Source organism: Paenibacillus sp. GCM10027629, from assembly GCF_042676425.1.
Lineage (GTDB): Bacteria > Bacillota > Bacilli > Paenibacillales > Paenibacillaceae > Paenibacillus_K > Paenibacillus_K terrigena.
This window is the reverse complement of sequence record NZ_JBHTGZ010000009.1, coordinates 1,590,304-1,630,694: the sequence shown is the minus strand read 5'-3', so window position 1 is coordinate 1,630,694 and position 40,391 is coordinate 1,590,304. Positions and strand designations below refer to the sequence as shown.

The following is a 40,391-nucleotide window of genomic DNA, read 5'->3' as shown; positions in this document are numbered from 1 at the left end:
CAATCCTGGCAACCATCGGCTTATTTACAGCTGTTGGCATTTGGAATGGATATTTCAATGCGTTGCTTTACTTAAATGACACCGAAAAGTATCCTTTACAGATGATTTTAAGAAGTATTCTGGTTGCTGCAACCTTCAATCCAAGCGAAAAAGACGCTTATGCTCAATTAAATCACTCGGCAACGGAATCTTTAAAAATGGCATCTATTGTCATCACTACCCTTCCTATTATGTGTATTTATCCTTTTATACAAAAGTACTTTGTCAAGGGTCTTATGGTTGGCTCAATAAAAGGATGATCATAAAATTTATTAAAAGGAGAGATTTATCTTGAAAAGATTTTTGGTCTTATTTGTAGCTATCATGATGTTAGTTGCAGGGTGCAGCAAGCCAAGCGAATCCGCCAAAAACACAGAGCCGTCACAGACATCAGACCCTAATGCCGCCGAACAAAAAATTAGCGAAAAACCCATTGAAGTTTCTTGGTTTTTTATGGCTAATACCCCATACACTGGCGACGAAGAAATTTTTAAGACAATTCAAAAGTACACAAATATTAAAATCAAACCCATTAGCGTAGCCCGTGCAGACTATACACAAAAATTGAACACCATGTTAGCATCTGGATCACTACCGGATCTGATTACATTAGCAAGAGATAATGCGGACCGTTATGGTCCACAAGGAGCATTCTTAGATTTAACGCCTTATATGGACGCAGGGAAGCTTGATAATTACAAAGCAATCATGGAAAAATATCCACCTGCCATGGATCTGACTCGTTCGCCTAACGGCAAATTTTATGGCGCCCCAAGAATTTATGATGTGCCATATCGTGTTGATGAAGTTTTACTGGGTAGAACTGATATTTTTGCAAAAAACAACCTATCCACGAAATTCGAAACGTTTGACGATTTATACAATACCTTAGTTCAGCTGAAGAAACTTTACCCGGATTCTTACCCTTATTTTGTAAGATGGGGTACGAATCACTTAATAGCTAACCAAGCTTACTTTAGAGGAACGTCCACCTCTTTCTACCTTGACCAAGATGGGAAGAAATATTTATTCGGCCCAGAAAGTCAAGCCTACAAGGATACGTTGGTTTACTTGAAAAAATTGTATTCCGAAGGCTTAATAAATCCAAACTTTGCTACGATAACAGATGATGAATGGGATGAACTCTTAGCTACAAACAAAGGTTTGGTGACCATTGACTACCCGCAAGCTGGCGACGAGATTGTTAAACGAATGGGAAGTAAAATTCCAGAGGGCTTTGAATTTACGGCGATGCTTCAACCTGCTTACAACAATAAAAGAGTTGGTACCGCTGTTTTAAGCGGCTATTTCTCAAGCTACAAAGTGATTTCAAACCAAACGAAATACAAAGATGAATTGGTTAATTTTCTGAATTGGTTATACAGCCCGCAAGGTACCGATGCCATGCAATTTGGTATCGAAGGCGAATCTTATCAGAAGAATTCCGATGGTACTGTGAAATTTTTAAAGGATTTTCAAACGCCTGCTACACCAAATGGCAGCATCAAGAATTCGGGGCTAAACGACCAAAGCCTTTTCGGTGTTGTAAATCAAGCGGCTATTAATACTTTTGAGTTAAATGGTGCTGCCATGAAAAAATCGGTAGCATTTTTGGAAGAAAACCACGCCTTTGGCAAGGCAGTCTTTGATGCAAAATTTAGCGATACGAATGAGAAAAAAGAATATACCGACCTCAAAACGGCTATTGATACCTATGTAGAGGAAGCTTCGGTAAATGTGATTATCGGTAAGCAAAGCATTGATAAATGGGATTCGGAAGTTATTCCACAGGTTAAAAAACTTGGCTCTGACCGAGCTCTGGAACTAATCAATAAAGCCTATGACGAGACTTTTAAGAAATAATGAATATAACTTGAGTTGAATTTAGGAGCGTGATGTTGTCACGCTCCTTAATTTGAATAGGGGGAAATTATGTATAAATTCGTCTAATACAAGCCTTTAGAGTGCAATAATATTGACACCAAATTCCATCAAATGATTATGAATAATTAAGGAGGTGTCGAATTGCCGACATTGAAGGATATCGCCGATCGGGTCGGGGTATCGATTTCCACTGTATCGCGCGCGATCAGCAATGATGTGACTCGCCCAGTAAGCAAAGAGACGAGGCGTAAGGTGTTAGAAGTAGCGAGTGAGATTCGCTACGATATAAAGGAAGAGCTGACACCGCAGGCGAAGAAACTACAACATCCGTCCGAGAAATCGATAGGATGCATTATGCCGCAGTCGTTCTTTGATTTTCATCCGTATTTTACGGCCGTTATGTCCGGCTTCCGCAAGAAGATGCACGAGCTTGGGCGCACTCCTGCGTTCTTCATGTCGATGGAGGAGGTCGGAAGCCCCGAATACCTGCGCTCTTTGATTCGGGAAACGGGAGTGAAAGGCATACTTGCAATCGCCTGGTACAATAAGGAGCAGTTCGAGGTCTTGCAGGAAGAAGGCGTGTGTGTGCTCGGCGTCAGCCTGAACTACGACAGCTTGTCCGTACCCGTTGTCGACTGCGACCGCATATCGGCCGCCCGTGCTGCCGTCAGGCATCTGATTGCGCAGGGACATACGAAAATCGGATACATTGGGGGACCAACGTTCTCTAAAGAATTGGAAGGGGATGAGCGATTTTCAGGTTACAAGGTTGGCATGCTCGAAGCGGGATTCGGGTTGAATCAGAGCTGGATAATAAATACCAATTGGAAAGTTGATATGAGCTACAGTTTAATGTCGGACATGCTCGTACGGTTGAAGGAGGATGAGAGGCCGACGGCAATGTTTTGCGCAAGCGACGTACTGGCGATTCCCGCACTTCGCGCCGTCTCAGAGAAAGGCTATCGCATTCCTCAGGACATCGCGTTCGTCGGCATGGATGATATCGAATTCGCGCAGTATACGTCGCCTCCCCTCACGAGCGTACAAGTGCCGAAAACGCAAATCGGCGAAGTTGCTGCCAAAACGCTGGTTGATTACCTTGAAGGTTACTATTCGCTGCCGCTCAAAGTGCTGCTGCCGTTCGAGCTCGTGCTGCGGGAATCGTCGTCTTTTATAAAGATGGAACGCTGAACAGTACGGGTATCTCCCATGCAGGAATTTACATAGGTGACAATCAATTCGCTCACTCCTCTAGTAGTAAGGGAGTAAGAATAAGCAAGTTGACGGAAACGTACTACCAAGATCGTTATGTTACAGCTCGGCGTGTAGTAGATGAAAAGAGTTATCATGATATGGTGAATTAATGTATGCATGAAAAAGGATAAGCCTGATCTATAAAGTACCCCATAGAGTAGACACCTAAAAAAGGTCTACTCTATGGGGTACTTTTCTTTATACTTAAGGAAATAAAAATTCGGCATTAGCGGCTTCTCCAATTGACCATCCATTTTTGAGAAAGAATCTTCTTGTCATCCATGATCAAATATTTATGGTTGTCGACCAGGCAACTCTTATTGTCGATGTTAATCTACTCCCTGACAGTATTGGTGGTTGTTTGCTTGCGGTAACTCTTCGGAACCATCCCCATCTCATTTCGAAATACATAGGAAAAATAACTTGCACTTTGAAACCCACACGAAATAGCTATCTCGCTGATCGTTCTATCCGTATCTTGCAACATCTCACAGCTTTTTTGGATGCGATACCTTGTCAGGTAGGAATTCGGCGTTTGACCTATATAACTGCTGAACAACTCACAACATTGACTCCTGCATACAGAACCCGCGGATGCGATTTCATCAAGCGTAATCTTGTTCTCATAATGCCGATGAATGAAACCGGTCATCTTCCAAACCACTGTCCAGGACGGATCAACTACAAGATGTCCTGAATTTGATGTTAAATGATCTCCCATGCATGCACATAGGGACATAGCCTGCGATAGTAAGCGAAGTGGATTTCGTGTATGACTATGCATCTCATCATAAATTTGAATAAGCGAGAGCAGAACTTCCCGTTGCCAGTGAATTTCATCGGTGAGTAATACATAATCAACGGAGTTTGAGCCGAATTTCTCCTCCCAATACTCCATCCCGACCCATGAATCCTTACCAAGCAGCGAAGGATGAATTGCTACCACAATATAAGTACAGTCGGTCATATCGGCAGAAAACCCATAATGTAACCGTTTGCTATTAACAAATATCCCATTCCCCTGATCTAAATGCACCGTTTTTCCGTTTACAAAAAAGTCTATCGACCCTTGAAGAACTAAAATAAACTCTAAATCCGGATGCCAATGACATGCGGCAGCATACTTGTCAAATTGATGCAGAGTGCCTTTGCGTACATATAGCTGGAAATTTGGCAAATTGTAGTTTAAACGTTCGGATAAATCAGAAAATACCTCTAGTTTGGTGTGCACAGCAACACATCCTCATACAAAATACGATTTTGATAGTATTTTAATCAATTATGATGGAAACGTAAATAAAAATGTACTATTTTTATGTTATGTCATTTTAAATGGAAGGGAGGAGAGAAGTGCATAATCATGTGCAATTAGAAATTTCAAAGCATCATGATTTCAATCGTCAATTGATAAGCCTGGTGATTCCAATTGCGTTGCAGAACCTTATATCAGCATCCGTCATTACGGTAGACGTATTGATGTTAGGCGCAATCAGCCAATCTGCTATGTCGGCTATATCTCTGGCAGGACAAATTACCTTCGTGTTGACCTTGTTTTATATTGGACTGTCAACAGGGGCAGTGATCCTTACGGCCCAATATTGGGGAAAGAAGGATGTGAAGTCGATACAACGCGTACTAAGTATCGCTTGTCTGTTTTCGATTTGCATAACTATTTTCTTTTTCGGGCTTTCACTGTTCTTTCCAGATATGCTGATGCGGCTTTTTACGAATGACGAAGTGTTGATACGATACGGCTCGGGGTTTCTTCAATTGAGCTCGTTTTCTTATCTAGCAATGGCAGTTTCACAGATGTATCTAAGTGTGATCAGAAGTATGGAGAACGCGCGCGTGAGTGCATGGATTAGCTCGGTATGTCTGGTTTTAAACATTCTATTTAACGTTCTTTGTATATTTGTCTTATTTCCAGGTATGCCTGAGAAGGCTATAAAAGCGGTTGCTTTAGCGACTGTATGCGCACGTTACATTGAACTTGGTATTTGCATTGTGCATTCGATTACACGAGGGAATATCAGATTTCAAATTCCTGTATTTGATAACATTCAGCGTAATTTGCTAAAGGATTTTTTGAAATACACAATTCCTGTTCAAGGTAATTACATCGTGTGGGGCTGTGCTATGAGTGCAACCGCTGTATTTATGGGTCATATTAGCGCCGATATGGTAGCAGCCAATTCCGTCGCAACAGTAATTAAGAACTTAGCCATTGTGTTAAGTGGTGGAATTGCCAGTGGCGGAGCTGTTCTTATCGGCAAATATCTAGGCAATGGCGACATGGAGATGGCCAGACAGTCCGGTAATAAGATTAACGTGTATGCACTGATCCTTGGTGTTCTAGCAGGAATAACCATTTTGCTTAGTAAACCGTTGGTCTTTTCCATAATCACTTTGAATGATACTGCAGAAGGTTATCTTGAAGGAATGCTGTATATATGCGCCTATTATTGTATTGCTAAATCGATTAACTCCACAATCATTGGTGGCATATTCCCCGCTGGCGGAGACTCCAAATTTGGTTTTTGGTGTGATACGGTAGTCATGTGGGGCATTATATTGCCACTCGGATATCTATGTGCTTTTGTGTGGCAGTTACCACCAATTATCGTATATGCAGTCATTTGCTTGGATGAAATCATTAAGCTGCCAGTCGCATTAATTCGTTACCGCCGGTATAAGTGGCTCAAAAATATCACTAGAGATTTTGCATAATAAAGTTGTAACCGATACGAATAGAGGAGAATGACATATGAATATTAATGAAAGAATGGCAAGTGTTCAATTATTTACTGATCATGACCATAATTACCCGGCGGAGGCTGCCGAACTTGCCCGTGCACGTCAGCGAGGGAAGGCCCTTTGCTTTGAAATTAACCATTTGCACCCGGATGATACGGAAGGTCGCCTGTCCCTGATGAGAGAACTTTTTGGAAGCATGGGTGAAAATGTATGGATGGAACCTCCCATCCATATGGCGTATGGCTCCAACACGACAATAGGCAGTAATGTGTACATTAACTTCAATCTAACCGTTGTAGATGATTACAAGGTAACAATCGGTAATCATGTTATGTTCGGTCCAAACGTTACCATTGCAGTAACCAATCATCCACTACATCCTGACGTGCGTAGAGAAGGTGGCATGTTTGCATTGCCTGTGGTGATTGAAGATGATGTTTGGATTGGCAGCGGTGCAATTATTGTTCCAGGTGTCACCATAGGTAAGGGCAGTGTAATTGGTGCTGGAAGTGTCGTTACCAAGGATGTCCCACAAAATGTGATTGCAGTGGGTAATCCGTGTAAGGTTCTACGTGAGATCACAGAAAACGACAGAATTTATTACTATAAAAACATGCGCGTCGATGAGGTTCAATGGTAAAGTAATCATTTATAAGCACAACGTAAAACACGCACTGCTAATATGAAATCAATAGCAAACAAAATTAAGGTCACCAAAACGGTGACCTTAATTTCTTGTGAAGAGAATGGGGGAACAATATACTGAGGAGCATGCTTTTTGGATAAAAACGCTATTGAAGTAACTGAATTCCAGACCGATCTCTGGATTCATGAAAATACTCTCCCTCTCATAAATCGACGGGTTATAGACCCAAGGGAACGATCGATCTGCCTCGCCTACTGACAAATACACCACAGAAATAAAAGTGGTCAGCCAGGAAATACTGGCTGACCCTCATAATACGAAGGAGTACGATAGTTCAATTCTTCGATCGCTCGTGGCACCAAATAGGGAAGGCGGAGTGCAGTCGCTCCTTACCCTTGGCCGAATGTAAGTTCCTTCACTTTGTTTTTATCCAATCGTTTGATTACTTCGGTGATCAGCTTCACGGCATTTTCGAAATCCTCGCGGTGGAGAATCGCTGCATGTGTGTGAATATATCGCGTTGCAATCGAAATCGCAAGCGACGGTACACCGCCGGCTGTCACGTGAATGGCGCCCGCGTCGGTTCCGCCTCCTGCAACATAGTCGAATTGATAAGGAATGCCGAGCTCATCCGCTGTGTCGGTAACGAAGTTGCGCAGGCGGCGATGCGAGATCATCGATCCGTCATAAATGAGAATTTGCGGCCCTTTGCCCATTTTGGCCAATGCGTCCTTCTCGCTCACACCCGGCGTATCGCCAGCGATCCCTACGTCAACCGAAAAACCGATATCCGGTTGAATGACATTTGCAGCCGTTTTCGCTCCGCGTAAGCCGACTTCCTCTTGAACGGTGCCGACGCCGTAAACGGTATTCGGATGCTCGACGTCTTTCAATTGCTTCAGCACATCAATCGCAATGGCACAGCCGATGCGGTTGTCCCATGCTTTGGCCATCAGCATTTTTTCATTTTTCATCACGGTAAATTCGCAAACCGGTACGATGGAGTCGCCCGGGCGAACGCCGAACTCCGTAGCTTGCTCTTTGCTTTCCGCGCCGATATCGATGAACATCTCTTTTTTGTCAACTGGATTTTTGCGGGCTTCTGGCGATAAAATATGCGGCGGTTTCGAGCCGATCACGCCGGGAATGTTCCCCTTGCGCGTCATGACGGTCACCCGCTGCGCTTGCATCACTTGCTCCCACCAGCCGCCGAGCGCTTGAAAGTATAGGAAACCTTTGTCGTCGATCCGAGTCACCATGAAACCGATTTCATCTAAATGTCCGGCTACCATAATTTTAGGGCCGTCCGGGGCTGTGCCCGTTTTTTTGGCGATCAAGCTGCCGAGATGATCAACCGTCACTTCGTCAGCGTAAGGGGCAATGTGCTCCCGCATAACGTCGCGCACTTCGTCTTCGTGACCGGGTACGCCGTTGGCGTCGGTTAGGGCTTTTAACATTTGCAAGGTAGAGTCCAAGGATATTCCTCCTCCATTATGATTGACTATCAATCTATTATATATGACTATACAGATCAAGTCATTAACTGGAAAGTGATCGACTTATTCGCTGCACACAGGCCCAATTTGCTGTGTTGCCTCGGCACGGTTTAGAAGAGTTCGATTTTATGGGGTACAGAAAAAGCAGATGACTACGTGAGATTGAAAATGGGGAGGAGTATGGGGACTGACCAATATAATATAATTCTTCAAAATTTTATATAAGAATTGAGATGGAAAGGGAGCATTCTTTTAAGCCTTGGTGGAATAGTATTTATCATTTGCGTACTTACTTTATTATTCAAGAACAGATCAAGATTAAGCGACGGGACACTATAGTTCAACCATCAAGGCTGTCTATCGACTGGCAGTCTTTATTTTTTGATAATTTTGAACATAATGGGAACAAATTCCTCTGTTATAATGATAATCAAGAAGTCATAGAGACAGGTGAAAAGAATGAGCTATATGGAGTCAATACAAAGGGCGATTGACTATATCGAGGAACACTTGGACGAGGAGCTTGATCTCTCCAGCATCGCAGAGGAAGCTTATATCTCGATTGCTCAATTGTATCGGGTGTTCTATTCGCTTACCGGACATTCCGTCAAAGACTACATTCGCAAAAGAAGAATGAGCGTCGCTGCCAATCACCTGAGAAACTCGAAGCGTACCGTGGAGGAACTCGCGTGGGACAGCGGATTTGAGTCTTATCATTCATTTGCCAAGGTGTTCAAGAAGATCGTGGGGTTGACGCCGGCCGCATATCGTAACGCCGAAATATTCTTCAGCTTCGAATCGATCCGTCTACACGAGCAGATCGCTTACAAGGAAGACAAGGAACAAGCTGAACGCTTTCCCGACGTCAAAGTTATTCGGTTCATGCCCAACAAGATGTACGCGTATCTGCACATTTCCAAGCAAGAAGTAGGCATAGAAAATGAGGCCTTCCGGATTGTTTTCGAAAAACTCGTTGCAAGTAATTTTACAAGGTACAGTAAGGTACGGATTTTCGGTTACAATGTGGATCTTCCTGAAGAAAACGGAAAACCCCAAAATGGTTACCGGATACTGATTACGAATGAAGAGGAATGCATTGTTGATGAAGCGTTTACTGAGGAGCCATTCATTGGCGGGTTGTATGCGGTAAGAAAGGTTACAGCGTCGTCCCCGAAGACCGTTCAGGAAGGTTGGGACCGACTATTATCCGAATGGTTACCGAAAAGCACATTTGAGATCGGCACGCACCAATACGTCGAGGAGTTCAGCGCTTACAACGGTAAGGTAACGAGAATGAACTTATATCTTCCCGTGCAACGAAAGTTTCATAACGAACCGATAGAAGTCGTTGAGCTAACTGAGGCAATTGCCTTCTTCTGCCGAGGTTTCGGGGCCGAGGCTCAAATGGTTGCCGAACAGCGATTGATCGATTGGTGCAAGAGAGGGTCTGACGGAAGCTGGCAGGCTGGTGAAGGAAAATATTATATGTCATATCATTACGGTAATGAAGATTCTGAAGAATACTGGTGGGAAAACGGGATACTTACGGCTGAATCGGAAACTTCGACACTGAAGGGAATTGAGAAGAAGCATATTGGGTCTGGTTCATATGCTTGCTGCGTATCCAAGACATACGGCTTGTTAACTGGCGTTCTAGATAAGATGCACCGTTGGATTACGACTAACAGCAATTATCGGCTGGATGAAGAGCGGCAATGGTTCGCGGAATATCACACATTTAAAGGAATGAACCTAGAGCGGGACTCTATCGTGAAAGTCTATATTCCTATCATATCAGGGGAGAGTGCTCAGAATGAAAAACTCCGCAGAGAAGGTTAATGAAGAAAACTATCAACCTCAATTTGTTACACAGGCGTTCAAAGTGATGATGGGGCGAGCTGAAAAATCATTGGATCATGTAGAAGATCCGCCGTCCAGCCTCTCGAATGGACTTGAGTCTGAAATCGATCTTATGACGCTTGTCCAGTTACCTGCTACCAGACTGAAGCAGACAGTGAAGTTTTATGTCGAGGTGCTGGAGTTGACATTGTCCTATCCGGGTAGGCCGATTGAAAGCAACGTTTTCGTACAAACATTTCCAAGAATGGGCCCGAGTCTGCATATTCTGGAAACCCCGGATTCGGAGTTTCGACATCTGCATGGAACGTTGAACGGAAATCTGGAAGAATATCTAGCTTTTTACGCTAAAAGTCTGGTTCATCTTCACGAACGGCTGTTGCAAGCGGGGGCAGAAATCGTAACGGAACCCTCGAACGGCTACATGTCCTTTTGCGATCCAGAAGGCCATCTAATTGGGGCTTACGAGCGAACGGATTCCGGAATCAACGATCGGTTCGAATCCAATATTACCGGTTTCCACCATGTCCAGATGTACGTCGCAGATCTGGTGAGAACGGCAGCATTTTTCGAGCGTTCGCTGGGGTTTGAAAGAGTCATATCAGATGAGGATGCGATCTATATGGCGGTGAACGGCGGCGAAGAGAATCAACCGATGATACGATTGGTACATACGAGGGATCAAGAGAACCTGCAACCAATGTACTGGATCCTGGACGGTCGCCCGAAGCATGCATTAGAACTTCACTCGAAAAACATAGGGGTCCTGAAGGAACGAGTGTTGGAGAATGGAGGGGTAGTGAAGGAAGATCTAGAGTTTACCGGCTGCGGCGGCTATCTCAAGTTTTATACGCCCGACGGCCATTACATCTGGGTTAATCAGGATCGAAGATACTGCGGTTACTAAGGGAGGAACAATAGGGTGGGGCACAACGCCAATTTCAAAAAAATGGATGACAATGGTTGTCCACCATGGGGGAATCCAGACAACTACAGGCCGAAACGTGTTCCGGTAGCATTCAAGATTTATTCAGTTGGAACAACTAACTTACTGAAAGGAGAGAAAAGTATGGAACTTGTCAAAAGCCCGATCGATAATGTTGTAGAAAGCGTATTTGTTCATGTATCCGATCTTCGCCGTTCTGCCGAGTGGTATAGCATGATGATGGGACTACCCCTATTGGAAGAGAGATTAAACGGGGGAAACGTTTATTGGTTGATGCTACAAGGGGGAACCGGTATCATCTTGGATGACAACAGAAGCAACGAGCCGGATACGCCTCATGTCAGATTCATGTACAAAACCTCCGACATCGAGGAATCGTACCATTTCCTGGATGAACTAGGTATAAGACCGATATTTCCGATAGAGCGGCCGCATTCCGGATTGGCATTTTTAAGGTTTAACGATCCGGACGGCAACTCGATCATGGTTACGCAATCTGATTATATCTCAGAGGTCATCGAACGATTGGAGGACACGGATAGTCCCATCTTGAACCATATCGGCGGAATCTTTTTAAATATAACAGACATGAATCGAGCGATTCGATTTCATAGTAGAGTGCTCGGGCTACCTTACCATGAGGATGAATCGGGGCAAGAGAATTCTATTTATGACTTGAAAACGGAGAGCGGGGCTGGCGTGCTGCTGGATAACAATCGATTTAAGCAAGGAGATGACTACGAAACCCTCTTTATGCTGCTTACGCATGACGTTGATGCCTCCAAAGCTTATTTGGAATTGAATGGCGTATCGGTCTTCACCGACATTGAAAGGTATGGTAAGGAGTTGGCATTCTTTACGGTCAAAGATCCGGATGGCAATGTCATCATGATTTGCTCCAAAGTGGAGTGAGGAATTAACGTTTTTGTGTAATGTTTAAAGGGTTGTCTATATGGCAGGAGAATGGAGAGAATACTGTGAATTCGAATGAAAACAGTCACAGCCATGTGCACTAGATAGGTTAATTTTATTAAAAAGGGAGGTCTTATCTTTGGTTACAGATACAAAAATTGATCAAAATACCGATGGATACAGACCTATGGTAGTACCTAAGGCTTTGAAAGTAGTTGAAGCCTTCAGAGAAGGCGAAATAATATTCGGTGGTCGTACAGAAATTAATATAGATAACAATGCAATCGGAAGAGGACGGGATAAAATGAGTGAGCAAGCAGTAGTCAACCTCGAGGGAGCCTCGTTCGTCTTGTTAGTCAAGAATCTGGAACAAACGATTCGATTTTATTCCGAGATTGGCTTTAAACATGAAGTGGTTGGATCGAAAGTATTACATCACCATGTCTCTAGAGATAAACTGACTCTCATTCTGTTTGAAGTTAGAAATGATGATGAGGTCAAACCGATTAGTTCCATTTATTCGGAGCAATATTTTGATGTGTATTGTTACACCAATGCAGTAGATTTGCTTGCTCAGGAAATAATCGAAAAAAATATAACTATCATTAGAGAGCCGCATTACACAAATCACTGGAGTGAGTTTACATTCCAAGATATTAACGGCTATCAAATCACTTTTGGTGGTGGTGTTGTTAATAAAGACCTGATTTCGGGGTAATAACTTTTTGGATGCTGTTGCATTATTTTTTGCTCAGGTTCATTCAATGGTCATTAGACTAACGGAGAACGATAGTTGAGGAGCTTGCTTGAGGCGTCTCCTTTTTGATTTATTGAAGTAACGGCAGTTTTGTTGAACAAGTTGTAAATTTAACATTTTAAAGTAAGAGCATTTCTTTGTAATGAGAAATGCTTTTTATTTTTTTGCTTAAAATAAAAAGGATATTCCATTGACAATAACAATATAATAAAAAACGATACAAATTTATTGTAAAACAATAAATCGTGTGTTAAAGTCATTTTATAATTAAATAAGCGAGGTGCTCTTTATGGAACGAGGAACAACACTCTTTTTAAAGATAGCTGTTATTCTTATCGGAATACCAGTTCTTGCTTTGTGCATATTTTTGGTGCCAGAGATTGCGAATTTTGTGGCAGAATTGTATCCAGATCATTCTTATTTGAAATATCTCGTATTCATCGATTTGTATGCAACGGCGATACCTTTTTACTTTGCTCTGTATCAAGCATTTTTACTATTAGGCTATATTGACAAGAACAAAGCTTTCTCGGAATTATCCGTACGAGTTCTAAAGAATATAAAATACTGTGCAATCACAATCAGTATCTTGTATGTGTTAGGCATGCCACTCTTCTATCTCATAGCGGAGAAAGACGATGCCCCAGGTATCATAGTTATCGGAATGGTCATAATTTTTTCCTCCATGGTGATTGCCGTTTTTGCTGCTGTTCTCCAAAAGCTTTTAAAAGAGGCTATTGCTATAAAATCAGAAAATGATTTGACGGTCTGAGGTGACTAACATGGCGATTATAATCAATATTGATGTGATGTTGGCTAAAAGAAAAATGAGCGTAACAGAACTTTCGGAGAGGGTTGGAATAACAATGGCTAACCTTTCTATATTGAAAAATGGAAAAGCAAAAGCAATTAGGCTATCAACTTTAGAGGCAATTTGCAAAGCATTAGAGTGCCAACCTGGAGACATTTTAGAATACAAAAGTGACGAAGACGGTCAAGGCTAATAAAGTTTGGTTAAGAAACATTGTGGAGGAAGGTAGGAACGAATTTTACATTTATTAGGGGAGGTATATCATGGACAACCTGATTATTAAAAATATTGCTAACCCCCATGAGCTGGAGAGAATGTTTAGAAAAGAACCCGAAGTTTTTAAAAAGTCATTGTCATCCGCCTGGGAACAAAACCCTGATTCGCAGGTTCTTGCCGTTTGGTATGAAAGATTGTATTTTAAGGAGACGGAAATACAGAAAAAACTTCCTTGCTACAAAAGAATTTCTTATCCATGGGCATTTTAGCAATTCTTGCTGGAATAAGCACCAGGATCATTTTTCATTTTGTCGAACAGCAAGCGATAGCCCCTGTCAACCTTATTTTTGGCATACTTCCCTTTATTGCAGCCTATTTTGTATGTAATAATACTCCCCAAAAAAATGTTTTTTACACCCTCGCATCGTTATTTCTAATCTCCGGATTTTATCTTAATATACTGCCACTTGAGCATAAAGACAGTATTATTCTGGCTTATCTACACCTTCCCATTTTCTTATGGGTAGTATTAGGGCTTGCATTTACAGGAAATGAATATCGAAAAGGCAGCACTAGATTAGCCTATCTTAAATTTAATGGGGAATTTGGCATATTCTACGCCAGCATGGCAATCAGCGGAATGCTGCTAACAGCATTAACCATGCAGTTATTTAGATTTGTCGGCATGGATATATCTCAATTTTATTTTAAAAATGTCGTTTTATTTGGTGCTGCTGCTCTCGCTATTGTGACTGCATACCTGGTATCAAGGAACCTAAAACTTTCAAAAAATATTGCACCCTATATAGCCAAAATTTTTAGTCCTCTTGTACTAGTCACATTGTTGGTCTATCTTGTAACGGTGATTTGGGTCGGAAAAAATCCATTCTTGGATCGCAATTTCCTAACGGAATACTCCTTAGTGTATTGGCCGTCACCATATTCTCCATTACCGAAAGCGGCATAGACGAGAAAAGAAGCATTTCTGATTATATAAATTTTACCCTTATTTTTCTTGCTCTTATCATTGACAGTGTAGCTTTATCAGCAATAGTGTTCAGGCTTTCTTCTTATGGGATTACGCCCAACAGACTTGTTGTTTTAGGTGTAAACATACTTATCTGGGCCAATCTAATTTGGATTATGCTCTCCTATATGCGTTTTCTACGAAATAAAACCGGGCCTTCAACCATCCAAGATGCCGTTACTAAGTATTTGCCGGTCTATGGACTTTGGGCAGCTTTTGTTACATTTACTTTTCCTTTAATTTTCGATTAGAAAAGCTGATGCATGGATGGATGGCAGTTTAGTTGAACAAGTTGTAAATTTAACATTTTAAAGTAAGAGCATTTCTTTGTAATAAGAAATGCTTTTTATTTTTTTGCTTAAAATAAAAAAAGGATATTCCATTAACAATAACAATATAATAATAAACGATGCAAATTTATTGTAAAACAATAGATTGTGTGTTAAATTCATTTTATAATTAAATTAGCGAGGTGCTCTTTATGAAACGGGGAACAACACTCTTTTTGAAGATGGCTGATATTCTTATTGGAATCCCAGTTCTTGCATTGTGCATATTTTTGGTGCCTAAGATCGGGGATTTTGCTGGAGAATCGTATCCAGATATTGCTTATATGAAATCTCTCGTTTTAATCGATATGTACGCGGCAACGATACCTTTTTACTTTGCTCTGTATCAAGCTTTTAAACTTTTAAGCTATATTGATAAGAACCAAGCGTTCTCGGAATTATCCGTAAAGGCTTTAAAGAATATAAAATACTGTGCCATCACAATCAGTACCTTGTACCTGCTAGGTATGCCACTCTACTATCTCATGGCGAAGAAAATTGACCCTCCAAGTTTCATACCAATCGGATTGACCATTATTTTCGCCTCTATGGTGATCGCCATTTTTGCTGCTGTTCTCCAAAGACTTTTACAAGAAGCTATTAATATAAAATCAGAAAATGATTTAACGATCTGAGGTGAATATCATGGCGATTATCATCAATGTTGATGTGATGTTGGCAAGAAGGAAAATGAGCGTAACAGAACTTTCGGAGAGGGTCGGAATTACTATGGCGAATCTTTCCATTCTGAAAAACGGGAAAGCAAAAGCGGTTCGTTTTTCAACATTAGAAGCGATATGTAAGACTTTGGATTGTCAGCCCGGTGATATTTTGGAGTACAAAAGTGACGAAGACACTCAATAAAAACAGACGACAAATTTATATAACTTACGGATAACGATAGTGGAGGAGTTTGCAGCGATGCAGCTCCTCTTGTTCATTGGAGTAACGTTCAGGTTAGCGCAACAAATAGAATTTTATAACGTCTGAATAATATTCCAAAGTTGGGGATTTAGATGAAAGGAGGGACTAATTTGAATAAAGCATTACTGATTGTCGTATTTGCTTTGTTCATAATTTCAGGTTGTTCAAACAATCCAAAATCAGATGATGATAAAAGTTACATTTATACTGTTACGATAGAAGATAATATATATGGTTTTACTGGAGTACAAGTACCTAAAGAGCAAATAGGCGAAAAAATTGGAATTGAACCTATAGCATGTAGTGTCTCAGAATGTAAAACTCCACCTGGAGATGTGTTTTATAAAATCAAGGGATCTAAAAGCAAGGAGACCGTAGCGGTTGTAAGCTATGATGAGAAAGTTTATTACCGATGGGCAAGAATAAGTTAAGTTAACGGGACATGATAGTCCAAGTAAAAAACAGAAGGCTATTGGCATATAAGTGGGGAAGTGTGAATTCTCAGCAGATTGTTATAACCAGGCTGCCGCTAGGTCGGCAGCCTGCAGTTCACTAAACCCCTCGTTCTTAACTATCGATAATCTTATCTAACGAGGTTTGTGCATCACGGTTTGCCACTTTAGCAATTTCACGATCCGTTTTACTTCCTCCTTGGATGGAATCCGTTGCATTTGCCTGCTGGTTCAGTTGCTCTTCAACTTGTCCTATCCCATGCGCCCCTTGATGATTCCGGCTTGTAGGCATAATTATCACCTCCGTTAACATTTTTGAAAATTCCCAAACTTATTTTTTTGTCAGCTTTACTTCGAATTATTTTGTATTCTAGATCTTCCTTGATCGTTCGGGTCGTTTGATCGTGATGGGCTATGCTTTGGTTTGTTTTTTTTGGGGTTGGTTTTAGTGCTCATTTTATAGTTCACCTCCTCTGTAATCCATAAAGAGTATTTCTCCAAACCGTGATCTTTATTAGAATATTAGGTGCTAAACTAACGTGTAATTTACGCTTTAAAGTTTGATCGAATTGATGCAGGGGGAGGTAATTTCTTTATATGAACTAGTATCCTCGCACGCAATAGCTTTTAATTTGGTTTCATAAGAATACTTGGTCATAATAAAAAAACTGCACCTCTAATTGTTATGTGTATCTAACAATTGGAGGTACAGTTCACCCATCGCACTTTTTTATATTTGTTTCAATTGTTTGAGTATGGTTATCCAGATTCTCAAACCTGTCACCCATAGCGTCAAAGCAGACCCAAAACCGATAAAAGTAGACGTCGCAATCAGAGATACATTGCCAAGAGTGGCGTTCATTGGTAAAAAGAAAGTGATAATGCCTAGAATACAGAGCACTACACCTGTACCATAATAAAAATTTTCTCGAAACAATTGAGCTAAAGGAAAAAAATGAATACCAACAATGATAGCCATGATAGGGAAAAAGACTTCAAAATGATTGGTTATGTTACAAATTATACTTGCAATAAAGATCGCAAGACCTTCTAGACCAAAGATCAAACCAAATTTTCGATTTATTTTTTTCCAATGTTCCCTCTCGTTCGGTGTAACAGCATTGTTCATGTTACGAGCTTTACCAAAAAGCGAAATGGCTCCGATAAGTAAGATTAATGTCACAATACCCGAAAGAACAAGTAACCATGGAGCTCCAAGTTCATGTGAACCAATAATACCAATGGAAGCCCAAAGCATTCCAAAAAAAGTCATGAACATTACGCCATTTGCAGCTCCAAAGACAGCAGCCTTCGGTAATTTTACTAAATCACTCATATTAAGCAGACTCCTATAATCCAAATTTTTTATGTACTCTTATAAAATCATAATTTTACTTTTTTGTCTATATTTTCTAACAAAGGCTATGACCTAAAAGTGGAGGGGTTATTATGAATAAAAATAATTCGCTTATTATAGTATGGAACGTACAACTCTCGTAGTACAGTTGACTACGATGAAACGTATATAAAAAAATAGGTCATGTTTTCAAGGAGGTAAAATATGGATTACACTTCACCGAAAGAAGCGATGTTAAAGGTGAAACGGTGGCCTAAAGATACCATAACGGCGGGTCCTCGTCATACCGTTGGGCTTAAATCGGACGGAACGGTGACGGCTGTGGGTGATAATAAATATGGGCAATGTGATGTAAGCGGCTGGCGCGATATTGTGGCGGTCGCGGCTGGTAATGTTCATATGGCGACGAACACGGGGAATGCTCATACAATTGGTCTTAAATCTGACAGTACTGTGACGGCTGTGGGTTGGAATAAGTATGACCAATGCGATGTAAACGACTGGCGCGATATTGTAGCGGTTGCAGCGGGTTGGCGTCGTACCATTGGTCTTAAATCGGATGGCACGGTGGTAGCAGTGGGCCGAAATAATGAAGGTGAATGCAATGTAAGCAGTTGGCATGATATTGTGGCGGTCGCGGCGGGTGACTGGCATACCATCGGTCTTAAATTGGACGGCACGGTGACGGCTGTGGGTAATAATCGGTATCGCCAATGCAATGTAAGCGGCTGGTGCGATATTGTGGCGGTCGCGGCGGGTTATCTTCACACAATCGGTCTTAAATCAGACGGTACGGTGACGGCTGTGGGTTTGAATAAACATGACCAATGCGATGTAAGCAGCTGGCGCAGTATTATGGCGATAGCGGTGGGTAGTAATCATACCATCGGCCTTAAATCGGACGGTACTGTGGCGGCTGTGGGTTTGAATAAACATGACCAATGTAATGTAAGTGATTGGCGCGATATTGTGGCGATTGCGGCGGGTTGTGCCCATACCGTAGGGCTTAAATCGGACGGCACGGTGGTTGCTGTGGGTGATAATGAATATGGCCAATGCGATGTAAGCGGCTGGCGCGGCATCCAATTGCCCGGAAATTAGTATTCAATATTAATATAAAAAAATACACAACAACTTAGGAAATGAGAGCTCAATAAACAACACCACGAAGCTGCCGCAGATCGTTCGATAGCTTCGTTGCGTTAACGAGGAACGATCGTTCAATTAAGACATGTCGGTGGTAGAAATGATTCATCAAGAATCAATACTCAATTAGCGAATCAAGGTTATATTGATAGTTTAATATTTAAACATTGCCGAACTGTGACTAGAACATACCTATTCAATCGCTTCTAGAGCTTCTGTGGCAATGGTCTTGGATGCCTCGTTACCTTGCTCTGAACTCTCCGCAATGGTGTGCAGCGCTTTCTTGGCGATCTCCATCTGTGCGGTCAAACGGTCAACCATTTTGGCAAGATCGATGGTAAAGTCGTCTGTTAACTCGCCATTGCCCATTAAGACGACCGCAGTAAATTCGAATCTATTCTTCATTTTTATTTATCTCCTTCAGCTTGATTTCATTGCCGACGTAATCGGCCCCAATAGACGTAGGCTGGAATCCGATGCAATTCCCGTTGGGCCCATATTAAAATCATATGCTACCAAACGCTATTTTGTAAATGATTTCCTATTCCCCATCCTCACGTACGCGGCATTTTACGTTATCCTAACGGGGGACTATAGCTTGAAAAATAACGAAAACTCGGCTGCCGACTTAGATCGGAGCTGCGTTTCGCTAACGGACAGTTTTGTGAAGGAGGCGAGTTTAATGCTATATATATTTAGCGGGTTGCCAGGCACCGGGAAGTCCACGTTATCGTCAGCTTTGGCTAGAGAGTTACAGGCCGCGTATCTCCGGGTTGATGTCGTCGAGCAGGCTATGCGGGATGCTGGAACGTGGGTCGATGGACCTGCGGGTTACATCGTGTGTTATGCGATTGCATCGCAGAATCTCCGGTTGGGCCTCGATGTGATAGCAGATACAGTCAATCCCCTCCAAGTAACGCGCCAAGCTTGGCGCAACGTAGCGGAATCTCTTGAAACTCCGTTTGTGGAAATCGAAGTGGTCTGCTCTGACGTTCGTGAACACAGGCATCGCATCGAAACACGTGTAGCCGATATTCCCGGCTTTGTTCTACCCACGTGGGAGAAGGTCAGGAACCGACAGTACGATACTTGGGACCGAGATCACATCGTCATCGACACAGCTCATCAAACTGTGGCCGAAAGCTTGACGACGTTATGTGAACAGTTGGATCGGGAGCGTAGAAAATTTAGTTGATTACACTAACTTGAAAGCCTACACCCAGCAGCTCAAGATGTTACTAAGAGAGCTAGGAGACCTGGATATTTCTGAGGCAAATCCCTCTTTAAAGTTACGCGAATACAAAATGGACAAGCGTTTTCCTAAGTTTTTGATCGAAGAAGATGTCATTCATTTGAAAATTTCTTGCCAGTCCCGGAGGGCAAGAGCACTTCAGGAGTTTCTCTACAGTACCGGCTGCCGGGTTGGAGAGGTGGAGAAGTTAAACATTAAAGACCTGAACTGGGAGAACTGCTCCGCTATTGTAAATGGAAAAGGTTCAAAACAGAGGGAGGTTTACTTTATAACCGAGTGTAAAGTGTGGTTGATGAAGTATCTCGCGAGCCGAGAGGATTCCTGTAAGGCCTTATTTGTAACCGATACACATCCAACAAGACGAATGGCTATTCCGACAATCAGATGGGCATTAAAAAGGATTACTCAACTAGAGGGCAGTATAATTGTGGGCGATTTTGCTAAATGACGGTAAAATGGTTATAAGCCAATATCAAAGGAGGCAATCCATGCTCGATATTAATAGAATTAAAGAAGTTATTCCACATAGATATCCCTTTCTTTTGGTCGATAAAGTCTTAGAAATTGTTGAAGGAAAGAAAGCCGTTGGAATTAAAAATGTGACATTCAATGAACCTTTTTTCCTTGGTCACTTTCCCGATTATCCCGTCATGCCTGGTGTCTTAATTGTAGAAGCACTGGCACAGGTCGGTGGTATCGTGATGTCCAATGGTGAGAGTAGTAATCATAAATTAGGTTTTTTGACTGGTATTGATAATTGTCGGTTCAAACGGCAAGTAAAACCAGGAGACAAACTCAATCTTGTATTCGATGTGACGCGAATCAAGGGACAGATTGTCAAAGGAAAAGGTGTCGCCACAGTAAACAATGAGCTAGTTTGTGAAGCTGAAATAATGTTTGCATTCAGTTCGATTTAGTTTCTAAGCTAACGGGACACGATAGCCGGAAATGAAACTAAGCATGTTACAGCTAAATTAGCATGGAGTGGTATTAGTTTGATGAGGAGGGGCTGGGAAGACCAGCCCTTTACTCTAGTAAAGGGCTGATTAGTTTAATACATTTTCAAATGAGATGATGTAACTAATACGGTAAGACCACGTCTATATATAGGTGATTTTATGTTAAAGGGAGCTTGGGATGCGTCGAAAAAAAACATTTATTATATCTGTTACGGGATTTTTAGCTTTACTGGTAGTGTTCATTTATTTAACTCCTTTTGTAGGAAAACTTGTAGCAAATACAAGGTTTGAAGGATACGCTAGGAGCGTTGGTATTAGAATTATAAAAAAATCCCCACCTCTTCCCAGTGTTACTTCGGGGCAAACTCAAATTCCAGTTATCCAGAGTAGTTATTGTTGGGGCAATTTAGGATGTGTAGATTATGCAGGAGGAAATACGATGTTAAAAGGGGTTACTCCTACTGCTATAACTTCTGAAGGAGACATTACAGTTTCATTTGCTTATAAACCAGCACCTAATGGGTTGAACATTCAGCAATTTGTCGATGATAAAACAATACAAATTCCTTTGATAAATGGCTCTTTTAATGCTCCCAAAGAACAAGGTACTTATTACTACGGGATTTCAGCATTCTGGACAACCGATGATGGTGAATTTTCGAAAGGTGATACATCAGCAGTTTTTGTTATTGAAGTTAGATGATTGAACTTACGGGACACAATAGCTTGATAAATACCTAAGACGCGGCTGCCGAATTTTCTCCAATCATGATTTCATTTTCGTTTCTTTGAGGTTTAGTGACCTCCAATATATTCACCTCATTACCGATTCTTTGTACGTTCGACCGGGAGGCAGCTCTCCCTATGAAGAACATCCCGTAAGACAGCCGCCCATTCCTGAGGCATATCAAAAAAAGAAATATGATGTCCCGGGAACATCACCATCTCGCAACCAAGCTTTTCCGCCAAGATGGGAGCTGTTCGCCCATAATATTTCCTTTTATCCAGCGTCAGCTTGCCTGCTGCTACAAACATTTTAACTCCGTTTTGCTTAATCCTCTCGATATCGGGCATATAGTTCACGCCGGGAACCATTTCGTATCTGATTAAGAAACTTTCATTATTCGCTTCCGTTACACGTTTTTGAAAATCTTTTGGAACACTTTTAAAAGCACTGAACGGGATGGAAAGGGACAAATTGAACCTGAAGCTTGCCATTTGAACGCCGAATCGAAATGACGTCCGATAAACATTCGCAAAAAATCTTTGCCATTTTTCGGCATCCGGAAGCACTCTGATTACGGGCGCTTCGTGGACAACCATTGCTTTGACTGCTTGAGGATGTCTTGCCGCCATTTCTAGCGCAAAAATGGCACCTCCGCTATTCCCAAAAACATACGCTGATCGGTGACCGGCCGCTTGTAATACCGCAACCGCATCTCTCGCCTGTTGGCTAACCTCAAAATTTTGCGGGTCGTTTCTGGTGCTGCGCGAATTGCCGCGGCGGTCATACGTGATTACCTGGTATTCGTCTGCAAGAATATCGGCCACATACGAATAAAATCCGGCATCTCCACTACCGCCTGAAATCATTAAAAGCGGTTCTCCTTCTCCCCGAACTTCATAATATAACTCATCGCCTTCGGTCTTCACACGCCCCGATTTTACCATGTAGTATCCCTCCTGTTTCGAGCTATCTTCGCTTCACTAAAAATGGATAAGAACCTCGTACCAATTCAAGAGTTCCCCAAAACAAGGCAAGGGCCAGAACGGGATGCAGAGCCCCTGCAATGCCATGCGCCGTATAATATTGAATATTGAATAGGACAAATAAACCGAGGCTCCCCCAGATCATCTTCCGGGAAAGCTTACCGATGATGCCGAGAATGAACAGGATTATCGAAATATATTCAAACATATGAACGAACGTCCTATGCCAGTTCCAAGCTTCCGAATGATCGAACAAAGCCACTCCGGCTAGAAATACTTGTACGAGGATACAAATCATTAACACCCACGAGAGAATGTAATACGCCAACCTGCAATTTTTCACCCGAGAAGTCTCCGTTTTACTAACTTCAACTGTCATATTTCAACCTCCTTTCATCAGATGTAATTGTCCATGCCCAATTCTTTTAGTTCTTCGGCGATCTGACCATAAATTTTGTTTAAAATCTGAATAAGGTTATCCTTTTCCTCATTGCTTAATTGACTGAAATATCCACTGTCTCTTTCAATTCTTGTCTGATGCATTTTTTCGTGTTCCCAATAGATCTCTCTGCCGATGTCCGTAAGCTTGAAGTAGATCTCCTTCTTATTGTCGGGCTTCTGATATCGTTCTATGGCTCCCGTCTCGATTAATCGTTTGGTCACTTTGCTGATCGCACCTCTGGTGACTTGAAAAGCATTAGCCAATTTGGTCACATTAGCGTCTTCCATCTTCTCGATGAAATCGATGCAGTGAACTTCCATAAACGTGTTCTCTCGCATGAACTTAAATTTTTTCTCTTCTATCGTTTTAATTAAGTTATGCCTTTCCGAAACTCGATTAAAAATTCGGCTTAATTCCTCATCCTTAGCCATAAGACACCTCATTATTGTTTACTGTGGAAACAATAACATCATAGCTTTTTTTGTTTCCTGTGTCAACAAAAAAAGACAACTGATCAAATTGACCTCTAACGGGCAGTTTACTTGAATAATGAGAACAAGACGGGCTGCTTTCGACGGATACGAGAGCATTTCAGGGCTAAAGAATGATGCGCTAAATCAAAGAGTCTCTATCTTTGGTCAACGATGCAATACGCTTGAACAGATTACCGGTATGAATTTCGACTCGGAGCCTGAGAGGCGTGAAGGTCAGTGCTGGTATTTGGATAGAAGTACCGAGACAAGACTCGGTATTGCTCATAAGTGGATAGAGTGGCAAAAAAGCAATTTACTAAGCTAACTAGTAGGATAGTTTAATTTTGGATTAGAATGGGCCAAGCTCCTCGGTGGAACAGCTCCAAGCGGGTTTATGTTTTTTTTGCTTCAAGCCCCTGTGCCGTCATATATGTAAAGTTAAGTAAAGGTATTCATTGCCTATAACCAAGCAATTTCCCAATGTTATGATATTTCCATATCAGATGCGCAGCTGATGTTATTACAATGTGAAAATGGAAGGGACGATCAAATGATGGGAAAAGATAATATCATTAAAGCGATGCTCTCTGAAAAGGTAAGTATGACACCTAATGGATTTGTTGCAGATCATTTAAGCCCACAACAGTTTGCAGATAGCTACGAATTGTTTTTTGACAAGATTCTTGAGATCAGTTCATCAGATATAGCGGGAGTTGAAGGCTATGGTGAATTTAATGATGATTGTAAAACAGAATATGGGACCTGCAGGGAATTTTTGATCGATACATTTGCAGAGGATAATGAGGGGTATTGGTTTAATTGGAGGGAAATGTTCGAAACAACGGTTTTAGAACGTGATTTCTTTGAGAAATACTTTAAGGAAATGGAGGGTAGAACTCGTTATTGTGAAGGAAATCGGTATTTGGTTAATAATAATACGTTTTTCGAGAATATGATTACCGATGGGAAGACGATTGTCGGTTTCCCTGACTGGAGCAGATCCGGCATTTGCGATTTCCTATTGGATTTTGCCATTATGGACTTAAATAAGCCTTACTTGAAGATACCAGAACTGTTAGCTGAGTATTGTAAGAAAAGGGATATCGTCATACCGGATTTTAAAGAAAGATACTTATGTATGGCTTATTATAAAGGGATCGATACCTTGCGTTGGCATGCATCGATTGATGACACGGAATCCTGCATGTCCATCATGAAATCCATTAGCGAATTGAAAGATCGACTATACGCCTTATAGATGGTGATGATATGAAATATGAAAATGCTGGCGATGTGATACCAGAGGAGCTATTGAAAGAAATCCAGAAATACGCGGCAGGCAAACTTCTTTATATTCCTACTGGTGAGGAAAAAAAGGCTTGGGGTGAGACGTCTGGTTACCGAGATCAACTGCAGAAGCGCAACCTCATGATTCGTAATAAGTATGCTCATGGCGTTACGGTTTCGGAACTTGCGGACGAATACTTTTTATCCTTGGATTCCGTAAAAAAAATCATCTATTCGAAGAAGAACAATAGACATTTATCATATGCCCCGACTTTGGAGTCAGCTGTACAGTATGCGAATGACGGGATGTTGGAAGAATGGATTCAATGCTATCTGCTGCTTACCCGAAAAGTTATTCCCATTCTACACGATTTCGTGAAGGAAGATCATCTATATATCGGAGTTGTAAAGTTTCCACTGCGTCTCATTCAGCGTGATGAAATAGAGATCGAGGAAAACCATGAAGCTGAAGATGATGACCATGCAGCCGCACCACCACCGCTTCTTGTTCAGTACGAAGAAGGCAAATTTCATTGCATCGTTCAGAAGAAGTTATTAAACGTATTAAAACAACGCAAAGTAAATGCTTATCCGACCATAATCGTTATGAAAGGAAATGACGATTATAGAAGGTTTATGAAATACTACGGAAACATATTCTTTTTTGTTAATAAAGTATGATTTTGATAACGGGCTATCGATTGCGGGATGGCCAAAAACTTCGCGGAGACCCGTAGCATAAATAATAGAGATAGTAATTCCGCTATAGAGTCACGACGGCAGCCGGTCGGCACGATCGGTTGTTTTTGTTGAACGAACGGGACATGAGGGAGTTTAATAAACGGGCAGTTATCTTCAACAACCTTGAGTACATGTAGGTTCCTATCCTACTGGATGTAAATTGGAATATAATAGTATAATTATTGAAGCATTTAGCGAAAGGGGGAGTTGGTTGTGCGAGTTGTCAAATTTGATTATCCTGTGAATGAAATACCCTATAAAGAAATAGGGGAACGTAAATTAAAATTTTATATATTAGAGCCTGAATCCCGCAAAAAGGACAGAACAGCTATTTTATTCTTCGTTGGTGGTAGTTTTGGGAAGGGGCCACGAACGCCAGCAGATTTTCAACATCAAGCAAAGTATTTCTCTTCAAAGGGTATAGTTTCAATCTGTGTTGACTATAGGACAGGTCATGATGAAGGTTTTTCTCCAGTTCAAGCAGTTTGTGACGTTAAATCCGCTGTTCGGGTTGAGGGGGAATTCCGATGACTTGGGAGTAGACCCCAATAAAATTGTTGTGTGTGGTTCATCTGCAGGTGGATACATTGCTGTGTCCTTATGTTTGAGGATGTAAACGATGACAGTGATAATCAAAGTATAAACTATATTCCAAATGCGTTAGTCGTTTTCGGTGCTGGAATGGATGGTGTTGATATCATGAGGAGACGTTACCCGGAACTGCTTGATAGGGCAATGGAACTGTCACCTCTTCACAATATTAAAAAGTGCTTACCTACAACCTTATGGCTATGCGGAACAGCCGACGAACTATATGAGCAAAATAAAAACTTCGTTAATCTCATGATAAATGAAGGTAATGACGTGACGTTTGTTACATATGAAGGCATGGAGCATGGCATCCCCAACTATGGAAGCCACCCAAATAAGTCATATAATGATACCACTCTTAAAATTGATGATTTTTTGAAAACGATAGGATTTGTTTAATCCATCTTTTTGTGCCTTGATGATATGATCCTCTGCAATCTATCGATGAGCTTGAGAATGTGAAGGAAATCTCGCATGTTGGTACGATTTTGGTCTCGGATCAGATGGGCATAAAAAAATGATGACCCCCGTCGATTTCAGAGGTCATCTCTTTACTTATGCAGTGTATTATTTCTGAATGAGAACCAGCGTATTGACTTTGATCTTATCGTATAGCCAACGGACATCTTTGTTATGCATCCGGATACAGCCTGCGGATACGTATTTGCCAATGGAGGATTCATTGTTGTTGCCATGGATGCCATACGCATAGGACGTGTGCCCGTTTTTCTTCACTTCCAAGCCTAGCCAGCGGTCTCCGAGGGGATTCTTCGGATCACCGCCTTTGATTTTCTCTTTGTAGTAAGGCCTGTTTTTGATTTTCTCGTGAATTGGGAACAGTCCTTCAGGCGTGTACGATGACTTCTTGCCTGTTGCTACAGAGAAGGTCTTGATGGCTTTCCCCTTTTCATAGTACGTCAACTTGTTCGTCGACTTATCAATGACTATGAATTGGGTGTATTCCGCATACTTGCTGTTTAGCTTGGCGGCTTCCGCATGACTAGACGCAGGAAAAAAGATGATCCACAGCAAGGTAAAAAGAATACCGGTAACGAACAACTTCTTCAACCAAGTTCACCTCTCCGAATGGTGTTATGCACCATTCATTCTATGAGGTCAACGATCAATTATTGTATGTCCCCGTAAATTATAACGAATGCGTCGAGCGAACAGGGCTTATCGTGACTCTTGCTGATTTAGCCATTGAATAACGTCGGCGGTTACCTCATCGCAAGTGGTTTATTTAGCATTTCATGTTGTCCTTCTGGATACAGCATAGCTAAGACATGGGAGAATCCCAGCTTTTCAAAGAGCGACAGAAGTTGCAATCCCCTTTTCCTTGAGCACTGACAGACAGGGTCTTGAGCCCCGAAGAACACATAGATCGGGATATCCATATGGATGAACTGATTAATCCGCATATCGGATCGTTGATATATTTATCGACTTCTGCATTCAAGAGAAGGCTAGGATGCCGCTCACCTTGCAGCTTCATTTGGATAGGGGACATGCGAATCATTCGGAAGGAGCATAGGCAATGAGTTTCGTTCAATTAGAAGGCGAAAGAATATCATTAATCCCACTTGAGTTGGAGCACGTAGATTCCTTATTCCAATGTTCACAATCTCCTCTAATCTGGGAAAACCTCCCGACTAAAATCCAAAATTTAAATGAAATGCAGACCTTCATACATACAGCAATTTTAGGGAGGGAACACGGAGATGAATTTCCTTATGCTGTCTTTGACAAAACGCTTAATAGAATGGTCGGAATGACCCGATATTTGAGGATTTCGTCTGTACACAAGAACTTGAATATTGGATGGACATGGTATTCTCCTGAAGTGTGGAGAACAGCGGTAAACTCAGAGTGTAAGTATTTGTTACTAAAATATGCATTTGAAGAATGGAATGCTGTTCGTGTTGAAATAATTACGACGACAACTCATAGACGTTCACAAAAAGCTATTGAACGATTGGGAGCAAAGAAAGAAGGAATACTTAGGAAAAAATATAATGGATTAGATTATGTAATATATAGTGTCATTGATGAGGATTGGTATGATGTTAAGAATCGGCTTGAGTCATTCCTAAAACCTCCAATCGCTTAGATTACACGGTTGAACCAACGGGAAACGATAGCTCAATAATCATCAGGAGAAGGCTGCCAGCAGCAGGATTTTTTTAGCATGGAAACAGAACGATGAAGGATGTTGCTTATCGATACCTATGAGCTGACGCTTAACGAGGGAATACGAGAGTAATACGAAAACCATTCATACATAATGACTCAAGGAGGATTAAAATGAAATTTTTTTTATCATCATCATTTAATTATGGAACTGAAGAATTAAAATTGAAAGAAATGACAGCAAAAGGGAATAAACATGTTGCTTTTATACACAATGCACTAGACTTTGCGACTGATTTGGAAAGAAGGAATAAAAGTGATGCAATGAACATTTCCGATCTTGAGAGATTAGGTTTTAATGTAGATATTTTAGACTTAAAACAGTATTTTAATAACTCAAAAGAACTGGAAGAAAAACTCGAACATTACGATGTTATATGGGTTAGAGGCGGCAATACATTCGTTCTGGCACAAGCCATGAAATTGAGTGGTTTTGATGAGATTATTAAGAAATATCATAGAGACAGTAAAAATATTGTCTATGGGGGATACAGTGCAGGTATATGTATCCTAGGACCAACACTAAAGGGAATTCACCTAGTAGATGACCCCAATCAGAAGCCGTACGGAGAACAACATCAAACCATTTGGGAAGGATTAAATATTTTGAATTATGCTATTGCCCCACATTATAAGTCGGACCATAAAGAATCTGAAGATATGGATAAAGCAGTTGAATATATGATCGATCATAAAATCCTTTTTAAAGCTTTGAGGGATGGAGAAGTCATTATTATCGAATGAGTGTAGGGAACAGGAAAACGGGACACGATAGTTAATTATCAAAACAAGGTGCAAATCGCCGCGGGAGTGTTATTTGATTCTACCGTTGATACAGAAATTCAACTACTGGTTTAGTTGTAAAATACACCTCAATACCATAGAAATTCAGTTACGATATAATCAAAGTATACATTGATGGAGGTGTTCTAAACCATGCTAGAAGATGCTAATAATCTTGGTGAAAGAATCAGTCAGCTTCGTCGCAGTAAAAGTATGACACAAGAACAATTAGGGCTGTTACTTAATGTTTCTCCCCAAGCAGTTTCCAAATGGGAAAAAAGTGACTCCTTGCCCGACATTTCTCTTATGACAAAGTTGGCAGACGTTTTTGATTGCACAACAGACTATTTGCTCGGAAGACCTAGCAATTTGCAATCCATGTTGCCTCAGATAAGAGTGGAGCTTCGGAAGATGACCCAAGAACAGAAAATAAATATTATGGGCGAGCTGATTGATGCAGCATCTCACAATGAAATGACACCTGCATCACACCCCGCACTAACTCAAATTCAATTAGGTCCAACTGGATTGGGTCTGTGGGCAAAAGATAGATTAGTTTGTATTGCTACTTCACTTTTTCTAAACGAAGCTACAGAATCAATGCAAGAATCAGTTGAATTTCCAATGAATATTTTACCAACGAGTAAAATTACAGTTCTATATGAGCTGTTGCTTAATAATGAAAACTTACAGCCAGACTTCACTCCAATTGAAGATTCGATACTTCGCTCACGACTACCCACGGACATGAATTTTCACAAAGTAATCATAGATTGTATTGAACTCGGTTTTGTGGATAGAGTCCGAGGTGGGTATAGACTTAATGTTAAAGGTGATATTGCAACACGTTTGTTTTCAATCGTGCATCGGGTTGTAAGTAAGCCTGATTCGTTTTCTTTTGATTTTAAGTAAAATTAGTGTTCATCGGTGTCGCTTTACCTTTTACATGATAATTAAATACTTAATTAGCATTGGGCTGTCGGCATGGTTCGGCAGCCTATTGTTTTAACGGGCTAGAATTCTTCGAAATCAAAATATTTTCTAAATACATGTCAAAAAGATTCTCCATATGGCATCTATTATGCGGATAGACGGATGATGAGCGATGAAGGAGTATGACGGTGAAAGAAATCGGAATAAGACAGTCAAGTACTGGCGACCAGGATGTAGATGAATCCACAACGCTAATTGAACGGGCACAGCAAGGGGATCACGATGCTTTTAGTGAGCTGGTTCGCAGACATCGATCTAACGCGCATGCGTGGGCTTTGGGGATTACGCAGGATTCGTTTATGGCGGAAGACGTTGTACAAGATGCACTCTTAAAAGCTTTCATGCATCTTGGTACATTAGTTGACGTTTCGCGGTTTCTCCAATGGCTTCACACAATCGTACGTAATCAGGCCATGATGAGCTCAGACGCGGTGGACCTTATGGGAAAGAGAGACCCTTTACTAGTAGTTTCGTAGCCAGTGTCTCTTCCGATCGAGTTGATTGGGAAGACGTGGAGAGCATCCTGACTTACATGATGCAAACGAGGTGGAAGGAAAGTGAGACCTATCGTAACCCTGAAGCGTATGTCGTTCGAAAAGAAACCTTAGAGACGATACTCGGTCTCTTCACCTGCTTAAACCGCCGAGAAAGAGGAATTATTGAAGCTTATTTCTATTTGATTTCCAACTCTCTTGATTGTCCATATTACAGTAGGACGAACTAACATTAATAGACCAAAAAGTATTAGTAAAATTGCGAGAATAATCATATGTTTCTCCTTCGAAGATGGAGCGTTTCAAAAATCCACTTGTATTAACTTTTGAAACAATTAAAAGTGCATAATAAAAGACCTCAAATAAGAGATCAATTATTTTCTAACTCTAACTATCTTTTTTTCTTTCTTACTTTTATGGCAACCATTATACACACAAATGCTCCCATAAAAGTTGAAAAAATTGCAATAAAAGCACCATTATCCATCTGTACCCCTCCAAATCAAATTATAGATTAATTTTAACAAATTAGTAAATATTACAAATTAATTCACCAAGAAAATAGCCTAATATTTTTAAAGAAACGGTTCATACTGGCGATCCGTTCATTTTTGCAGAGGCACCCTTAGCTTACAATCAATTAGGGAAGGGAAAGACGTCGGAGATCGGTCTCATTCCCATCACCGAGCCTAACGAAATGGATCGACGGACAGCACTGTGTAATATGCTCGAAATGGTTTGGGAGCATGGGAACATGACGGGATCTATTAAACATGCCGATGGTGAATTAACGAAAGGGATTGCTGCTTATGATGCATGGATCGAGGCTTTTCGAGGGGATGGGATTGTCCCGTTTTTTGCCTATAATATTGCTGTGTATTCGGAATTACGTCAGTTCGCTGTACAATTTCTCCGTAGATTAAGGGAAGATTTTGTGGAACACGATTGGACATTCATCACTGACGCCCTCCATCATTATGAAGCGGTGGCCTCGGCACTACAAGGTCTTGCCGATTTGTTTCCTTTCCCAGGTGGTGGAGATCCAAAAGATGCACAAAACATCGAGAAAGCGGTCAATCTCCTAGAAGGGGCCAAAAGGGCGGAAATCGATGGCCTGCAGGCATTGAAACATTTGCGCGAAGCTTTAGGATCATTGCAAGCTGAAGGCATTCAATGAAAAGCATCATGTATATCAGATGATATTGGAAAAGCACCATCTCTGCCGTTTCGCGGTGAGGATGGTGCTTTAGCACTCGAACGGTACGCAATCAATGATTAATGTCGCACTTGTTCATGATGAAAGAAATCTGATTCTCGAGTCGGTTGATCATTTCCTGCGATTCGGCATCTTCTGTACCCCGTCCACGAAGATCTGCGAGCTCTTGCTTGAGCTGATGCAGGTCATCGCCTGCGTTCGCGCAGTTGTAATGGCTCTCTAGATTATCGAGCATGTCGGATCCTCCAATCGGTAGTGGGTTTACTTCCCTATTATGGAGATTTTCGCTGAACTTATTCAGGGATGTGTATGTGCATGTGGACGACTGCATAGGGAAAGGGTGAGAAAGACGTTTTATTCGTTTACAAACTTGCTGCCAGCAATGTTCTTACCGCGTACAAGCAGGGGAATTAGAGTTTTTTCATGACGAACGGGTCACGATAGCATTCCTGTAATGAATTATTGGAACAAATACTTAGAATAATAAGATTTAAAACGCATTTCACCAATTGACTCCCCAGTTACGCGAAAGGTATGATGATAGTAGGACTATCATCATTAATTATTCTTTTGTGAATAAGGAGGGTTCTATATGAATTACAGAGAAAAAGAGTATGAGTTTGTAGCCATTGACAATGAAAGCTTTGGCGGTTACATTCGTATGCCGTCACTTGTCACCAAATTTTTCATTAAAGCAAATGTGAAAAAAATTAGAAAAATGATGGGTGGCGTCAGTAAAGATATCTCCGTAAGGCCGATTCATATCGAAGATCGCAATATTAGAGGTTACAAAAGCGATTTTCGGATTCGTATCTATAAACCGGAAGGCGATGCAAAACGTCCGCTAATGGTTTTCCTTCATGGAGGTGGTTGGTTTGGTGGGTCTATCGATGCGGTTCACGATTATTGCAAGGCGGTAGCTGACCAGGCTGATTGCGTTGTACTATCTGTCGATTATCATTTAGCACCGGAAGCTCCTTTTCCGGAAGGTCTCGAGGATTCCTATGCGGCGGTGAAATGGGGTGTCGAGCATGCCGAAGAGCTCAACATCGATGTCGATAACTTGATCGTATCAGGGGATAGCGCAGGGGGCAATTACTCTGCAATTATTTCAATTCTAGCTAGAGATCGTGCAGAATTCCATATTTCTAGACAAATTTTACTTTATCCAGCAACAGATTTATCCGTTATGGGCAGTGATATGACGAATAAGTCAGAGCGTGCATTTGGCGAAGCGATCCTAGAAATGTATTTGAAAAAATCGAAGGAACCTCTAGATAGTCCGTTCGTTTCTCCGATGCATTGTAAAGATCATACCAAATTACCGGATGCTTTGATCGTCGTTGGTGATTTGGATTTCTTAAAAGACTCGTCGTTGGCCTATGCGAATAAGCTGAAAGACGCTGGCAACAAAGTTCATTTCTCCTTATATAAAAACACAAGACACGCCTTTATCGATAACACAGGGAATTGTAAACAAGCCGAAGATTTCATCGGTGAAGTCAATGATTTTATCAACGGCCGACTATAAGCTTACACATTGTCAGCATAATTCCATTCCAGTAGTAAAGGATTAATCTCGGATTTCAGTCAAATCGCCAAAATAAAAAACAGCCGCCGGCTCTCAAAGCCAGGCGGCCGTTCCTATATTTCCTTACTTTACTTCGTTCAGACGCTCTTCCAGACGATCCCAAGTTTCGGTGATGCCCTGCAGCATGCCCATGTCCATGACGGTCTTGAGGGCCTCTGCGGACACATATTCACCACGGTTGACCAGCTTCGTTTTGCCGTCCAGATCGATGAATTCCAACGTGACCTCGGTCGATGGCATGTTCTCGTTCGTATTACATTCGGCATCCGAGAAGTAATCTGTGTAGTTGATCGTCTTCGGCTCGACAATGTCCTTGTAAACGGCTTTGCCCCAAGATTCCATGCCGTAAAATTGACCTTGATTCTGATCGACACACTTCATGCAGTAGTGCCAAACGCCGCCCGGCCGGAAATCGACGTTGCAAACCGGAATCTCCCAGCCTCTTGGTCCCCACCAACGCTTAAGATGCTCAGGGTCTTTAAACATCTCGTACACGAGATCGCGCGGCGCGTCGAAAACGCGCTCCAGCACCAGCACCCGTTCGTTTTCTACTCTCGAAACCATTGAATTGTTTGACATTGTAAATCCTCCTCATTATTTGAATGAACTTATGATTTCTCCTTGTTTTGCAACTAATGCAATAGTTGCGCATCGTCTTGTTGAATTGAATATACATCATAAAGAATATTCCTGTCAAGGAATATTTAGACGATATATGAGGGCGTAGGATGCAAAAGCAGATGATCCGCAGCATGACAAAAAAGGCAGCCATTTAGGCTGCCTTCTTCTCTAATCATGTATATCGGCCCACATCTCGTCTTCGACATCCAAATGGATCTGATCGCGATAGACGCGGCGATTGTATTCGGAAAACATATAACGTTCGATGGCCTCAAGCATATTGGCTTCGACGAGATACTGCAGACGGCCCTGAATGGTCACTTCTGCGGTAAACCCATTCTCTTCATCCCAGCACAATTCAACGAGTACATCTGTAGGTCGAACTTGTTTGCGTTCCGCCATGTGAGTACAAATGGCATTAACGATTTCATCCATCGATAAGCGCATAACTTAGTACCTTCTATGGCGATCGCCATCTGCTACTTTACGACGGTTCTTGAAGTAAGTGAACAGAGAGCGTACAATTGCAAAAATAATGAAGATTGCTGCGACGTTAATAAGTAGGCCGAACATATTTGCCATAAATCCGGAACCTAACATACTTCCGAATAACATACCAGCAAGTCCACCCATCATCAATCCGCCTAAGAAGCTACCGCCACTGAAAAATCCTCTTTTACCCGTAGTAGCAGTCGTTCCGGATTTAGTGCTCGAACCGCTGTCCGATTTGTTCACATTGTTCTGCGACCTTGACGGCGTGTTGTTGTACGATTTCGTACCCGATTTGAACCCGCCACGTGGCTTGGCATCGATAACACTTGGTGTAACGACGACCATCATGAGTAAGAAAGCCATCATGACTAATACCAATTTACGCATGCTTTCTGATTCCCCTTTGTAGGTTGTGTATGATATTCTTCACATTACATACGAACGTAAACGAACATGGTTTCAATTATTTCAATAAATCGATTAAAATAATCTTATTAATTGACGAGAGTGGGGAGTCGATCGTGAAGTACCCGGAAGCATATATTGACTATTTAGTGGAATTCCACGGGACACGAGATTATTTTGAGTGCCATGAGATTATGGAGGAGCATTGGAAAGAGGATGCGCAGGATCCGTTAACAGTGACATGGTTAGGTCTGATTCAAGTCGCGGTATCAAGCTACCATCACCGACGGGGGAATCGAGCAGGCGCAGTGAAAATGCTCCATACGGCGATTAAACATAGTGATCCGCAGCCGTTAAGTCAATTAGGAATCGATGCTACAGCATGGATTCAAGCATTGCAAATACGTTACGAAGCACTTGTGCAGCAGAAGGAAGCACTCTTTACTGATCTAAATATACCCATTGTAGATGTTCGGTTAATTGCGCGTTGCGAGCAGCGATGCATAGAAGCAGGATTGACATGGTGTGCACCAAGTGATACTTCGAATGAGGAGCTTATTCATCGGCATAAGCTTCGCGATCGATCTGAGGTCATTGCAGAGCGTAAGAGGCAGCTCGCAGCCAGACATGCGAACAATGCGTAATATAGATAATCATTTCCAATCCATGTATATATTCCCTACATGAAGCTTGCTAGATAAATACAAAACGAGAGCTTTTTATAAGCTCTTTTTTTAATTCAGTACCTTGCATTATTCAGTAGTGTGCTATATACTCTTCTTAGGTAGTGAATGATGTTCAGTACTGATTAATGAATTCCTAATACAATAAATGAAGCGGGTGAACCGAGTGAACGTCCAAGTACAGTTCAAAAAAGGCGTATTGGAGCTATGTGTCCTTTACTTGATTCATAAACAAGATAAGTACGGCTACGAATTGGCGCAGCAAGTATCGGAGCATATTGAGGTGGCTGAGGGCGCGCTCTACCCCTTACTAAGGCGACTCGTCAATGATGGGTATTGTTCAACCTATCTTCAAGAATCATCGGAGGGACCGCCACGTAAGTATTATCAGATTACCCCGATGGGCGAGATTTACTTGAAGGAAATGATTAAGGAATGGCGAAAATTTGTGGGGAGTGTAACGAAGTTAATTGGGAAGGATGAGACCCTTGAATAAAGCGGAGTTTATGACATTACTTGAGAGACATATCGTCTTAATGCCGGTACATGAACGCAATGAGCTGTTACAGGAGTATGCGGCCCATTTTGAATTTGGGCGTCAGAACGGGAAGTCGGAGGAAGCCATTGCTCAGGAATTAGGGCATCCTGTCGAGCTTGCCTACGAAATTTTGGGTGATCGCTATGTGGATCCTCAATTATATTCTCCGCCGCCGAGTCCATCATCGACAGGGGGCAGGATTGGCAAGGCGATCGGACTATTTTTTCTGAATATTCTACTTGTGATTCCGATGGGAGCTGCACTCTATTCGCTGGGTTTAGCGGTAACCGCATTACTCGTAGCTTGTCTGTCTGCGCCGCTGCTCGTCGTTGCGGATTTCGTCATCAATGGGCAGTTTGTGATGTATAAAATTTTCTTGGCACTCATTATGGTTGGTATTGGCTTATTTATGGTGTTTGGCGTGAAGAACATGTGGAAAGGCATTATTCATGGAACTCTGCGCTATATCCAGTGGAATATGAATACTGTTACGGGGGGAGAGAGACGATGATTCGCAAATTTACTTATTTCATAGCGACATGCTGCATTGTCATAGGTGTCATAGGATTGTTAGTTTATGGGGTCAAAGACCCTACTGTGAAGGATGTTGCTTACACGAAAAAATGGGATTTCAAAGCGGCGGAATTCAAGAACTTCATACTTAATAGTGATTATGATATCGATGTTGAATTTAGGGAGAGCCCTGATCAGTCAGGATACGTAGAACTCTCTGGCAAGCTTCCTCCGGAGAAGATTGCGTCCCTTGAAAATGTTGAAATCCAGCGTGCAGGCTTGAATCTGGATCTTGAACGGGATTCAGTATTTCAATTTCAAGTCTTTGATTTTTCATTTTCATCAGATCAGAAGCTTGTGATTGCTCTTCCACAAGGTGAAGTCCTAGATCTAATGGAGCTGAATAGTACTTCGAGTAATATCGATGTGGAACGTGCACGAGCAATGTCGGTAAAGGTGAAGACAACATCGGGCGATTTGAATGTCAAGCAACTGGATGCAGAACAGGTGAAGCTCGAAGCGACATCGGGCAACATCAAGGGGCAAGAATTACAAGGTCAGGTCGAATTAACGACGAAATCGGGAGAAGTTCGTCTAGATCAGCTCTCTGGAGATATCGTGGCCGTTGTTACTTCGGGCAATATTGACGTGAAAGATCATGTGGGGACGGCGAATCTTCGTACTACATCGGGGAATATTGAATTAACGCAATTGCAGATTACACCGGAAGTGAGTCTCGAATCGACGTCGGGGAATGTAGATTTGACCATCCCGCAAGCATTCGATGGGGTCTATGATGTGAAGACGAATTCGGGAGAAATCGAAATACCGGATACGACGTTAACAACAAAGGACATGGTTAAGGCACGCACATCTTCAGGCAATATTACGATTGATAAGAAATAAACAACAAAACACGCCATCACGATTGCGTTCGTGCGGCGTGTTTTGTTATATTCTTGGATTAATTCACTTTAGCCATTTCCAATTTGCCAGTCTCGGAATCCATAATTAGACCATGAACTTGGACACTGCTGGGCATTAATGGATGGTTACGAATGATCGCGACGCTGCTTACAACGCCTTCTTCAACACTTTCGAATCCGCGCAAGAAGCGGTTCATCTTGATACCGGAATTCTCAAGCGTCGTGATGACCGTTTCCGAGATTCCACGCTCAATAGCCTGCGCCACAATATTCTCGGAATTTAATTTTGTCATGCCGCATCCGCGGTGGCCAACGACCAAGACTTCTTCCGCACCAAGTTCGTAGATAGCCACCAGAATACTCCGCATGACCGATCCGAAAGGCTGGGTGATGATCGCTCCGGCATTTTTAATGATTTTGGCATCGCCGTTCTTCAGATTCATGGCTTTTGGCAGCAGCTCGACAAGACGAGCATCCATACAGGTTAAGATGACGAGCTTTTTCTCCGGGAACTTGTCCGTTTTATAGGTCTCATAACCTTTCGTCTCAACGAAGGCTTGGTTGAATTCTAGAATCGTCTCAAGATTTGACACAGGGATTCCTCCTCTTTCTATCTGAAATTGTATAATCCAATTGGCTAAGATCTGCGATCCACAAGCCTAACATTGGAGCTGTAAATTTGGCTATCGCTGGATAATTTGAAGCTGGTCGACCCACTAAGATCGATCTTCATGCGCTCTTCAAAAAAAATGATACGTGCTTTATCCGTGGCCATAGGTGGCCCGTTCGAGTCCACAAGGATATCGGTATCTTCGATGGCCGAGACCAAATGCAGCGCAGGTAGTCCGTTGCAGCCGCAATCTTCGGTGTCGTAGACGAGCTTGAGATAGCAGGTTGTAGAACCCGTGCCGATTCGCTCATTAATCGCTTCGAGTGCTTCGTCTGTCAAATGAATGTACATGCAGGTTCTCCTCTCCCTTGTGTGACATATGTCATCTTTTTCTCTTAACAGTTGATTATACGCCTTGCAAAAAGTATCATCAAGAGGTGAGTGAAAACCAACGAATTAGAATATATTGCGAGGGGCGGCAATCGAATGAATCCAGTGATTGAACAACAAGTGAAAGATTTTCGCGAATTGGTTCAAAAAATTAAGAGTTATGAGGAAGCACTAGGTGTGATGTACTGGGATTTGCGTACAGGTGCGCCTAAAAAAGGAATGGAAGCCCGTTCTGAGGTCATCGGCGTTCTATCGACCGAAATGTTCAAATTATCCACATCCAATGAGATGGGTGAATATGTTGCGGCATTGTCAGAGCCTGAGGCATATGCCCAGCTGGATGAGATGAATCAGAAGATCGTCCAGGAATGCAAGAAAGAGTATGAGAAGAGCAAGAAGATCCCAGCGAAAATGTATCAGGAATACGTGGTGTTAACAACACAAGCGGAGAATGTCTGGGAAGAAGCAAGGGAAGCCGATGATTTCGAAATGTTCAAGCCTTATTTAGAAAAGGTTGTAGCCTATAACCAGCAATTCATCGATCTATGGGGTGCGAAAGAAACGCGTTACGATACATTGTTAGATATGTATGAACCAGGACTCACGGTTGCGAAGTTGGACGAGGTGTTCGGTGAGGTGCGTGCGCGAACTGTTCCACTTGTTGCGGCTATTGCGGCATCGCAGGACAAACCGGATATGTCGTGCCTGGAACAGAAATTCGATATTGATAAACAGCGAGAAATCAGTCTATTCTTGCTAGAGCAAATGGGATATGATTTTGATGCGGGTCGTCTCGATGTGAGTGTACATCCATTCGCGACAGGCTTGAATCCAGGAGATGTACGTATTACTACACGTTATGACGAGAAGGATCTACCGAATTCCTTGTTCAGTTCATTACACGAAGGTGGACACGCACTCTACGAGCAGAACATTTCGAAGGATTTGATCGGAACGCCACTATGTACTGGAACTTCGATGGGGATTCATGAATCACAATCCCGGTTCTGGGAAAATATGATTGGACGCAGCCGGTTGTTCTGGAATCGATATTATAAGGATGTTCAACGCATATTCCCAGGTCAGCTCGATGTATCTGCAGATGCGTTCTATCGCGCAATGAATCGTTCGGAGGCTTCGTTCATTCGTACGGAATCCGATGAGTTGACTTATAATCTACATATCATTATTCGTTATGAAATTGAGAAAATGTTGTTCAATGAAGGATTAAGTGTTGCGGACTTGCCGGCGGTATGGAATGCGAAGTATGAGGAATACCTTGGTATCACACCTCCATCGGACAGTTTGGGCGTTCTTCAAGATGTTCACTGGGGAGGCGGAGGCTTCGGTTATTTCCCATCGTACTCTCTTGGTAACATGTATGCTGCACAGATGATGCATACGATGCGTCAAGAGATGCCAGAGCTGGATAGCTATATTGAACAAGGCCGATTGGCACCGATCAAAGAATGGCTCACGGATAAGGTTTATCAATATGGTAAGAGCCAGACGCCGGGCGAGATCATTCAGCGCATTACAGGTGAGGAATTGAATCCTACCTATTTGATCGAATACTTAGAGAATAAATTTAAAGAAGTGTACAACCTGCAATAAAAGCCATAGAATCAGAAAAGCTCATCCTCCTGTTAGGGAAGATGAGCTTTTTGTCGTGATGCCTTGCTAG

At 42.0% G+C, this 40,391-nt stretch carries 50 protein-coding genes and 2 pseudogenes; 37 read left to right on the top strand and 15 right to left on the bottom strand.

Annotated elements, in window-relative coordinates; translation table 11 throughout:
- The 4 genes and pseudogenes from ACFQZR_RS16975 to ACFQZR_RS16960 all read left to right on the top strand — a co-directional run.
- Positions 1-299 (top strand): annotated as a pseudogene (locus tag ACFQZR_RS16975) (carbohydrate ABC transporter permease); the annotation flags it as partial.
- A 31-nt stretch (positions 300-330) separates the two neighbouring features.
- A complete protein-coding gene (locus tag ACFQZR_RS16970; RefSeq protein WP_379347879.1) occupies positions 331-1,902 on the top strand; it encodes an extracellular solute-binding protein in 1,572 nt (523 codons plus the stop codon).
- 162 nt (positions 1,903-2,064) lie between these two features.
- Positions 2,065-3,114, top strand: a complete 1,050-nt coding sequence (locus ACFQZR_RS16965) for a LacI family DNA-binding transcriptional regulator (protein WP_379347877.1) — start codon at positions 2,065-2,067, stop codon at positions 3,112-3,114.
- Positions 3,084-3,287 carry a C40 family peptidase gene (locus tag ACFQZR_RS16960; protein WP_379348892.1) on the top strand — a complete coding sequence of 68 codons (204 nt, stop codon included), beginning with the start codon at positions 3,084-3,086 and terminating at the stop codon, positions 3,285-3,287. The genes ACFQZR_RS16965 and ACFQZR_RS16960 overlap by 31 nt, the downstream gene beginning before the upstream one ends.
- A 224-nt stretch (positions 3,288-3,511) precedes the next feature.
- On the opposite strand, the gene ACFQZR_RS16955 is transcribed toward ACFQZR_RS16960, so the two are convergent.
- Positions 3,512-4,408 carry an AraC family transcriptional regulator gene (locus tag ACFQZR_RS16955; protein ID WP_379347875.1) on the bottom strand — a complete coding sequence of 299 codons (897 nt, stop codon included), beginning with the start codon at positions 4,406-4,408 and terminating at the stop codon, positions 3,512-3,514.
- A 131-nt stretch (positions 4,409-4,539) separates the two neighbouring features.
- Here ACFQZR_RS16955 and ACFQZR_RS16950 point away from each other — a divergent pair, with 131 nt between their 5' ends.
- Positions 4,540-5,904, top strand: a complete 1,365-nt coding sequence (locus ACFQZR_RS16950) for an MATE family efflux transporter (RefSeq protein ID WP_379347873.1) — start codon at positions 4,540-4,542, stop codon at positions 5,902-5,904.
- Between the two features lie 37 nt (positions 5,905-5,941).
- A complete protein-coding gene (locus ACFQZR_RS16945) occupies positions 5,942-6,571 on the top strand; it encodes a sugar O-acetyltransferase (RefSeq protein WP_379347871.1) in 630 nt (209 codons plus the stop codon).
- Positions 6,572-6,966: 395 nt separating this feature from the next.
- Here the strand turns inward: ACFQZR_RS16945 and ACFQZR_RS16940 are convergent, their stop codons facing one another.
- Positions 6,967-8,034, bottom strand: a complete 1,068-nt coding sequence (locus ACFQZR_RS16940) for a M42 family metallopeptidase (RefSeq protein WP_379348890.1) — start codon at positions 8,032-8,034, stop codon at positions 6,967-6,969.
- Positions 8,035-8,541: 507 nt separating this feature from the next.
- Here ACFQZR_RS16940 and ACFQZR_RS16935 point away from each other — a divergent pair.
- From ACFQZR_RS16935 to ACFQZR_RS16890, 10 genes and pseudogenes are all read left to right on the top strand, one after another.
- The gene (locus ACFQZR_RS16935) at positions 8,542-9,912 is read left to right on the top strand and encodes a helix-turn-helix domain-containing protein (protein WP_379347869.1); all 1,371 of its coding nucleotides are present in this window, start codon (positions 8,542-8,544) and stop codon (positions 9,910-9,912) included.
- A complete protein-coding gene (locus ACFQZR_RS16930; RefSeq protein WP_379347867.1) occupies positions 9,887-10,837 on the top strand; it encodes a VOC family protein in 951 nt (316 codons plus the stop codon). The genes ACFQZR_RS16935 and ACFQZR_RS16930 overlap by 26 nt, the downstream gene beginning before the upstream one ends.
- Positions 10,838-10,999: 162 nt before the next feature.
- Positions 11,000-11,788: a VOC family protein gene (locus ACFQZR_RS16925; RefSeq protein WP_379347865.1), complete on the top strand. Its 789-nt coding sequence runs from the start codon at positions 11,000-11,002 to the stop codon at positions 11,786-11,788.
- A 139-nt stretch (positions 11,789-11,927) separates the two neighbouring features.
- Positions 11,928-12,506, top strand: a complete 579-nt coding sequence (locus ACFQZR_RS16920) for a VOC family protein (protein ID WP_379347863.1) — start codon at positions 11,928-11,930, stop codon at positions 12,504-12,506.
- A gap of 328 nt (positions 12,507-12,834) precedes the next feature.
- Positions 12,835-13,317 carry a DUF2975 domain-containing protein gene (locus ACFQZR_RS16915; protein WP_379347861.1) on the top strand — a complete coding sequence of 161 codons (483 nt, stop codon included), beginning with the start codon at positions 12,835-12,837 and terminating at the stop codon, positions 13,315-13,317.
- A gap of 10 nt (positions 13,318-13,327) precedes the next feature.
- A complete protein-coding gene (locus ACFQZR_RS16910) occupies positions 13,328-13,549 on the top strand; it encodes a helix-turn-helix domain-containing protein (protein WP_379347859.1) in 222 nt (73 codons plus the stop codon).
- Positions 13,550-13,619: 70 nt separating this feature from the next.
- Positions 13,620-14,850 (top strand): annotated as a pseudogene (locus ACFQZR_RS16905) (DUF4153 domain-containing protein).
- A gap of 230 nt (positions 14,851-15,080) precedes the next feature.
- Positions 15,081-15,563, top strand: coding sequence for a DUF2975 domain-containing protein (locus ACFQZR_RS16900; protein ID WP_379347857.1), 483 nt, complete (start codon positions 15,081-15,083; stop codon positions 15,561-15,563).
- A 10-nt stretch (positions 15,564-15,573) separates the two neighbouring features.
- The gene (locus tag ACFQZR_RS16895; RefSeq protein WP_379347855.1) at positions 15,574-15,792 is read left to right on the top strand and encodes a helix-turn-helix domain-containing protein; all 219 of its coding nucleotides are present in this window, start codon (positions 15,574-15,576) and stop codon (positions 15,790-15,792) included.
- Between the two features lie 170 nt (positions 15,793-15,962).
- Complete coding sequence (locus ACFQZR_RS16890) at positions 15,963-16,283, top strand: hypothetical protein (RefSeq protein ID WP_379347853.1); 321 nt, start codon at positions 15,963-15,965, stop codon at positions 16,281-16,283.
- Between the two features lie 136 nt (positions 16,284-16,419).
- Here ACFQZR_RS16890 and ACFQZR_RS16885 read toward each other — a convergent pair whose 3' ends face one another.
- Together ACFQZR_RS16885 and ACFQZR_RS16880 are read right to left on the bottom strand one after the other, a co-directional pair.
- Positions 16,420-16,596 (bottom strand): hypothetical protein, encoded by a 177-nt coding sequence (locus ACFQZR_RS16885; protein WP_379347851.1) that lies wholly within the window; start codon positions 16,594-16,596, stop codon positions 16,420-16,422.
- A gap of 438 nt (positions 16,597-17,034) precedes the next feature.
- Positions 17,035-17,640 carry a V-type ATP synthase subunit I domain-containing protein gene (locus ACFQZR_RS16880; RefSeq protein ID WP_379347849.1) on the bottom strand — a complete coding sequence of 202 codons (606 nt, stop codon included), beginning with the start codon at positions 17,638-17,640 and terminating at the stop codon, positions 17,035-17,037.
- Positions 17,641-17,865: 225 nt separating this feature from the next.
- On the opposite strand from ACFQZR_RS16880, the gene ACFQZR_RS16875 reads away from it, so the two are divergent.
- Positions 17,866-18,762, top strand: a complete 897-nt coding sequence (locus ACFQZR_RS16875; RefSeq protein WP_379347847.1) for an RCC1 domain-containing protein — start codon at positions 17,866-17,868, stop codon at positions 18,760-18,762.
- A 237-nt stretch (positions 18,763-18,999) separates the two neighbouring features.
- Here ACFQZR_RS16875 and ACFQZR_RS16870 read toward each other — a convergent pair whose 3' ends face one another.
- Positions 19,000-19,212 carry a hypothetical protein gene (locus tag ACFQZR_RS16870; RefSeq protein ID WP_379347845.1) on the bottom strand — a complete coding sequence of 71 codons (213 nt, stop codon included), beginning with the start codon at positions 19,210-19,212 and terminating at the stop codon, positions 19,000-19,002.
- Between the two features lie 277 nt (positions 19,213-19,489).
- Between ACFQZR_RS16870 and ACFQZR_RS16865 the strand changes: the two genes are divergently transcribed.
- The 4 genes from ACFQZR_RS16865 to ACFQZR_RS16850 all read left to right on the top strand — a co-directional run bounded on the left by ACFQZR_RS16865 (position 19,490) and on the right by ACFQZR_RS16850 (position 21,721).
- Positions 19,490-20,002 (top strand): P-loop nucleotide/nucleoside kinase family protein, encoded by a 513-nt coding sequence (locus tag ACFQZR_RS16865; protein ID WP_379347843.1) that lies wholly within the window; start codon positions 19,490-19,492, stop codon positions 20,000-20,002.
- A gap of 10 nt (positions 20,003-20,012) precedes the next feature.
- Positions 20,013-20,507: a tyrosine-type recombinase/integrase gene (locus ACFQZR_RS16860; RefSeq protein ID WP_379347841.1), complete on the top strand. Its 495-nt coding sequence runs from the start codon at positions 20,013-20,015 to the stop codon at positions 20,505-20,507.
- A 40-nt stretch (positions 20,508-20,547) separates the two neighbouring features.
- A complete protein-coding gene (fabZ, locus tag ACFQZR_RS16855) occupies positions 20,548-20,976 on the top strand; it encodes a 3-hydroxyacyl-ACP dehydratase FabZ (protein WP_379347839.1) in 429 nt (142 codons plus the stop codon).
- Between the two features lie 220 nt (positions 20,977-21,196).
- Positions 21,197-21,721 carry a hypothetical protein gene (locus ACFQZR_RS16850; RefSeq protein WP_379347837.1) on the top strand — a complete coding sequence of 175 codons (525 nt, stop codon included), beginning with the start codon at positions 21,197-21,199 and terminating at the stop codon, positions 21,719-21,721.
- 119 nt (positions 21,722-21,840) lie between these two features.
- Here ACFQZR_RS16850 and ACFQZR_RS16845 read toward each other — a convergent pair whose 3' ends face one another.
- The 3 genes from ACFQZR_RS16845 to ACFQZR_RS16835 are packed head-to-tail and all read right to left on the bottom strand — an operon-like array spanning position 21,841 to position 23,601.
- On the bottom strand, positions 21,841-22,689 hold the full coding sequence (locus tag ACFQZR_RS16845) for an alpha/beta fold hydrolase (protein ID WP_379347835.1): 849 nt from the start codon (positions 22,687-22,689) through the stop codon (positions 21,841-21,843).
- Positions 22,690-22,711: 22 nt separating this feature from the next.
- Positions 22,712-23,107 (bottom strand): DUF6220 domain-containing protein, encoded by a 396-nt coding sequence (locus ACFQZR_RS16840; protein ID WP_379347833.1) that lies wholly within the window; start codon positions 23,105-23,107, stop codon positions 22,712-22,714.
- A gap of 17 nt (positions 23,108-23,124) precedes the next feature.
- A complete protein-coding gene (locus ACFQZR_RS16835) occupies positions 23,125-23,601 on the bottom strand; it encodes a MarR family winged helix-turn-helix transcriptional regulator (protein WP_379347831.1) in 477 nt (158 codons plus the stop codon).
- Between the two features lie 592 nt (positions 23,602-24,193).
- Between ACFQZR_RS16835 and ACFQZR_RS16830 the strand changes: the two genes are divergently transcribed.
- The 5 genes from ACFQZR_RS16830 (at position 24,194) to ACFQZR_RS16810 (ending at position 26,661) form a co-directional block, all read left to right on the top strand.
- Positions 24,194-24,901: a hypothetical protein gene (locus tag ACFQZR_RS16830; protein ID WP_379347829.1), complete on the top strand. Its 708-nt coding sequence runs from the start codon at positions 24,194-24,196 to the stop codon at positions 24,899-24,901.
- Positions 24,902-24,912: 11 nt separating this feature from the next.
- Positions 24,913-25,611 (top strand): CD3324 family protein, encoded by a 699-nt coding sequence (locus ACFQZR_RS16825; RefSeq protein WP_379347827.1) that lies wholly within the window; start codon positions 24,913-24,915, stop codon positions 25,609-25,611.
- Between the two features lie 273 nt (positions 25,612-25,884).
- Positions 25,885-26,202 carry an alpha/beta hydrolase family protein gene (locus ACFQZR_RS16820; RefSeq protein ID WP_379348947.1) on the top strand — a complete coding sequence of 106 codons (318 nt, stop codon included), beginning with the start codon at positions 25,885-25,887 and terminating at the stop codon, positions 26,200-26,202.
- Positions 26,126-26,287, top strand: a complete 162-nt coding sequence (locus ACFQZR_RS16815; protein ID WP_379347824.1) for an alpha/beta hydrolase — start codon at positions 26,126-26,128, stop codon at positions 26,285-26,287. The genes ACFQZR_RS16820 and ACFQZR_RS16815 overlap by 77 nt, the downstream gene beginning before the upstream one ends.
- Positions 26,272-26,661 (top strand): alpha/beta hydrolase, encoded by a 390-nt coding sequence (locus ACFQZR_RS16810; protein WP_379347822.1) that lies wholly within the window; start codon positions 26,272-26,274, stop codon positions 26,659-26,661. Before ACFQZR_RS16815 ends, ACFQZR_RS16810 begins: the two co-directional genes overlap by 16 nt.
- A gap of 168 nt (positions 26,662-26,829) precedes the next feature.
- Here the strand turns inward: ACFQZR_RS16810 and ACFQZR_RS16805 are convergent, their stop codons facing one another.
- Positions 26,830-27,330, bottom strand: a complete 501-nt coding sequence (locus tag ACFQZR_RS16805; protein WP_379347820.1) for a L,D-transpeptidase — start codon at positions 27,328-27,330, stop codon at positions 26,830-26,832.
- 469 nt (positions 27,331-27,799) lie between these two features.
- Here ACFQZR_RS16805 and ACFQZR_RS16800 point away from each other — a divergent pair, with 469 nt between their 5' ends.
- From ACFQZR_RS16800 to ACFQZR_RS16775, 5 genes are all read left to right on the top strand, one after another.
- Positions 27,800-28,372: a GNAT family N-acetyltransferase gene (locus ACFQZR_RS16800; RefSeq protein WP_379347818.1), complete on the top strand. Its 573-nt coding sequence runs from the start codon at positions 27,800-27,802 to the stop codon at positions 28,370-28,372.
- A 194-nt stretch (positions 28,373-28,566) separates the two neighbouring features.
- The gene (locus ACFQZR_RS16795) at positions 28,567-29,196 is read left to right on the top strand and encodes a Type 1 glutamine amidotransferase-like domain-containing protein (protein ID WP_379347816.1); all 630 of its coding nucleotides are present in this window, start codon (positions 28,567-28,569) and stop codon (positions 29,194-29,196) included.
- A 192-nt stretch (positions 29,197-29,388) separates the two neighbouring features.
- Positions 29,389-30,147 carry a helix-turn-helix domain-containing protein gene (locus ACFQZR_RS16790; RefSeq protein ID WP_379347814.1) on the top strand — a complete coding sequence of 253 codons (759 nt, stop codon included), beginning with the start codon at positions 29,389-29,391 and terminating at the stop codon, positions 30,145-30,147.
- Between the two features lie 209 nt (positions 30,148-30,356).
- The gene (locus tag ACFQZR_RS16785) at positions 30,357-30,704 is read left to right on the top strand and encodes an RNA polymerase sigma factor (protein ID WP_379347812.1); all 348 of its coding nucleotides are present in this window, start codon (positions 30,357-30,359) and stop codon (positions 30,702-30,704) included.
- A gap of 772 nt (positions 30,705-31,476) precedes the next feature.
- The gene (locus tag ACFQZR_RS16775) at positions 31,477-31,899 is read left to right on the top strand and encodes a hypothetical protein (protein WP_379347808.1); all 423 of its coding nucleotides are present in this window, start codon (positions 31,477-31,479) and stop codon (positions 31,897-31,899) included.
- A 91-nt stretch (positions 31,900-31,990) separates the two neighbouring features.
- Here the strand turns inward: ACFQZR_RS16775 and ACFQZR_RS16770 are convergent, their stop codons facing one another.
- Entirely contained in the window at positions 31,991-32,173 is a 183-nt protein-coding gene (locus ACFQZR_RS16770) for a hypothetical protein (RefSeq protein WP_018755553.1), read from the bottom strand.
- 357 nt (positions 32,174-32,530) lie between these two features.
- Between ACFQZR_RS16770 and ACFQZR_RS16765 the strand changes: the two genes are divergently transcribed.
- Positions 32,531-33,469 carry an alpha/beta hydrolase gene (locus ACFQZR_RS16765; protein ID WP_379347805.1) on the top strand — a complete coding sequence of 313 codons (939 nt, stop codon included), beginning with the start codon at positions 32,531-32,533 and terminating at the stop codon, positions 33,467-33,469.
- A 123-nt stretch (positions 33,470-33,592) separates the two neighbouring features.
- Here the strand turns inward: ACFQZR_RS16765 and ACFQZR_RS16760 are convergent, their stop codons facing one another.
- The 3 genes from ACFQZR_RS16760 to ACFQZR_RS16750 form a co-directional block, all read right to left on the bottom strand.
- On the bottom strand, positions 33,593-34,108 hold the full coding sequence (locus ACFQZR_RS16760; RefSeq protein ID WP_379347803.1) for an SRPBCC domain-containing protein: 516 nt from the start codon (positions 34,106-34,108) through the stop codon (positions 33,593-33,595).
- A gap of 210 nt (positions 34,109-34,318) precedes the next feature.
- Complete coding sequence (locus ACFQZR_RS16755) at positions 34,319-34,597, bottom strand: YxcD family protein (protein ID WP_018755565.1); 279 nt, start codon at positions 34,595-34,597, stop codon at positions 34,319-34,321.
- 3 nt (positions 34,598-34,600) lie between these two features.
- Positions 34,601-35,029 (bottom strand): hypothetical protein, encoded by a 429-nt coding sequence (locus ACFQZR_RS16750; RefSeq protein ID WP_379347801.1) that lies wholly within the window; start codon positions 35,027-35,029, stop codon positions 34,601-34,603.
- 134 nt (positions 35,030-35,163) lie between these two features.
- On the opposite strand from ACFQZR_RS16750, the gene ACFQZR_RS16745 reads away from it, so the two are divergent.
- The 4 genes from ACFQZR_RS16745 (at position 35,164) to ACFQZR_RS16730 (ending at position 37,687) form a co-directional block, all read left to right on the top strand.
- A complete protein-coding gene (locus ACFQZR_RS16745; protein WP_379347800.1) occupies positions 35,164-35,691 on the top strand; it encodes a DUF309 domain-containing protein in 528 nt (175 codons plus the stop codon).
- Between the two features lie 205 nt (positions 35,692-35,896).
- Positions 35,897-36,226, top strand: a complete 330-nt coding sequence (locus ACFQZR_RS16740; protein ID WP_379348888.1) for a PadR family transcriptional regulator — start codon at positions 35,897-35,899, stop codon at positions 36,224-36,226.
- 10 nt (positions 36,227-36,236) lie between these two features.
- Positions 36,237-36,779, top strand: coding sequence for a DUF1700 domain-containing protein (locus ACFQZR_RS16735; RefSeq protein ID WP_379347799.1), 543 nt, complete (start codon positions 36,237-36,239; stop codon positions 36,777-36,779).
- Positions 36,776-37,687 carry a DUF4097 family beta strand repeat-containing protein gene (locus tag ACFQZR_RS16730; RefSeq protein ID WP_379347798.1) on the top strand — a complete coding sequence of 304 codons (912 nt, stop codon included), beginning with the start codon at positions 36,776-36,778 and terminating at the stop codon, positions 37,685-37,687. The genes ACFQZR_RS16735 and ACFQZR_RS16730 overlap by 4 nt, the downstream gene beginning before the upstream one ends.
- A gap of 58 nt (positions 37,688-37,745) precedes the next feature.
- Here ACFQZR_RS16730 and ACFQZR_RS16725 read toward each other — a convergent pair whose 3' ends face one another.
- Together ACFQZR_RS16725 and ACFQZR_RS16720 are read right to left on the bottom strand one after the other, a co-directional pair.
- Positions 37,746-38,300, bottom strand: a complete 555-nt coding sequence (locus tag ACFQZR_RS16725; RefSeq protein WP_379347796.1) for a beta-class carbonic anhydrase — start codon at positions 38,298-38,300, stop codon at positions 37,746-37,748.
- A gap of 44 nt (positions 38,301-38,344) precedes the next feature.
- Positions 38,345-38,668 (bottom strand): iron-sulfur cluster biosynthesis family protein, encoded by a 324-nt coding sequence (locus ACFQZR_RS16720; RefSeq protein ID WP_379347794.1) that lies wholly within the window; start codon positions 38,666-38,668, stop codon positions 38,345-38,347.
- 135 nt (positions 38,669-38,803) lie between these two features.
- Between ACFQZR_RS16720 and ACFQZR_RS16715 the strand changes: the two genes are divergently transcribed.
- Positions 38,804-40,321, top strand: coding sequence for a carboxypeptidase M32 (locus ACFQZR_RS16715; protein WP_379347791.1), 1,518 nt, complete (start codon positions 38,804-38,806; stop codon positions 40,319-40,321).
- Positions 40,322-40,391: the final 70 nt, after the last annotated feature.

Excerpts from the sequence above, each read along its gene's own strand:
- ACFQZR_RS16945 (WP_379347871.1), top strand. The coding sequence starts at position 5,942 with ATGAATATTAATGAAAGAATGGCAAGTGTTCAATTATTTACTGATCAT.
- ACFQZR_RS16940 (WP_379348890.1), bottom strand. The coding sequence starts at position 8,034 with ATGTTAAAAGCCCTAACCGACGCCAACGGCGTACCCGGTCACGAAGAC.
- ACFQZR_RS16935 (WP_379347869.1), top strand. The coding sequence starts at position 8,542 with ATGGAGTCAATACAAAGGGCGATTGACTATATCGAGGAACACTTGGAC.
- ACFQZR_RS16930 (WP_379347867.1), top strand. The coding sequence starts at position 9,887 with ATGAAAAACTCCGCAGAGAAGGTTAATGAAGAAAACTATCAACCTCAA.
- ACFQZR_RS16925 (WP_379347865.1), top strand. The coding sequence starts at position 11,000 with ATGGAACTTGTCAAAAGCCCGATCGATAATGTTGTAGAAAGCGTATTT.
- ACFQZR_RS16915 (WP_379347861.1), top strand. The coding sequence starts at position 12,835 with ATGGAACGAGGAACAACACTCTTTTTAAAGATAGCTGTTATTCTTATC.
- ACFQZR_RS16910 (WP_379347859.1), top strand. The coding sequence starts at position 13,328 with ATGGCGATTATAATCAATATTGATGTGATGTTGGCTAAAAGAAAAATG.
- ACFQZR_RS16900 (WP_379347857.1), top strand. The coding sequence starts at position 15,081 with ATGAAACGGGGAACAACACTCTTTTTGAAGATGGCTGATATTCTTATT.
- ACFQZR_RS16895 (WP_379347855.1), top strand. The coding sequence starts at position 15,574 with ATGGCGATTATCATCAATGTTGATGTGATGTTGGCAAGAAGGAAAATG.
- ACFQZR_RS16885 (WP_379347851.1), bottom strand. The coding sequence starts at position 16,596 with ATGCCTACAAGCCGGAATCATCAAGGGGCGCATGGGATAGGACAAGTT.
- ACFQZR_RS16880 (WP_379347849.1), bottom strand. The coding sequence starts at position 17,640 with ATGAGTGATTTAGTAAAATTACCGAAGGCTGCTGTCTTTGGAGCTGCA.
- ACFQZR_RS16875 (WP_379347847.1), top strand. The coding sequence starts at position 17,866 with ATGGATTACACTTCACCGAAAGAAGCGATGTTAAAGGTGAAACGGTGG.
- ACFQZR_RS16870 (WP_379347845.1), bottom strand. The coding sequence starts at position 19,212 with ATGAAGAATAGATTCGAATTTACTGCGGTCGTCTTAATGGGCAATGGC.
- ACFQZR_RS16865 (WP_379347843.1), top strand. The coding sequence starts at position 19,490 with ATGCTATATATATTTAGCGGGTTGCCAGGCACCGGGAAGTCCACGTTA.
- fabZ (WP_379347839.1), top strand. The coding sequence starts at position 20,548 with ATGCTCGATATTAATAGAATTAAAGAAGTTATTCCACATAGATATCCC.
- ACFQZR_RS16850 (WP_379347837.1), top strand. The coding sequence starts at position 21,197 with ATGCGTCGAAAAAAAACATTTATTATATCTGTTACGGGATTTTTAGCT.
- ACFQZR_RS16845 (WP_379347835.1), bottom strand. The coding sequence starts at position 22,689 with ATGGTAAAATCGGGGCGTGTGAAGACCGAAGGCGATGAGTTATATTAT.
- ACFQZR_RS16840 (WP_379347833.1), bottom strand. The coding sequence starts at position 23,107 with ATGACAGTTGAAGTTAGTAAAACGGAGACTTCTCGGGTGAAAAATTGC.
- ACFQZR_RS16835 (WP_379347831.1), bottom strand. The coding sequence starts at position 23,601 with ATGGCTAAGGATGAGGAATTAAGCCGAATTTTTAATCGAGTTTCGGAA.
- ACFQZR_RS16830 (WP_379347829.1), top strand. The coding sequence starts at position 24,194 with ATGATGGGAAAAGATAATATCATTAAAGCGATGCTCTCTGAAAAGGTA.
- ACFQZR_RS16825 (WP_379347827.1), top strand. The coding sequence starts at position 24,913 with ATGAAATATGAAAATGCTGGCGATGTGATACCAGAGGAGCTATTGAAA.
- ACFQZR_RS16815 (WP_379347824.1), top strand. The coding sequence starts at position 26,126 with ATGATGAAGGTTTTTCTCCAGTTCAAGCAGTTTGTGACGTTAAATCCG.
- ACFQZR_RS16810 (WP_379347822.1), top strand. The coding sequence starts at position 26,272 with ATGTTTGAGGATGTAAACGATGACAGTGATAATCAAAGTATAAACTAT.
- ACFQZR_RS16800 (WP_379347818.1), top strand. The coding sequence starts at position 27,800 with ATGAGTTTCGTTCAATTAGAAGGCGAAAGAATATCATTAATCCCACTT.
- ACFQZR_RS16795 (WP_379347816.1), top strand. The coding sequence starts at position 28,567 with ATGAAATTTTTTTTATCATCATCATTTAATTATGGAACTGAAGAATTA.
- ACFQZR_RS16790 (WP_379347814.1), top strand. The coding sequence starts at position 29,389 with ATGCTAGAAGATGCTAATAATCTTGGTGAAAGAATCAGTCAGCTTCGT.
- ACFQZR_RS16775 (WP_379347808.1), top strand. The coding sequence starts at position 31,477 with ATGACGGGATCTATTAAACATGCCGATGGTGAATTAACGAAAGGGATT.
- ACFQZR_RS16770 (WP_018755553.1), bottom strand. The coding sequence starts at position 32,173 with ATGCTCGATAATCTAGAGAGCCATTACAACTGCGCGAACGCAGGCGAT.
- ACFQZR_RS16765 (WP_379347805.1), top strand. The coding sequence starts at position 32,531 with ATGAATTACAGAGAAAAAGAGTATGAGTTTGTAGCCATTGACAATGAA.
- ACFQZR_RS16760 (WP_379347803.1), bottom strand. The coding sequence starts at position 34,108 with ATGTCAAACAATTCAATGGTTTCGAGAGTAGAAAACGAACGGGTGCTG.
- ACFQZR_RS16755 (WP_018755565.1), bottom strand. The coding sequence starts at position 34,597 with ATGCGCTTATCGATGGATGAAATCGTTAATGCCATTTGTACTCACATG.
- ACFQZR_RS16750 (WP_379347801.1), bottom strand. The coding sequence starts at position 35,029 with ATGCGTAAATTGGTATTAGTCATGATGGCTTTCTTACTCATGATGGTC.
- ACFQZR_RS16735 (WP_379347799.1), top strand. The coding sequence starts at position 36,237 with ATGACATTACTTGAGAGACATATCGTCTTAATGCCGGTACATGAACGC.
- ACFQZR_RS16730 (WP_379347798.1), top strand. The coding sequence starts at position 36,776 with ATGATTCGCAAATTTACTTATTTCATAGCGACATGCTGCATTGTCATA.
- ACFQZR_RS16720 (WP_379347794.1), bottom strand. The coding sequence starts at position 38,668 with ATGTACATTCATTTGACAGACGAAGCACTCGAAGCGATTAATGAGCGA.
- ACFQZR_RS16715 (WP_379347791.1), top strand. The coding sequence starts at position 38,804 with ATGAATCCAGTGATTGAACAACAAGTGAAAGATTTTCGCGAATTGGTT.